Below are 57,671 nucleotides of genomic sequence, written 5' to 3'. Positions count from 1 at the left end.
CGGTCAGCGCGCGGGCGGCGTCGACGATGCCGGTCCGTAGCGGGGTGGGGTCCCTCTGCTCAATCATGGTGGTCGAAGTGTAGGCCGGCGTGTCGGCCGGACCGGCCGGTGATCGGGCGGGGTCTGCTGCCGGTGTCGGGCCCCCCGGCGCACCCGGCTCGCGGTCAGGTGTGCCAGATCGAGGGCCTCAGGTCGGTGCGCTCGTCGGAACGGCGCCGCCGACCGCCGACGTTCGGGGGTGGGAGCCGCTCCGGCGTGCGGATCGCGGTAGGTAGTGACGGCAGAGGCCAACGATGCCGCGCCCGAGCGCACCGCCCCGACGAGCGGCGCATAGGATGTGCGGTCATGGCACGCGTGCTCACTCCCCGTGCGGAGGATTTTCCCCGCTGGTACCAGGACCTGATCGCCAAGGCGAAGCTGGCCGACAACGGCCCGGTTCGCGGCACCATGGTCATCCGACCGGCCGGCTACGCCATCTGGGAGCGTATGCAGGCTGAGATGGACGCTCGGATCAAGGCGGCGGGTGCGGAGAACGCGTACTTCCCGCTGTTCATCCCGGAGAGCTACCTCAAGCGCGAGGCGCAGCACGTCGAGGGCTTCTCGCCGGAGCTGGCGGTCGTCACCCACGGTGGTGGCAAGCCCCTGGCCGAGCCGGTGGTGGTGCGTCCGACCAGCGAGACGGTCATCGGCGAGTTCATGGCCAAGTGGATCGACTCGTACCGGGACCTGCCGCTGCTGCTCAACCAGTGGGCGAACGTGGTCCGGTGGGAGCTGCGTCCGCGGATCTTCCTGCGTACCAGCGAGTTCCTCTGGCAGGAGGGACACACCGCGCACGCCACCCGTGAGGACGCCCGGGCGTACGCGCGGCGGATCCTGCACGAGGCGTACGAGGACCTGATGGTCAACGTGATCGGCATTCCGGTGGTGGTCGGCCTGAAGACGACGCGCGAGCGCTTCGCCGGGGCGACGGCCACGTACACCTGCGAAGGCATGATGGGCGACGGCAAGGCGTTGCAGCTGGGCACCAGCCACGAGCTGGGCCAGAACTTCTCCAAGGCGTTCGACATCAGCTACTCCTCCAAGGAGGGCGGCCGGGAGCACGCCTGGACCACCTCCTGGGGCACGTCCACCCGGATGCTCGGCGGCCTGATCATGGCGCACGGCGACGACAACGGTCTGCGCGTGCCGCCGAGGCTCGCGCCGATCCAGGCGTACGTCATGATCGTCAAGGACGGCGACGGCGTCGGCGAGGCGGCGGCCAAGCTGCGCGACGGCCTGCGCGACGCCGGTGTCCGGGTCGCGCTCGACGACCGGACCGACACCCCGTTCGGCCGCCGGGCCGTCGACGCCGAGCTGCGCGGCTATCCGGTACGCGTCGAGGTCGGCCCCCGTGACCTGGCCGTGGGCAACGCGACTGTGGTGCGTCGGACCGACGGTTCGAAGACCCCGACCCCGGTGGCGGACGTGGTCACCGCGGTGCTGGCCGCCCTGGAGACCGACCAGCAGGTGCTGCACGACCAGGCGCTGGCCAACCGCGAGTCGCGCACCGTGGAGGTGGCCACCCTGGCCGAGGCGATCGAGGCCGCCGCGACCGGCTGGGCGCGGGTGCCGTGGTCGGCGGTCGGTGTGGCCGGTGAGGCGGAGGCGAACGGTCAGGGCGTCACGGTGCGCTGCCTGCTGCGCGCCGACGGTTCGGTACCGGACTCGGAGGACGAGCCGGATCTGGTCGCCATCCTCGCCCGCGCCTACTGAGGTGTGGCCGGGTAACCCCGTCGACCGGTTCGAGCCGGGTCGGCTGATCATGCATCGGAACGTGCGGCACGGCCGGATCGGGTGGGTCCGGCCGGCCCGCGTGGTCAGCGACGACGATCGAGGGTTGCTGGTCTGGATCGCCCGGGACTCGCCGGTGGCCCACGAGGTGACCGAGGCCGGGCTGGGGATGCGGGCGATGCCGTTCGCCGAGTGGATCTCGTCGACGTACCGGTTGGCGGAGGGGCGCTGGAACGGCCCGCCGCTGTTGAAGTTCCTGCCCACCGGGGCGGCGCACTCCGTCTGGTGGTTCTCCGACGCCCAGGGTCGGTTCGCCCACTGGTACGTCAACCTTGAGGAGCCCGGTGTCCGCTGGGACGACGGCCCGGTGGCCGGTGTCGACGTGGTGGACCAGGACCTGGACGTGGTGGTGTGGCCGGACCGCAGCTGGGAGTGGAAGGACGAGGGCGAGTTCGTCGAGCGGCTCGCCTTCGGCGCCGACTACTGGGTGACCGACGAGAAGGCGGTCCGCGCCGAGGGGGAGCGGGTGATCGCGCTCGCCGAGGCCGGCGAGTTCCCGTTCGACGGCACCTGGTGTGACTTCACACCCCCGCCAGAATGGGGCATACCGGACAAAATGCCGCCGGGGTGGGATCGCCCGCCGGTTCGCTGAACGGTGTTCCAGGTCACCGACAACGGGTGTACGGGTCCGATGCGCGAGATCGGCATCGGATCTGGCAGAATAGGTCGCTGGTATCCGGCGCGCGTCCGGCGCCCTCTAACCCGGGCACGTCGCCAGTCCACCGAGTAGTCTCCGGCCCAACCCCACGGGTCCGGTCGGCGCTCACCCATGCACACCGCCCGCCTGGGCCGGTGAGATCGCAACAGGAGCGAAACAACTGTGGCCGTAAAGATCCGGCTCCTGCGGATGGGCAAGATCCGCAACCCGCAGTACCGCATCGTCATCGCCGACTCGCGCACCAAGCGCGACGGCCGGGCGATCGAGTTCGTCGGGATTTACCAGCCCAAGGAAGACCCCTCGATCATCGAGGTCAAGTCGGAGCGGGTCCAGTACTGGCTTTCCGTCGGCGCTCAGCCGAGCGAGGCGGTGCAGCGGCTGCTGGAGCTGACCGGTGACTGGCAGAAGTACAAGGGCCTGCCGGCCCCGCCGCCGCTCCTGGTCGCCCCCGAGCGGGCCGACCGCAAGGCGGCGTACGAGGCTGAGGCGAAGGCCGCCGCCGGGCTCGCCCCGGAGACCCCGGCCAAGCCGGCCAAGAAGGCCGCCAAGGCCGCCGAGGCTCCGAAGACCGAGGCGCCGGCCGCCGAGGCTCCGAAGACCGAGGCGCCGGCCGCCGAGGCTCCGAAGACCGAGGCGCCGGCCGCCGAGGCTCCGAAGACCGAGGCGCCGGCTGCCGAGGCTCCGAAGACCGAGGCTCCGGCCGCTGCCGACGCCGGTGAGCAGGCCTGACATGCCACTGCGTCCGGCGTTGGAGCACCTGGTCAAGGGCATCGTCGACCACCCGGACGACGTCCGGGTGCGGCTGGTCGATTCCCGTCGGGGCAAGCGGCTCGAAGTCCGCGTGCACCCCGAGGACCTCGGCACTGTGATCGGGCGGTCCGGCCGGACCGCCAAGGCGCTGCGCCAGGTGATCGGCTCCATCGGCGGGCGCGGGGTTCGCGTCGACATCGTCGACTCGTACTGATGCAGCTCGTCGTCGGCAGGATCGGCAAGCCGCACGGTGTCCGTGGTGAGGTCACCGTCGAAGTGCGGACCGACGAGCCCGAGGCACGGTTCGCCCCCGGCACAGTGCTGCGCACTGAGCCGGGGGCGACACCCCCGCCTGCATCCCCGCGCAGCACCGTGCTGCGCACTGAGCCGGGGGCGACACCCCCGCCAGCCAGCGATGAGCCCGGGGTGCCGTTCCGGGTTCCCGCGGAGCTGACCATCGAGGAATCTCGCTTCCACCAGGGTCGGGTGCTGATCGCGTTCGAGGGCATCCCGGACCGCAACACCGCTGAGGCGTTGCGCGGGACCCTGCTCGTGGTGGACAGCGCCGACGTGACCCCACCGGACGACCCGGAGGAGTTCCACGACCATCAGCTGGTCGGGTTGGCCGTGGTGACCCCGGCCGGCGAACGCCTGGGCGAGGTCGCCCGCATCGACCACGCGCCCTCGTCCGACCTGCTGGTGCTGCGGCGCCCCGAGGGGCGTACCGCGTTGATCCCGTTCGTCCGGGCGATCGTTCCGGAGGTCGACCTGGCCGGTGGACGTGTGATCGTCGACCCGCCAGCCGGACTGCTCGACCTTTAGGACCAGCCCGCATGCGCGTCGACGTCGTGTCGATCTTTCCGGAGTACTTCGCCCCGCTCGACCTGTCGCTGATCGGACGGGCGCGGGCCAACGGCGTACTCCAGCTCGCCGTGCACGACCTGCGGACCTGGACCCACGACGTGCACCGCACTGTCGACGACACCCCCTACGGTGGCGGGCCGGGAATGGTGATGCGCCCCGAGCCGTGGGGTGAGGCACTGGACGCCCTCGCGCCGGTCGACGCCCCGCCGCCAAGGCTGCTGGTGCCGTCGCCGGCCGGTGCCCCCTTCACCCAGGCCATGGCGTACGAGTTGGCGGCCGAGTCGCATCTGCTCTTCGCCTGCGGCCGCTACGAGGGGATCGACCAGCGGGTCCTGGCGCACGCCGCCACCCGGATGCCGGTCACCGAGGTGTCGCTCGGTGACTACGTGCTCTTCGGCGGCGAGGTCGCGGTCCTGGTGATGCTGGAGGCGGTCACCCGGCTGCTGCCCGGGGTGCTGGGCAACGCGGGCTCGCTGGACGAGGAGTCGCACGCGCACGGGCTGCTGGAGGCGCCGATCTACACCAAGCCGCCGAGTTGGCGTGGGCACGACGTGCCGGAGGTGCTCCGCTCCGGTGACCACGGCAAGATCGCCCGCTGGCGGCGCGAGGAGGGCCTGCTGCGAACTGCCGCCCGCCGGCCGGACCTGCTGGCCGCGCTGCCTGCCGATCGGCTCGACAAACGGGACATCGCGGCCCTGGACCAGGCCGGATTTCAACCTCCACCGGGGGATGTGGCAAAGTAGGGGGGTTGCCGCATCCGTCCGCGCCCGCGGTCGGCTGCGAGGATCCCCGACCGGGGTCGGTCCGCCGATCACCACCCGGGGATCAGAATCACCCACCCGCGCACCGAGTGACGGTGCGCCGTGAGCCTTACGAGGACACAGCGATGAATATCCTGGACGCCCTTGACGCCCAGTCGAAGCGGACCGACCTTCCCGACTTCCGGGCCGGTGACACCGTCAAGGTGCACGCCCGCGTTGTCGAGGGCGCCCGGTCCCGTGTCCAGATCTTCCAGGGCGTCGTGATCCGCCGCCAGGGTGACGGTCTGCGCGAGACCTTCTCGGTCCGCAAGGTCAGCTTCGGTGTCGGGGTCGAGCGGACCTACCCGATCAACGGCCCGGGCATCGACCGGATCGAGGTCGTGACCCGCGGTGCCGTGCGTCGCGCCAAGCTCTACTACCTGCGCGAGCTGCGCGGCAAGAAGGCCAAGATCAAGGAGAAGCGGGAGAAGCAGCCCAGCTGACTTCCCGCTCGCCACGCCGCCCGAGCTGCGCGTATGCCGTAACGACCAGAGCGCACTACCCTGGTCGGTACGGGCGCAGCGAGGCGGCGGGCCCGCCCAGGTGGCGGGCAGTTGTCCACTACCGCCCGTGGAGCCTCGACGAGGCTCCCGGGCGGTGGTGTTTTCTGCGGACCGGGGAGTGGCGTGGTGCAGACGCTTGACGAGGACGGCACCGTCGATCCGTGGCGCCGACGGGCTCGCCGCACCCGCCGGCAGATGCCTCTCTGGCAGGAGCTGCCGCTGCTGCTGGTGGTCGCTTTCTGCCTCGCGGTGCTGATCCGCACCTTCCTGCTCCAGGCGTTCTTCATTCCGTCCGGCTCGATGGAGGACACCCTCCTCGTCGGTGACCGGGTGCTGGTCAACAAGGTCGTCTACGACGTTCGTGACCCGCTGCGCGGCGAGGTGGTGGTCTTCCGGGGCACCGACCGCTGGGCGCCACAAGTCGACGAGCAGCCGAAGCCCGGTGTCGGCGGCCGGCTCGCCCGCACCGTCGGCGACCTGGTCGGGGTGAGCCGCCCCGGTGAGAAGGACTTCATCAAACGGGTGATCGGTCTCCCAGGTGACCGGGTCAGGTGCTGCGACAGTCAGGGCCGGGTGACAGTCAACGGCATCCCGCTCAACGAGTCGTACGTCCTGCGGGACTCACCCCTGGACCTGCCACCCAACCCGGCGGAGTGTCGCTCCCGGCGCTTCGACGAGATCGTCGTGCCACCCGGTCAGATCTTCGTGATGGGTGACCACCGTGAGGTCTCCCAGGACGCGCGTTGCCAGGGGCCGGTGCCGATCGACAACGTGGTCGGCCGGGCCTTCATGGTGGTCTGGCCGTCGTCGCGATGGAGCGCGCTGTCGGTGCCGTCCACGTTCGAGGATGTCTCCGGGCCGGCCACGGCGTCCCCCGGTGCGACTCCGGCGCGACCGACTCCGCAGGGCGGTGCGCTGCTGATGCTTCCGTTGGCAGTCGCACTACGCGGTTCCCGCGCGTTCCGGACGGTGCCGTCCAGCCGGGCAACGTAGGCTCCTTGGCGTGATTGACGAGCAGACCGACAAGCCGCGCAGTTCCTTCTGGAAGGAGCTGCCGATCCTGCTGGGTGTGGCGATCCTGGTCGCGGTGCTGGTCCGCGCCTTCGTGCTGCAGACCTTCTTCATCCCCTCCCCGTCCATGGAAAACACTCTCAAGATCGATGACCGGGTGCTGGTCAACAAGCTGGTCTACGACTTCCGGTCACCGCACCGCGGCGAGGTGATCGTGTTCAAGGCACCGACCGCGTGGAGCGGCAACCCCGACGGTGAGGACTTCATCAAGCGGGTGATCGGCGTCCCCGGCGACCACGTGGTCTGCTGCGATCCCGAGGAACGGCTGATGATCAACGGCAAGTCGCTGGACGAGCCGTACATCTTCTCCATGGACGGGATTCGCGACAAGCCCGCCGACCAGGAGTTCGACATCACCGTGCCGAAGGGCCGGCTGTGGGTGATGGGCGACCACCGCTCCGCCTCCGGCGACTCACTGGAGCACTGGCAGCAGTCCCAGCAGAACATCACCGAGGCCACCATCCCCGAGGACGACGTGGTCGGGCGGGCGTTCACCGTCTTCTGGCCGTTCAACCGGGCCACCTGGCTGACGGTGCCTGACGGCTTCGACGGCATTCCCAAGCCGTAGGCCGACGGGGCGTGGGCGATCTGCAGTCGGTCTGGCAGGCTGGTGCGGTGACCGTCTACACCCCTCGACGCGCGGCCCGCGTGCTGCTCGTCGACGCGGCCGGCCGGGTCCTGCTGTTCAAGGGCTTCGACCCGACCCGACCCGGGCACCGCTACTGGTTCACCCCCGGCGGTGGGCTCGATCCGGGGGAGGCGCCGGCAGCGGGCGCCGCCCGGGAGTTGGCCGAGGAGACCGGTCTGCGACTCGACCCGGCCCAGTTGGGCGAGCCGGTCTGGTCCGACGCGACCGACTTCTCCTTCGACGGCATCTGGTACCGCCAGGAGCAGGATTTCTTCAGCTTCCGGGTGGACTCCTGGCAGGTGGACACCACGGGCTTCAACGACATCGAGCGACGCAGCATCGCCGACCACCGCTGGTGGGTTCCGGACGAGCTGGCCGCCAGCGGTGACCGGTTCTACCCGCCCGACCTGCCCGCCCTGCTGACCCGGCTGGGGCTGTCGACCACCGCCGGCCAGGGCGAGGCGTCGTGCTGACCCCGCCGCGCACCGTGGTGCGTCGCGAGGCCGGCCTGTACGCCCTGGAGCGGGCGTTGCAGCGGCGTGGCTTCCGGCACGTCGCCGGGGCCGACGAGGCGGGCCGCGGGGCGTGTGCCGGTCCGCTGGTCGCCGCCGCGGCGGTGCTGCCCGAGGGGCGGCGCGGCGAGATCGAAGGGCTGGCCGACTCGAAGCTGCTCACCCCGGCCAGCCGGGAACGGGTGTACGCGGAGGTCGTGGACACCGCGCTCGCGTACGCCGTGGTGGTCATCCCGGCCGAGGAGGTCGACGCCCGGGGTCTGCACGTGTGCAACCTGGCCGCGATGCGCCGGGCGCTCGCCTCGCTCACCACCCGCCCGGAGTACGTGCTGACCGACGGGTTCGGCGTGGACGGCCTGGGTGTGCCCGGGTTGGCGGTGTGGAAGGGCGACCGGGTGGCCGCGTGTGTGGCGGCGGCCAGTGTGCTGGCCAAGGTCACCCGGGATCGCCTCATGGTGGAGCTGGACGGGGTGTTCCCGGCGTACGGCTTCGCCGAGCACAAGGGCTACATCACCCCGGAGCACTCGGCGGCGCTGCGGGAGCACGGGCCGTGCCGCGAGCACCGGTTCTCGTACGTCAATGTCGCCGCGGTCTCCGGCCGCGACGGCCGGCCGCCGCGCGCCCGACGGCCCGGCGGCCACGGCCCGGATGAGCCGATGGAGCGCTCCTGGGCGTCAGGGGGTACCGTCGGCGTGGCGTTGGGCGAGCAGCCTCGGCCTCCGACGCCGGTGGGGGAAGATGTGGCCATGGAAGGCGGAGTGCGATGAGCGCGGAAGATCTCGAGAAGTACGAGACCGAGATGGAGCTGCAGCTCTACCGGGAGTACCGCGACATTGTCCGCCAATTCTCCTACGTGGTGGAGACGGAGCGTCGGTTCTACCTGGCCAACCAGGTCGACCTGCACGTGCGTAACTCCGACGGCGAGGTCTACTTCGAGGTCGAGATGCACGACGCCTGGGTGTGGGACATGTACCGTCCTGCCCGCTTCGTGAAGAACGTCCGGGTGATGACCTTCAAGGACGTCAACGTCGAGGAGCTGGAGAAGCCCGACATCTCACTGCCCGCCGACTCCGGCTTCGGCGGCTGAGCGCACCCGAGCCGCCGGGCCGTGCCACGGGCCCCCCACCCGTGGCGTGACACCCGCCGCCGATCACTCGGCCGGCACCACCACCTCGACCCGCTGCACCATGTTGTTGGCGAAGCCGCCACGGTTCCACTGTTGCTCGACCGGCTGGGTCCGCCCGGATGCGTCGGTCGCCCGCGCGCCGAGCACGTACCGGCCGGGGGTGGCGACCCACTCGTGCCGCCAGCGCCGCCAGGCGAAGTCCCCCGCGTCCGCCGGGTCCAGCACGGCCGGCGCCCAGCTCTGCCCACCGTCGGTGGTCACCTCCACGGCGACCACCGGGGCGTGCCCCGACCAGGCCCGACCATCCAGCGTGCACGGGCCCTGTCGCAGCACCCGACGGCGGGACATGAAGTCGGGGAACCCGGGTGGACGGACCAGCGCCCGTGGCTCGATCCGGGTGACCGGCACGCCCGGGTCGTCCGCGTCCCGGCGTAACCGGTAGGCCACCACGTTCTGGTACCCCTCGAACGGCTCGGTCCGCAGCTCGATCGAGTGGACCCACTTCACGTGCGCCATGCCGTACCAGCCCGGCACGATCAGCCGCAGCGGCGCCCCGTGCTGCGGCAGCAGGGGAGCGCCGTTCATCTCGTACGCCAGCAGCACCTCGTCGCGCAGCGCGTCGGCGACCGGAAGCGCCCGCTGGTAGTCCTGCTCGATCCCGCGCTCCACACCGTGATCGGCGCCGGTGAAGACCACGTCCACCGCGTCCGGGCCGACGCCCGCCTCCCGCAGCAGCGGAGCGAGGGGAGTGCCCGTCCACTCAGCGTTGCCGACCGCCTCGACCAGCCAGGGCTGGCTGACCGGCCGGGGGTGCAGCAGGGCCCGCCCGTTGCCGGCGCACTCCACTGTCACCTGCCGGGTGACGCGAGGCCGTTCGCGCAGGTCGGCGAGGGTGACCGTCAACGGACTGTCCACCGCACCTCCGATGGTCAACGTGTGCGTCGCCGGGTCGAGCTCCGGGATGTCGTAGTGGATCAGCAGGTAGTGCAGCCCGGCCGGGGTGACGTCGTAGCGCAGCGCCTCCAACGGGATGCCGTGGTTGCGGGCCGCGAGCTGCAACTCCTCGGCGCTGATCGTCTCGTCCGGCTCCGCGAGCCGGGACGGGCCGCTCACCTCGGTCACAGTCGGCCCGGTGGGGGACGACGTCCGGTCATCGAGAGTGGTCATGCGGCCTCCCCGGCACAGACGGCGGCACCCGCCGTACGCGGCCCAGCCTAGGCCCTCGGTGGCGGCCCGGAAACGGCACCGGAGGTACGGCCGGCGTGAGGTCAGCGGGCCCGCCGTGCTGGCCGATCCGGCGGCGTTCGCGCGCTTCACCACCGACGAGGCCGCCCACGCGGAATCGATTCTTGACGTCCCGTCCAACGCCTACCAGAAAGCGACCGGGCAGGAGTGGGAGCACGTCGAGGAGTGCGACTACGAGACCGGGTCCAACGAACAGTGGTGGTGACCTGGTCTGTCAGGTGTCGGCTCAGCGTCCGGGCATAGCAGATCATCGAGGGCGTCGGGTGGTCGTCCACAGCGCCTCCGGTTGTCCACAGCCTCGTCGGCCGGGCTGGCTGACGACCCAGCGTCGGCCGGAGGCTGCCGTCATGCGACAGCCATCCGCCCGTTCGATCCGCCGCACGGTGCTGCTCTGCGCCGCGATCCCGCTCGCACTGACCGTCCAGCTCTGCGGGCTGGCGGTGCTGGTAGCGGCGGTGCCCGGTCAACCACCGACCCCGACCGTGCCGGTAGCGGCCCTGGCCGTGCCGGTCGTCGACCCAGCGCCCGCCGGGCGGTTCCGCTGGCCTGTCGACGGGCCGCCTCGTCCGGTGCGCCGGTTCGACCCGCCGCCGCGACAGTGGCTGCCCGGCCATCGCGGCGTCGACCTGGCCGCTCCCGCCGGAGCGGTGGTCCGCAGCGCCGGGCCGGGCACCGTGCTCTTCGCCGGTCTGGTGGCCGGTCGACCGGTGGTCACCGTGGGGCACGCCGACGGGCTGCGGACCACCCACGAGCCGGTCCAACCCGCCGTACGCCCCGGCCAGCCGGTCACCGCCGGCGCGCCGCTGGGCGAGCTGCTGCCCGGGCATCCGGGGTGCCCGGCCGAGGCGTGCCTGCACTGGGGCCTGCGCCGGGGCGAGGAATACCTCGACCCGCTGGCCCTGCTCGGCCTCGGCCAGGTTCGGCTGCTTCCGGTCGGTCCGGTCGCGGTGTCCGCTCCCGGCCGTGCGGTCAGCGCTGGGCGAGAAGTGCCGGCAGCCGTGCGGCCAGCCGTTCGTACTCGTCGGCGGCGTTGTAGACCTGGCCGGTGAGCCGAAGCCACCCCCGGCCGTTCCAGCTCATCACCGCCACCTCGGCGGCGAGCCGCTCACCGATCCGCGCCTGCAACGCCCGCGCCGCGTCGATCCTGGTGCCCGTGCCGGGCGGCAGGGGGATGAGGCGCAGCGCCACCCCCGGCCCGCCGGGCTCCGGCAGGTCGGCGTGGGCCACCCCCAGGGCGTCCCCCACCACCCGCTGGCCGTACGCGGCGAGCGCGGCGTTGTGCGCCCGCACCCGGTCGACGCCGAGACTGCGCATCGTGAACAGGCCGGCCGGGGCGGCCAGCCAGGGCGTGTAGTCGAGCGTCGCCTGCCACTCCAGCCGGGCCGGGAAACCCGACTCCTGCTCCCACGACACCACCAGCGGCTCGATCCGGTCCCGCCACTGCGGCGCCACCGCCAGCAGGGCGGTCCCACGCGGTGCGAACGCCCACTTGTGCAGGTTGCCCACCCAGAAGTCCGCGCCGACGCTGGCCACCGCCGTGGGCAGCATGCCCGGGGCGTGCGCGGCGTCCACCAGGACCGGCACGCCGTGTTCGCGGGCCACCCCGACGACGGCGGCCACCGGGAAGAGCTTCGCGGTGGCCGAGGTGAGCTGGTCGACGACGAGCAGCCGGGTCCGCCCGGGGCGCAGGCCGGCGCGGATGCTCTGCACGATCTGCTCGTCGGTGGCGGCCAGGGGGATCGGCAGGACCCGGCTGACAGCGCCGGTGCGGCGGCACTCGCGCTGAATCGCCAGGCTCACCGCCCCGTACCCGTGGTCGGTGCTCAGCACCTCGTCGCCGGCCTTCAGACCAACCGACTGGAGCACCACGGCGACGCCGGTGGTGGTGTTGCCCACCAGGGCGCTGCCGTCCGGGTCGGCGCCCAGGAACGCTGCGAGGTGCCGGCGGGTGTGCGCGATCCTGTCCACCAGCCCCTGGGTGAAGAAGCGCAGCGGGTTCGCCTCCATCTCGTCGCGCAGCCGCTGCTGGGCGCGCTGCACGCCGATCGGCACCGCGCCGAACGAGCCATGGTTGAGGTGGCTGACCGCCGGGTCCAGGGAGAAGAGCAGGCGGGCGCCCGGGATCGGCTCAGGAGGATTCGGGACGCTCACTTGATGATCGTAACCGCCACGCTCGCACGCCCTCCGGCCCTTGATCAGGCGCGCGGGTGCGCCTGCCGGTAGGCGGTACGCAGCCGCTCGACCGAGACGTGGGTGTAGATCTGTGTGCTCGCCAGCGACGAGTGGCCGAGCAGTTCCTGCACGGCGCGAAGGTCCGCGCCACCCTCCAGGAGGTGGGTGGCCGCGGAGTGGCGCAGATCGTGCGGGCTGGTCCGGGGGAGCCCGGCGGCCTCTGCGTACGCACCGACAATCTGACGTGCGGTCGTCGGGTTGAGCCGACCACCCCGGGCACCCAGCAGCAGCGCGTCGCCGGAGCGGGCGCCCACCATCACCGGGCGGCCCCGGCGCAGCCAGTCGTCCAACGCCCGCTGGGCGGGCACCCCGTACGGCACCGAACGCTCCCGCCCGCCCTTGCCGAACACCCGGATCACCCGCCGGCCGTGGTCGACATCCCCGACGTCCAACCCACACGCCTCGCTGACCCGTACGCCGGTGGCGTAGAGCAGCTCCAGCAGCACCCGGTCCCGTAGCGGCACCGCCTCGGCCCCTTCCGCTGCGTCCGACGTCGGCGCGGCTTCGGCGTCCGTGCGTGGCGGGTTCGTGCGGGTTGCGTCGTCCGTGCGGGTTGCGTCAGTGTGCGGTGGCGGGTTGGTGGGCGGCGCCTGCCGGGACGGTGCCTCGACCAGAGCGGCGGCCTGGTCGGCGCGCAGCACGCTGGGCAGGTCCCGGTGCGCGCGAGGGCTGGCCAGCGCGGCGCCCACGTCGGCGGGGAGCAGTCCGGCCCGGTGTGCCCAGGCGCTGAATGCCCGCGCCGACGCGGCCCGCCGGGCCAACGACGTGCGGGCCGCACCCGTGGTGCGCTGCCGTGCCAGCCAACTGCGCAGCACCGACAGGTCCAGCTCGGCGAGGTCGACGCAGCCCATTCGGACGGCGTGGTCGAGTAGCGAGACCAGATCGGTGACGTACGCGCGGACGGTGTGCGCCGAGCGGTTACGGACCCGGGACAGGTGTTCGGCGAAGTCGTCGACAGCGTCGCGCAACGCTGGCGGGAGCGCCTGGTGCATGGCCCGGGTGCCCCGGTCCGGTCGGCTCATCGTGGTCGCGCCGACGTGCAGGCCGGTTCCTCGGCCCCGGCACCCTCACTGACGGCTGACACGGCACCAGCCTACGGCCGGTCCGCCTCCGCCACCGGACACGACGGCGCCGGTGTCCACCCGCGACTACCGGCGGTTGTTCTTCTTGATCAGGAACACGACCAGGCCGACAACGAGCACGGCGGTCACGACGAGACAGCAGAGCACGCTGATGTGCCACGGCTTGATTGCACCCATGACCGGGCACGGTACCGGCAGTATCGGCTGGCCGGGATCCCGACCGCGAGAGGGCACCGGCATCCCGGACGACCACCTCGGCCGGGCGGCGGTGACGCATCCGCTCAGGCAACAGGTCGACCGGACGTCTCCGCCACCGCACGCTTCTGTTTGGCTGGCGCGACGAGGGCGTAGCCGTCGTCGCGACGGACCACCATGGACAGCTCCTCCAGCAGTGACAGCTTGCGCAACGCGGTCCGGACGTCGACGCCGGCGCGCGCGGAGAGCCGGTCCACTCCCATCGCGCCTCGGCGGGGCAGCGCCTCCAGCAGCGACAGCGCGTCGTCGTCCAGCGCGTCGGTGGCCCGCTGCGGTCCACGTGCCAGCGGGGCCAGGTCCACGCCGATCCGACCTACCTCCTCCAGCACGTGCGCGACCCCGGTGACCAGTCGGGCCTTGGACTGCTCGCGCAGGAACTCGTGCGCGCCGACGGACATCGCCGAGGTCACCGGCCCTGGCACCACCATGGCCACCCGACTGGCGTGGATGGCTCGCCGCGCGGTCTGCGTCGCGCCACTGCGCGCCGACGCCTCCACCACGACGGTGCCCCGGGTGCCTGCGGCGATCACCCGGTTGCGGATCAGGAACCGGGGCCGCAGCGGCTCGGCTCCGGGCGGCCACTCGCTGAGCAGCAGCCCCGTCTCGGCGATCCGGTCGAAGAGCGCGGCGTTGCCCATCGGGTACGGACGGTCGAGCCCGCAGGCGAGCACCGCGACGGTCAGACCGCCAGCGGTGAGTGCGCCCCGGTGGGCGGCGGCGTCGATGCCGAACGCGCCACCGGACACGACAGTCCAGTCCCGTTCCGCCAAGCCGTACCCCAACTCGGTCGCGACGTGCTGCCCATAGCCGGTGGCCGCCCGCGCCCCGACCACTGCCACCGAACGGTCCAGAGCCTCGCCGAGCGGCCAGCTCCCGCGTACCCAGAAGCAGAGCGGCGGGGCGGTCTCACAGTCCACCCGGCGGCTGACGTCCGGCAGCCGCATCGCGGCCAGGCTGGCGACCTGGGCCGGCCACTCCTCGTCGTCCGGCGTGACCAGTCGAGCACCCAGTCGGTCCGCCCGCTCCAGCGCCTCCGCGGCCACCGCCCGCGCGTCGCCGGACGCCGAGCGTGCGGCGACAGTGGTGTGCAGCCAGCCGTCCGGACTGCCGCCGTCGAGCAGCAGAGCCAGGGTCTCCACCGGACCGTGTCGTTCGACAAGGTGATGCACAGCGCGCGTGCCCGGCTCCGCCAACCAGGTCAGGGCGACCCGGGCCAGCCTTCGTTCCTCCTCGGCGCTCACGCCGCCTCCCCCGTCCGTAGTTGAAGCGCTTCCCGGACGTCGTCCTGGTCAGGTCGGTCGCGACCGTCCAGATCAGCGATGGTCCAGGCCATCCGGATCACCCGGTCGAAGCCGCGCGCCGACAGCGAGCCGGAGTCGAGCCGGCCACGCAACTCCACGGTGACCCGGGCCGGCAGCCGCCACGGCGGTCGGCGCAGGTGGGGACCTTCCACCTCGGCGTTGAGCCGTCGACCGAGGTCGGCCCAGCGGGCGGCGGCTGCCTGCCGGGCCGCAGCCACCCGGGCGGCGACAGTCGCCGAGGGCTCGACATCGCCGTCGGTCGCCATCAGCTCGGCCGCCCGCACCGGCATCAGCCGCACCTGGACGTCGATCCGGTCGAGCAGTGGCCCGGAGAGCCTTCCCAGGTAGCGGCGGCGCACCAGCGGCGAACACTCGCAGTGCGCGTCGCCAGCCGGTTTCGCGCACGGACACGGGTTGGCCGCCAGGACCAACTGGGTCCGGGCCGGGTACACGGTGCCGCCCCCGCTGCGGCTGAGCTGGATGCGGCCGTGCTCCAGCGGCTGGCGCAGCGCCTCCAGCGCGCCCTTGCTGAACTCAGGAGCCTCATCCAGGAAGAGCACCCCGCGATGCGCCAGCGACACCGCGCCGGGTCGGGCCAGCCCCGAGCCGCCCCCGACCAGCGACGGCACTGTCGCGGTGTGGTGCGGCGCCTGGAACGGCGGGCGACGCAGCAGCCGACCACCCGGCGGCAGCAGCCCGGCGACCGAGTGCAGCGCGGTGACCTCCAGCGCCGCGTCGTCGTCAAGCTCGGGCAGGATCGACGGCAGTCGTTCGGCGAGCATCGTCTTGCCGGCGCCCGGCGGGCCGAGCAGCGCCACGTGGTGCCCGCCGGCCGCGGCGACCTCCAGGGCGCGCCGACCCAGTTGCTGGCCGGCGACGTCGGCGAGATCCGGGCCACCGGCCGGCGGCTCCGGGATGTCCGCCGGTGGTTCGATGAGCGGGGTCCCGTCCCGAACGAAGGCGACGAGCCGGTGCAGGGTGTCCACCGCTCGCACCCGTACCCCCGGGATGACGGCGGCCTCGGCGGCGTTGCCGACCGGGACGATCACCCGAGCGACGCCGGCCTGGGCTGCGGCGGCGACCATCGGGAGTACGCCGCGCACCGGCCGGACCGTCCCGTCGAGCCCCAGCTCGCCGAGGACCACCACCCCCTCCAGGGGGAGCAGCGGCAACTCACCTGAGCCACCCAGCAGCGCCGCGGCGATGGCCAGATCGAAGGCCGACCCGAACTTCGGCAGCGTGGCGGGCAGCAGGTTGAGGGTGATCCGCCGGTTGGGCCAGCGCTGGCCGGAGTTGACCACTGCGGCGCGGACCCGGTCGCGGGCCTCGTGCAGGGCGGTGTCCGGCAGGCCGGAGATCACCACCGCCGGCAGGCCGGCGGCCAGGTCGGCCTCCACCTCGACGAGGTGGCCGGTCACCCCGACCAGCCCCACGCAGAGCACCTTCGCGTAGCTCACGGCGCGTCACCAATCCTCCGGGTACGCATGTCAGAACGCGCCCTTGAGGTGGTCGACCTGCGCCGGACCGGCGTCGGGCAGCCGCACCGACAGCACGTCGAAGCGCACCTCCTCAGCGGTCGTGCCGGTCTCGGTCAGCCACCGCGCGGCGAGCCCTCGCAGACGGCGGGCCTTGGCCGGCACCACCGCCTCGGCCGGGGTGCCGAAGGCCTCACCCCGTCGGGTCTTCACCTCGCAGAAGGCGAGCACGGGCCCGTCCCACGCGATGATGTCGATCTCCCCGGCCGGGCAGCGCCAGTTTCGGGCGATAGGGCGCAGCCCCGCCTCGGTCAGGTGCCGGGCCGCACACTGCTCGCCGTACGCGCCAACCGCCTGGTTCCGCTTCGTCATGGCCGGCACGGTGCCCGCCGGAGGGTGACCGCCGCGACCCGGCGGGGGCCCGGCTGTGGACAACGGGGGTGCTGTGGACAGTCGGATGATCATGCCGGCGCTGTGCTACAGCGCGACTCGTGTCCGCGCTGTCCCGGACGATCGGCGGCGCGGCCGGCCGGGCTGAAATGGCGCGGGCGTGGCCGGTCGCATACGGTGCCTGACGTGGACGGACGACGGAGTTTTCCGGAAGATCAGGAGCCGCGCTGGTACCCCGACGAGCGGGGTCGCGGTTACGGCGAGTCGGAGTGGCGTGGCGCGGGCGAAGCGCGGTACCGGGACGGTGAGATCCCCGAGCAGCGTGGCGCGGAAGACGGCCGCTCCGTCGAGGACACCGGAGTCGGCCGCCGCCGCGAGCCGGACTCGGGACGCTTCGGCGCCGTCGACGCGAGCCGTTTCGGTACGCCGGAGTCGGATTCGGGTCGTCTGAGCGCGGTGGACGTGGGCCGTTTCGGTGCGCCGGAGCCGGACTCCGGTCGCTTCGGCGTCCTGGACGATCAGACCGGTCGGTTCGGGGCGAGCGAGGCTGATTCGGGGCGTTTCGGCGCTGTCGACCCGTTGGGTGCCGCCCGGCCGGAGGTGGACGGTTACCGGGCCACCCGATCGAGGCGGGCGGACCGGGACCCCTCGGAGACCTCTGGTGAGCTGCCCGGACGCCGGGCCGCCCGCGAGACGACCACTGCGGGATCTCCGGTGACCAGCGCGGCACCTGACACCACCCGCGACAGCGCGGCGACAGAGTCGGCCGGCATGCTCGCTGACCAGGCTCGTCCCGCTCCGCTCGCCGGGTATCCGATCATCGAGCCCACCCGGGGTGGCGGCGACACGCCGCACCCGCTGGAGATGCCTACCGGCCCGATGCCCGGGATCGGCCCGCGCCCCGACCTGCCCACAGGTGAGCCGCCGGTGTATCCGCCGGCCGCCGACGGCGTCTATCGGACCCGCCGACCGGTGCTGGCCGTACTCTTCGCTCTGTTGGCGTTGGTCTTCGAGGTTCCCGCGTTGCGGGTGCTGCTGGCGGGTGTGACCGGCGACCCGGTGGACGCCGGGAACGTGGTGACGGGTATCGCCCTGGTCGCCGGACTGCCGATCTTCGCGACCGGGCTGTACGGGCTCCGAACCGGAGGTCTGGCGCTCGCCGACAACGGTCGGGGCTGGCTGCGCCCACCGACGGCCTACCTGACCGTCGGCCTGGTGCTCTTCGTGACCGCCGCGCTCGCCGCCGGCTGACCCGACCGGCCCGCCAGCGGCCGGGTGCGCGCTGATGATTCGGACAACAACCAGGAAATAGTGGCCTCCGGCGACGCGGAGGCCACTATTTCCACGAACCAGCGCGATCTTCCCGACAACGCCCGCGAGCAAGCAACGCCCGCGAGCGAGCGGCGGAGCAGCACGCCACGCGCACCCCGGGGCGGCTGAACGGGTGAGGGGCGTACACTGGCCAACTGGCGACCGCCTCGTGCGGTCGACCTCGCGCGCCCTCTTCACGAATCGTCGTGGAGCGACGGCCTCCCTGGTCCCGATCTTGATCGGGTCCACCATGGGTCGGCGACCAGGCGCCAGGACGCCCGGCCACCGGCCGGGCGTGACAACCAGGGACCTTGAGGAGTACCCCAACCATGGCCGTCGTGACCATGCGTCAGCTGCTGGAGAGCGGTGTCCACTTTGGGCACCAGACCCGGCGCTGGAACCCGAAGATGAAGCGCTTCATCATGACCGAGCGCAACGGCATCTACATCATCGACCTGCGCCAGACCCTCGAGTACATCGAGAAGGCGTACGAGTTCGTGCGTGGGACCGTCGCCGAGGGTGGCAGCATCCTGTTCGTCGGCACCAAGAAGCAGGCCCAGGAGGCGATTGCCGAGCAGGCGACCCGGGTCGGCCAGCCGTACGTCAACCACCGCTGGCTCGGTGGCATGCTGACCAACTTCCAGACCGTTTACAAGCGGCTCCAGCGGATGAAGGAGCTGGAGGGCCTGGGTGACCTCAGCGGCACCGCCGCCGGTTACACCAAGAAGGAGACCCTGCAGCTCTCCCGCGAGAAGATCAAGCTGACCCGCACCCTCGGTGGCCTGCGGGACATGCAGAAGCTTCCCGCCGCGGTCTGGATCGTCGACACCAAGAAGGAGCACATCGCCGTCGACGAGGCCCGCAAGCTGGGCATCCCGGTGATCGCGGTGCTGGACACCAACTGTGACCCGGACGAGGTCGACTTCCCGATCCCGGGTAACGACGACGCGATCCGGTCGGCGGAGCTGCTGACCAAGGTCGTCGCCGCCGCCGTCGCGGATGGTCTGATCGCGCGTTCCGGCCGTCGCCGGGGCAACGACGAGAAGCCCGAGGGTGTCGCGAGCGACGAGCCGCTGACCGAGTGGGAGCGCGAGCTGCTTGAGCCGAAGAAGGCCGACGAGTCGGCCACTCCGGCCACTCCGGCCGCCCCGGCCGAGCAGCCCGCCGCTGCCGCCACCGAGCAGCCCGCCACCCCGGAGCAGCCGGCGCAGGCCGCCACCGAGCAGCCGGCGGCCGCGACCGCGGAGTGATCGCACCGTCGCTGCCCTGCCGTCCGTTTTCGCGAACGGCGGGCAGCGACGGTACGCCGGGCACGATCCGCCCGGATCCGGGTAACCGGCACCTCTGACCATCCACACGCCGTCTCAACACCGAAGAGAGAGCCATGTCCCAAATCACCGCCGCGGACGTCAAGAAGCTCCGCGACCTCACCGGCGCCGGCATGATGGACAGCAAGAAGGCGCTGACCGAGGCCGAGGGCGACTTCGACAAGGCCGTCGAGATCCTGCGCGTCAAGGGCGCCAAGGACGTCGGCAAGCGGGCCGGCCGTACGGCCGCGAACGGCCTGGTCGCGCACTCCGGCAAGGCGCTGCTCGAGCTCAACTGCGAGACCGACTTCGTCGCCAAGACCGAGTCGTTCATCGCGCTGGGCCAGCAGCTGGTCGAGCACGGTGAGCGCGCTGGCGTGAACTCCGCCGAGGAGCTGCTCGCCACCGAGCTCGACGGCAAGGTCGTCGCGGACCTGATCCAGGAGCAGTCCGCCAAGATCGGCGAGAAGCTGGTCCTCAACCGGTTCGCCCGGGTCGAGGGCACCACCGCCGTCTACCTGCACCGCAAGGCCCAGGACCTGCCGCCGGCGGTTGGTGTGCTGGTGTCGTACACCGGCAAGACCGACGAGGCCGGCGACGCCGACGCCCGTGGTGTGGCAATGCAGATCGCCGCGATGCGGCCGAAGTACCTCACCCGGGACGAGGTTCCGGCTGAGGTCGTCGAGTCCGAGCGGCGCATCGCCGAGCAGACCGCCCGCGAGGAGAACAAGCCCGAGGCGGCTCTGCCGAAGATCATCGAGGGTCGGGTCAACTCCTTCTTCAAGGACTTCGTCCTGATCGAGCAGTCGTCCGTCTCTGACAACAAGAAGTCGGTGAAGCAGCTGCTGGCCGAGGCCGGCATCGAGGTCACCCGCTTCGTGCGGTTCGAGGTCGGCCAGGCCTGAGCCGCCACCGGGCGCCACGCGCGCCCGTGGGCAGAAGACGTCAACGAGGAGGCCGCCGGTGTACGTGACAGGCACCGCGGCCTCCTCGTCACATAGGGTCGGCAGCGGCAGGTTCGCGGTACGCGCCGCACGGGGCGTGCGCGTGGGGAAGGGCGGGGCGGATGACGCAGGTTGTGAGTGACCGGACGCTGGAGCTGGACGATCCGACGGCACCGCCGCCGGGGCGTGCCCGCCGGGTGGTGCTGAAGCTCTCCGGTGAGGTCTTCGGTGGCGGCGCGATCGGCGTCGACCCGGACGTCGTCCAGGCCATCGCCCGGCAGATCGCCACAGTGGTCCGCCGCGGCGTGCAGGTCTCCGTGGTGGTCGGCGGAGGCAACTTCTTCCGCGGCGCGGAGCTGCAGAAGCGCGGGATGGACCGGGCCCGCGCCGACTACATGGGCATGCTCGGCACCGTGATGAACTGCCTCGCGCTCCAGGACTTCCTGGAGAAGGAGGGCATCGAGACCCGGGTGCAGAGCGCCATCACGATGGCCCAGGTCGCCGAGCCGTACATCCCACTGCGGGCCATCCGGCACCTGGAGAAGGGCCGCGTGGTCATCTTCGGCGCCGGCGCCGGAATGCCGTACTTCTCCACTGACACGGTGGCCGCCCAGCGGGCGCTGGAGATCCGGGCCGACGTGGTGCTGATGAGCAAGAACGGCGTGGACGGCGTCTACACCGCCGACCCGCGGATCGACCCCACCGCCAGCAAGCTCGACTCGATCACCTTCTCCGAGGCGCTGCGCCGCAACCTGCGGGTGGCCGACGCTGCGGCGTTCAGCCTCTGCATGGAGAACGGCCTGCCGATGCTGGTCTTTGGCGCGCAGGGTGAGGACACCATCATCCGCGCTGTGGGTGGCGACAAGATCGGCACCCTGATCACCGCCTGAGTCCCGCCGACCGGCGACGACGACAGCGGTCTGACGACTTTCAGCAGAGCCCACCACGAGCACAGAAGGAGGCGAGGAGACCGGTGATCGACGACACCCTCCTCGAGGCCGAGGAGAAGATGGAGCGTGCGGTTGAGCACGCCAAGGAGGAGTTCGGCGCCATCCGTACCGGTCGCGCCAACGCCGCCATGTTCTCCAAGGTCATCATCGACTACTACGGCACGCCCACGCCGCTGACGCAGATGGCGTCCATCGCGGTTCCCGAGCCGCGGATGGCCATCATCAAGCCGTACGACAACTCGCAGATCAACGCGATGGAGAAGGCGATCCGCGACTCGGACCTCGGGGTCAACCCGAACAACGAGGGCAACCAGCTGCGCATCCTGCTCCCGCAGATGACCGAGGAACGCCGCCGCGACATGATCAAGGTGGCTCGGCACAAGGGCGAGGAGGCCAAGGTGGCGATCCGCAACGTCCGCCGCCGTGGCAAGGAGGAGCTGGACCGGATCGTCAAGGACGGCGAGGCCGGCGAGGACGACGGTCGCCGCGCCGAGAAGGAACTCGACGACCTGACCCAGCGGTACGTGGCCAGCATCGACGACCTGGTGAAGCACAAGGAAACCGAGCTGCTCGAGGTGTGACCCATGCTCCGAGGCCCGTTCCCGACGTCGGGAACGGGCCTCGTTCCATAGGTCAGCAGGGGATCCAGACGGCCCTGGTGCTTTCGGCGAACTGCTCGCCGGTGTCCGAGCCGCGCAGTGAGAAGTGGGCGGTGGCCCGGCCGGGGTGCAGCGCCGGAGCGATCCGGGCGAACGCCATCCCGAGTTCGACGGTGCCGCCGTCGCAGAGGATCTCGCCGGCGCCGTGGCCCCCGGTGGCCCAGAGGGTCGGCAGGCCGTCCTGCACCAGCGAGGCCGACATGAGGACGATGCCGGCCGGGCAGTTCCGGGCGGTGGCGGTGACCGCTGCCGCCGGGTACGTCACTCCCGGCTCGCCGACGGGCGGCTCGAACGGGTACAGCTCGCTGGTGTGGCGGTCGATGGTGATCCTGGTCAGTGCCGTGGTGGCGGCGGCCGGTGACCCTGCTCCCAGGACCATGGCGGCCACCGTCAGCACCGCGAGACCGAACTTGTACATGTGAGTGCCCTTCCCCCGTTCCGAGCGCGGGCTGGCGCCGGCGCGGCACCAGCGGACCACGCCGGGCGGGTGCGCTCAGTACTCGATCGCGCACACGACGAGTCGGATCGACGGCTGCGGATCGCCTGCGGTCTGCCGTACCGGATGGGTGTGCGCCGCTGGCCGGCGGGCCGGCGGCGCCGGGTGGCGTCCGTGGGCGTGCCTCGTCCGCCGTGCCGATCCGGCGTGTGCAGTAGGCTCGGCAGGATTCCCGGCCACCGGGTGGTGAACACCGGGGATCGACCGACCGTCGGGGCGGTCAATCGGAGGAACATCGCACGTGTAGGGGATGCTTGTGGTCTTGCGTCATGTGGTGGTTCTCGTGCCGCTTTGCGGTGCGTGATGTCCCACCCCGACCCCTACGGCAGCGAGCCTCGCGGCTGGGACCGGCCGGAGCGCCCGGTGGCGCTGCCCTGGCCGGACCAGGAGCTGGAGGCCGGCCAGTGGAGCCGCCGTCCGGCCGCCGGCCCTGAGCTGTACGCCGACCCGCACGCCCGGCCGTACGCCGACCCGCACCCTGCGGACCCGTACGACGAGCGTGGCCGCCCGGTCCGCCCGGATGACCGCTTCGACGACCGTGACCGGCGCGTCGACGACCGCAACCAGCCCGACCGGTACGACGACCGGGGTCGCGGTGACCGGTACGGCGACCGGGCGTCCACCGGTCCGGAGGGTGCCCCGCCCCGCGGCGGTGTCCCGCGTTTCGACGAGCCTGGCGGGTACGGCGGCCCGGGACCGTTCGACGGGCCGGTCCGCCCTGACGACACCGATTATCCGACCGCGCAGCTGGCGCCCATCGGGGCCGAGATCGGGCCGGAGCTGGAGCCGACGGCGGAGCCGACCACCGGTCGACGGTCGAAGGGGCGACGTCGGGCCAGCCTCGACCGACCGGCCACCCAGCAGGTGGGCACCGGGCGGGCCGGACGCAACCTTCCCGCGGCGATCGGGGTCGGGCTCGGCCTCGGCGCGTTGATCGTGGTGCCGCTGGTCTTCTATCCGTTGGCATTCCTGCCGGTGATCGCCGCCGCGGTCGCCATCGGCATCTGGGAGATGGCCCGCGCGGTACGCCGCAGCGGTGCGCACCCGCCGCTGGTGCCACTGATCGCCGGCGGCGTGTTGACAGTGGGTCTGGCCTGGTACGCCGGCCCGGACGCGCTCAGCCTGGGGCTGCTGGTCACAGTGCTGGGCACCATGATCTGGCGGTTGGGTGACGGGCCGGCCGGCTTCCAGCGGGATCTCACCGCGGCCACCCTGATCGCCGTCTACGTGCCGTTCCTCGCCGGCTTTGCGGCGTTGCTGGCGGCGGCCCCCGGCGATGGGCACCTGCGCATCCTGGCCACGCTGATCGGGGTGGTCCTCTCCGACACCGGTGGGTACGCGGCCGGGGTCTCCTTCGGCCGTCACCCGATGGCCCCGTCGATCAGCCCGAAGAAGTCCTGGGAGGGCTTCGCCGGCTCGGTCACCGCGGCGGCCCTGGGTGGGGCGTTGCTGCTGTGGCTGATGTTCGAGGTGGCCCCCTGGTGGGGTGCGCTGTTCGGGGTGGCCGTCTCCTGCGCGGCGGTCCTCGGCGACCTGGCCGAGTCGATGATCAAGCGGGATCTCGGCGTGAAGGACATGAGCAACCTGTTGCCCGGCCACGGCGGTCTGATGGACCGACTGGACTCGATCCTGTTCGCTGTGCCGACGGCCTACCTGCTGTTGGCGGTCTTCGTGCCGGTGGTGGGCTGAGGTATGAATCACGGCGACCTGGTCATCCGGCTGTGGTGGTCGCGGCCCGTTCGACACCTCCGGAGCGGCAGCCGCCGCCGACGGCGTGACACACTGGACCAGCCATGACGAGCCTGCCCTTGATCCCCGCCATCTCGGTCGCCCCCGCTGCGCGCCGGGCCTCCATGCCCCCTCAGCACCTCGCTGACCTGGACCTGGCCGGCCGCCAGGCGTTGGTCACCGGGTTGGGGGAGCCGGCCTTCCGCGCCAAGCAGGTCTCCAACCACTACTTCGGGCGGTTGGTCCGCGACCCGCAGGCGATGACCGATCTGCCAGCGGCGACCCGGGAGCGGCTGGCCGACCAGTTGCTGCCGACGTTGCTCAACCCGGTGCGCGAGCTGGCCTGCGATGACGGCGCGACCCGCAAGGCGCTCTGGCGGCTGCACGACGGCGCGCTGGTGGAGAGCGTGCTGATGGGTTATCCGGACCGGGTGACCGTCTGCATCTCCAGCCAGGCGGGTTGCGGCATGGCCTGTCCGTTCTGCGCGACCGGCCAGGCCGGGTTGACCCGCAACCTGTCGACGGCGGAGATCGTCGACCAGGCGGTGTACATGGCCGGAGTGGCGGCCTCCGGCGTGGTCGCCGGTTCCCCGCCGAGGCTGTCGCGCGTCGTCTTCATGGGCATGGGCGAGCCGCTGGCCAACTACAACCGGGTGATCGCGGCGATCCGTCGGCTGGTCAGCCCGGCACCGGAGGGGCTCGGTCTGTCCCAGCGGCACATCACCGTTTCCACTGTCGGCCTGGTTCCGGCTATCCACCGACTGGCCAGCGAAGACCTCTCAGTGACCCTTGCGCTGTCGTTGCACGCGCCCGATGATGATCTGCGCGACGAACTCGTGCCGGTAAACCAGCGCTGGAAGGTAGCCGAGGTGCTGGACGCAGCGTGGGACTACGCCGCCCGGACGGGCCGCCGCGTGTCGATCGAGTACGCGATGATCAAGGACGTGAACGACCAGCCGTGGCGAGCCGACCTGCTCGGGCGGCTGCTGGCCGGCAAATTGGCCCACGTGAACCTCATCCCGCTCAATCCGACGCCGGGCAGCCGCTGGGACGCGAGCCCGAAGCCGGTCGAGCGGGAGTTCGTCCGGCGGTTGCGCGACGCCGGGGTGTCCACCACAGTTCGGGACACCCGAGGTCGCGAGATCGACGGCGCGTGTGGCCAGCTTGCCGCCGCCGAAGACAACGACACCAACACCGACCGCGCCGGAGAGGCACCGGCGTGACCGGGCGTGGCGAACGAGACCAGGAGACATAGTGGCGAGTCAGGGTCAGCGTTTCCGGCGCAAGGCGCTCCGCCGGGGATACAAGGTCGACGAGGTGGATGCCTTCCTCGACCGGGTCGAGGCGACGCTCGACGGCCGACAGGTCGGTGCCCCGGTGGCCTCCCAGGAGGTTCATGACGTCGTCTTCCGGGTCCGCTTCAACGGCTACGACGAGTGGCAGGTCGACCTGCACCTGGACCGGGTCGAGCGGCAGCTGGCCGAGCTGGAGGAGCGCAACAGCGCCGGGCGCGGTGGCGACCCCCGGATGGGTGACCGGATGGGCCCACCGGACCGGATGGGTCCGCCGATGCGTGATGACCGGGGCATGGTCCCGCAGCCGATGCCGCCCCGGCCGATGCCCGCGCAGGCCGGCCCGCCCTACGGCCGCTACGACGAGCCGACCGGTGCCTTCGCCGGTGGGTACGACGCCCCCCGCGGCGGTGGTTACGACGCGCCACGTGGCCCGGCCGGCCCCCCGATGGGCCCCGGTGGCCAGATGGGCCCCGGCCCGATGGGTGGTCACGGCATGCCGCAGCGCGGCCTGCCCGCCGGTCCCAGCGGGTACGGCCCGCCGGACGACCAGCGCTCACCCGGTGGCTACGGCCCGGATGATCAGCGCGGCGGGTACGGCCCCGACGACCAGCGCGCGCCCGGCGGTTATCCGCCGCCGCCGGAGGAGCCGCGCTTCGACGGCTTCGAGGCGGGGCGGCACGGTCGCGCCGACATGACGGCCGAGATCCGGATGCCGGAGCGGGATCTGCGCGACATGCGCCGTGGTCCGGCCGGTCCGCCTCCGCTGCCGCAGCAGGGCATGGGTGGCCCGCCGATGGCCGGTCCGCCCGCGGTGGCCGGCCCCCCGATGGGCGGCCCGCCGATGGGTGGTCCGCCGATGGCCGGTCCGCCCGGCAGCGATCTGTACCGGGTCGACCAGATCCGTCGTAGCTTCCAGGTGCGCCGGTTCGGCAGCGGGTACGACCCCGACCAGGTGGACCGGTTCTTCGACACCCTGCTCGGTGGCATGCAGCGCCGTAACCCGATGCCTGTCGACCCGAAGGACCTGGACACGCTCCGGTTCGGCCTGGTGCCGGGTGGCTACTTCGAGGCCGAGGTCGACGCGGCGCTCAAGGACGTGCAGGACATCCTCTTCGGGCGCTGACCCGACGCGATACGGACGAGGGCCCGTCCCCCGGGTGGGGGCGGGCCCTCGGCGTACGTCGGCCGGTCGTCCGGCGGTGGGTCGGGTCAGGAGCGCAGACCGCTGCGCCGCAACACGATGTCGCCGATCACGATGATCAGCAGCAGCGCGGCCAGGCCGATCAGCCAGATGTCCTCGACCCTGCCCTCGTGGTTGCCGCAGATCATCGCCAGCAGCGCCAGTGCGGACAGCACGGCGCCGATCTGCCCGGCCTTGCGGTGCCCGGGCTTGTGCTGGTCTGGCGACGTTACCGGCTCGCTTCCTGCCACTGTCGGTCCTTCCCTCGCGATCGGATCTTTGGTTAGTCTGGCACGCCTCGTACGCGGTGCGGTGGGGTGGGGGTTTCCTGGCCATCGGCCCTGCCCCACCTGGGCTGGATGGCACTACCGGCGTCGCGGGGCGGCGGTCAGACTCGCTCCGGTAGCGTTTGGCGTACACCTGATTGTCTGTTTGAGGGGGACTGTGCGGTGCGAGTGACCGGAACCGGGCACGCCAGCATGCGGATCGACACGGCCGCGGGCAGCATCCTGTGCGACCCGTGGGTCAACCCGGCCTACTTCGCGTCGTGGTTCCCGTTCCCGGACAATTCTCTGCTGGACTGGGAGAGCCTGGGTCAGGTCGACTACCTGTACGTCTCCCACCTGCACCGGGACCACTTCGACGCGAAGCACCTGCGCGACTTCGTCTCCAAGGACGCCACGGTCCTGCTCCCCGAGTTCCCCACCTCGGAGATGGAGGACGAGTTCCGGGCGCTGGGCTTCACCAAGTTCCTGAAGGCGCCCAACGAGCAGGTGGTGGAGCTGCCCGGCGGCCTGAAGATCATGATTCAGGCGTTGACCAGCCCGACCGACGGGCCGATCGGCGACTCCTCGCTCTGGGTCGAGTACGAGGGTGTGCGGCTGCTCAACCAGAACGATGCCCGCCCCACCGACCTGAGCGTCTTCGCCGAGCTGGGGCACGTGCACGCGCACCTGCTCCAGTTCTCCGGTGCGATCTGGTACCCGATGGTCTACGAGTTGCCGCAGGCGGCGAAGACCGCGTTCGGTAAGCAGAAGCGTGACCGGCAGTTCGACCGGACCTGGCGGTACATCGACGACCTGAAGGCGTCGCACGTCTTCCCGATCGCCGGCCCGCCGTGCTTCCTCGACGACGCCCTGTGGCAGTTCAACGACATCCACGGCGACGAGGGCAACATCTTCCCCGACCAGTCGGTCTTCCTGTCGGAGTACGCCAAGGTCGGTGGCACCAACGGGATCGTGCTGCTGCCGGGCAGCGTCGCCGAGGTCACCACCGAGGGCGCGAGCACCACCCACCCGGTTCCGGTGCAGGAGTTCTTCGCCAACAAGGTCGCGCACCTGGAGGAGATGCGGGAGCGCAAGCGCCCGATCATCGAGGCGGAGAAGGCGTCCTGGCGGCACCCCGAGGTGGACGTGCTCGGCGAGATGAAGCGTCGGATCGAGCCGCTGCTCGACGAGTCGATCTACCTGGCCAAGGGGGTTGGCGGTCCGGTCCGTTTCGACCTGGTGGGGTATGACGGCGAGAGCGTCGAGTCGATCGTGGTGGACTTCCCCGGCAAGGAGGTCCGGCCGTACGCGGACGAGAAGGTGCGCTACCGGTTCCGGACCGAGCGGTCGCTGATCGAGCACCTGCTCTTCATCGACGAGGTGGACTGGGTCAACTCGCTCTTCCTGTCCTGCCGGTTCTCGGCGGCCCGGATCGGCCAGTACAACGAGTTCGTCTACGCGTTCTTCAAGTGTCTCTCCGAGGAGCGGCTCCAGTACGCCGAGGGCTGGTACGACGAGCACGAGCGCAGCACCGACGCCGAGGACATCACGTTGGGCGACTGGGTGGTGCAGCGGCGATGCCCGCACCTGAAGGCGGACCTGACCCGCTTCGGCATCGTCGACGGCGACCAGCTCACCTGCCAGTTGCACGGCTGGCGCTTCGACCTGCCCAGCGGCCGCTGCCTGACCAGCGTCGGCCACAAGGTGCGAGCCCACCGGGTGGACGCGGAAACCCCGGCTCCCGCCGGCGAGGCAGTGATCTGACCCCCTCACCACCGCGATCTTGCACTTGCTGTCGCGCCTGAGCGGGGCATACCACCCGTATCGGCGTCCGAAAGTGCAAGATCGCGGGAGTCTGGTCAGCGGCCCAGGTCGGTGAGGATGCGGCGGGCGGCGTTGTGGCCGGCCGCGCCGATGACGCTGCCGGCCGGGTGGCAGCCGGCGCTGCCGGCGTACACACCGTCGACGCCGGTGGCGTAGGGCATCCGGTCGGTGAACGAGACGGTGTTGTCGACGTGGTGGATGTGCCCACCGGTGATGCCGAAGTGCTCCTCGATGCCGGGCGGCGGCAGCGGCACCGCGTCGGCGATCAGGTCACCGGTGCCGGGGGCGTACCGCTCGACGATCCCGAGCAGCCGGTCGACGTAGCCGGGCAGCTCCGCGTCCCAGGTGGTTCCGGCCAACTCGTAGGGGACGGACTGGACGAAGAGCGCCGACGAGTGGTGCCCGGCGGCGTCGGAGAGCGACGGGTCGACTGTGGTGTGCAGGTACCACTCGATGGTGGGCTCCGCCGGCAGCAGCCCGGCCTGCACGTCCGCCCACATGGCGCGCAGCGCGGTCATCGGCGACGCCTCCGCCCCGCCGACCAGCGATGCCGACCCGGGCAGCAGGTGGATGGTCGAGCCGAACGGGCTCGGCGTGCCGTCCGGCAGGCAGGAGAACCGCGGCAGCCCGGTGAGCGCCAGGTTCAGCTTGAGGGTGGTGCCGGGCCGGCGGACCGCCGCCATCCGTTCGCCGAGCCGCGCCGGGAGCGCACCGTCGGGCAACAGGTCCATCAGCCGGTACGGGTCACACGCGCCGAGGACCACCCGAGCGGCGACCTCCCGACCGTCGGCCAGTACCACTCCGCTCGCCGCGCCGCCGTCCAGCGTCACCGCGTGCACCGGCGTACCGGTCAGGATCCTGGCCCCGGCGGCGCGTGCGGCCTCGGCGAAGGTCCGGGAGACGGTGCCCATCCCGCCCTCGGCGATCATCCAGGTGCCGCCGGAGCCGGGCAGTCGGCACATGTTGTGCACGAGGAAGTTGTGGCCGGTGCCGGGGTCGTCCGGGCCGGCGTTGAGCCCGGACAGGCCGTCGGTGACCGCGTACATGCTGACCAGCAGTTCGGAGCGGAACTCGAACCGGGCCAGGTAGTCGGCGACCGAACCCTGCACGAGGTCGACGAAGACCTGGCGCAGCGCCGGGCGGACGTGCCGCTCGGCGGTCTCCTGGACGTTCAGCGGCTCGGCCAGCCAGGCCGGGGCGAGGTCTTCCCGCAGCGCGGCCAACTCGGCCTGCATGGCGTCGTCGGCGGCCACGTCACCGGGGGAGAAGAAATCGGTGAGCTGCGCCCGGGTGGCGGCCGTGTCACTGCCGAAGAGCAGGTACGGCGAGCCGAGGCCGCCCGGGGTGGGGAGGAAGTAGTGCGGGTCGCGGCGCAGCACCGGAATCCGTACGTCGAGCGTGGCGAGCAGCTCCGGGGGCATCAGCCCGAGCAGGTACGACCCGGTGGAGTGGCGCAGCCCCGGCACCTTCGGGAACGGGTTCTCGGTGCGGGTCGCGCCGCCGATCACGTCGGCGGCCTCCAGCACGAGGACGTCCAGGCCGGCCCGGGCCAGCAGGACTGCGGAGACCAGACCGTTGTGCCCGGCACCGACGATCACGACGTCGGCGCGGGCCGGAATCTCACTGCTCATGCCGCGGCAGCCTAGTCCGCCCTGCCCAACCAGGTCACCCCTTCCACCCCACCCTTACCCCGCCCCACCTGCCCACCCACCCCGTCTTCTGTTGATCATGAAGTTATTGCCACGACACGCCGCGCCGAGTGGCAATAACTTCATGATCAACCGGGCCGGCGGGTGGGGGGTGGGGTTGGGAGGAGGCGGGAGGTAGGGGTGGGGGAGGTAGGGGTGGGGGAGGTAGGGGTGGGGGTAGGTGGAGGGTGAAGGTGGAGCCTTGGGTGGGGGTGCTGGTGGCGCTGACCGTGCCGCCGTGGGCCTCGGTGAGCTTGCGCACGATGGCGAGGCCCAGGCCGCTGCCGCCGGTCAGCCGGCTACGGGACTTCTCGGCCCGCCAGAAGCGGTCGAAGACCCGGGGCAGGTCCTCGGCGCTGATACCGCTGCCGGTGTCGGTCACCGAGACGACGACCTCGGCGTCGGTCGCGCTGGCGCTGATCGTCACGCGCCCGCCCGACGGGGTGTGCCGTACCGCGTTGGCGACCAGGTTGCCCACGGCCTGGCGGAGTCGCACCGGGTCGGCGTGCACCCGCGGGTCGGCCTCGGTGCGTACCGTGATGGTGACGCCGACCCGGTCGGCCTGGGCCCGGTGCGCCTCAGCGACCTGGGCGAGCAGGTCGGCGAGGTAGACCTCTTCGGGGTGCAGCCGCAGCGCGCCCGCGTCGGCCTCGGCCAGGTCCTGCAGGTCGGTGATCACGTGCTGGAGCACTGTCGCCTCCTCCAGCAGTGAGGAGAGCAGCCGGCGGTCGGGGGCCGCGACGCCGTCCTCGACCGCTTCGAGCCAACCCCGGATGTTGCTCACCGGCGTACGCATCTCGTGGGCGATGTCGCTGACCATGGCCCGGCGTAACTGCTCCAGCCGTTCCCGCCGCTCGGCCATGTCATTGAAGGCCTCGGCCAGTCGGGCGATCTCGTCGCGGCCGGTCACCCGGACCCGGGCGGCGCCGTCGCCGTCGCGCATCCGCTGGGCGGCCCCGGTCAGCGCGTGCAGCGGGCGGGTCAGCCGGATGCCGGCGAGGACTGTGAAGCCGATCGTCACCAGCAGGACGAGGCCGGCGACAGCGACGATGCGGGTCTGGTTGGCCGGGGAGAGGTCGAAGGTGGTCGAGGGGCGACCGCCCGGGTCGCTGACGAAGAGGGTCGCGGCCGGAGCGACGTACGGGAGGAGTTGTTCGCGTCGACTGGTGCCGACGCAGGCGCTGACCGCCCGGTTGTGCTCCTGGTCGACGCCGGCCGCGCTGCGGGAATCGGGTGCGCTGGCCGCCGGCTGCCTCGTCCAGGTCCAGTTCAGGTCCACCTGCACGGCGGGCAGGCGTCGCCGCGCCAGGCAGGTGTTCACCAGGGCGTTGAGCTGGGCGAGCGCCTTGCCCTCGGTGGCCGTACGGGTCGCGAGATCCTCTCTCGCCTGGCCGCAGACGGCACTGTCGGCGAGGTCGGTGCCGGGGGTGTCGATGCGGGGGCGGCCAGTGGGCCCGTCCACGACGGTGGCGTCGATCTGCGCCCGGAGCCGCAGACACTGGACCGCCTGGGCCGCCTCGTCGCGCAGCGCGGCGCGCTCCTCCGGTGGGAGCTGGTACGGCCCGATGGCGCGCGGGTCGATGCGGCTGGCGCCGCCGTCACCGCCGCCCGGCATTGTGGTGCCGGGCATCAGGGCGGTGTCGACGGCAAGCGCGTCGACGGTCGCGGACGACGTCGTCGGCAACGGGCCCGCGCCGGGTGCCGAGTCCGCGATCGGCGCACCCGTCTCGGTGGTCAGGGCGATCCGCCGGCCGACGTCCTGGGCGAGCGGCCGAACTGCCGCGTCGACCCCGTCCCAGTTCGGATGGGTCGCCGCGTACGCGAGCACCGTGTCGTAGATGCGCGCGTCGTCGGCCAGCGCCTGCCCCTGCTCCTGCCGGATCGCTCCGGTGGTGGTGCGGACGGCCAGCCACGCGGTCGCCGCGATCGAGCCGATGGCGATGAGGACGGCCAGCGCCAGCAGTCGGAGCAGCAGGCTGCGGCGCAGCGGGACCTCAACCGACACGGGGGGACTCTTCGACCAACTTGTATCCGATGCCGTACACGGTCACCAACCGGGCCGGCTTGCGCGGGTTCGGCTCGATCTTCCGGCGGAGGTTCATCACGTGCACGTCCACGGTCCGGTTGGTGATGTACCTGTCGAAGCCGTGCAGGTAGCCCAGGAGCTGATCCCTGGTGAACGCCCGGGCGGGCTGGGCGGCCATCGCCTGGAGCAGCTGGAACTCACCAGGTGTGCAGTCGACGAGGCGGCCGTCGCTGCGTACCTCGTGGCGCACCGGGTCGACGTGCACCGCGCCCACCCGCAGCACCGGGTCCGCCTGCGTCCGTTGGCCCCGGCGCAGCAGGCTGCGGGCCCGGGCGACCAGTTCACGCGGGCTGTACGGCTTCGTCATGTAGTCGTCGGCGCCCAGGTCGAGGCCGAGCAGCAGGTCGTCCTCGGTCGACCGGGCGGTCAGCATGAGCACCGGCAGGTCGGACTCCCGGCGCAGGATGCGACAGACGTCCAGGCCGTCGACCTTCGGCATCATCACGTCGAGGACCAGCAGATCCGGGGGCCGCTGCCGGATCTGCTCCAGCGCGGCCCGCCCGTCGGCCACCACGACCACCTCGTGCCCCTCGCGTTCCAGATACCGGCGCGCCAGCTCCGCCTGCTTCTGGTCGTCCTCGGCCACCAGCACGTACGCACACACGGCAGCGACTGTACGTGGCCCCGACCGGTTCCAGCACTGCCGCTGAGCTGGGACTATCGGATGACGACCGGTTCCTTACAGGTCTCTGACACCCGGGCGTGAAGCTGCACGCCATGACCAACTCAACCCATCGGGTCGCGGCCGGCCTCGCCGCGGTCACGGTGCTCGCCGTCGCCCTCACCGGCTGCGGCGGCGGTGCGTCCAGCGCCGACAAGGGCACCGCCAGCGGCGATGTCGCGTCGCTCGTCACCCCGTCCGCCCGGGCGAGCGCCACCCCCACCGGTGGCGCCGCCAACGGTCGGCCGCAGCTACGCCTGGACATGACCGACGAGGAGGAGGAGCGGCTCTGGGGGACGTACAACATCTGCCTGCACGACAATGGCGTGAAGCTGAACGACGGCCGGTCACAACCCGGCCCGGTGGGGGACGGCACGGGCCTGTCCCTCGACCAGAGCGGGGAGCCGAAGGCGGCGTACGTGGCGTGCGCGAACAAGCTGCCGCTCCAGCCGCCGGAGCTGGACCCGAAGAAGAACCCGAACTACGTGAGTCAGTGGAACGACTACGTCCAGTGCCTGCGTGGACGCGGAATGAAGATCCACTCGCTGCCGGACGGCTCCGGTTGGACCTACGACGACGGGGTCGCCGACCCGACCAACGGACTTGACGGTCAGGCCGTGGCCAAGCTCGACAAGGAATGCACGATGGAGATCTTCGGTGCCCGGCAGTAACCCGACCGACGGCCCTGGTCGGCGGACGACCCGGCGTACCGCGATCGGGGTGGCGGTGGTGACAGTGGTGGTCGCCGTGGGTGCCGGCGTCGGGGCGTTGGCTCTGCGGCGTCACCCCGGCGGTGACGCCCCGAGCGCCCCGCCGCCGGTCGCCACGACGACTGTGACCCGGGCCGACCTGTCGGACAGCCGCTCGCTGAACGGCACACTCGGCTTCGGCCCGGAGCGGTTGGTGAAGGGCGCAGGGGAGGGCGTCGTCACCCGGCTGCCGAAGGTGGGCGACACGGTGGCCCGGGGCAAGGCGCTCTACTGGGTCAACGACCGACCGGTGCCGGTGCTGTTCGGCGGGACGCCGCTCTTCCGCACGCTCGACAAGCCAGGTCTGGTGGGCAGCGACGTACGGATCGTGTCGGACAACCTGAAGGCGCTGGGCTACCAGACCGGTACGCAGCCGTCCCGGGGCACCGACGGCACGAAGATCGGAACGGGTCAGGCACTGCTCACCAAGAGTCTGGTCAGCGCGATCAAGAAGTGGCAGCAGGCACTCGGGCTGGACCCCACGGGCACGATCGGGGTCGGGCAGGCAGCTGTGCTGACCGGGCCGGCCCGGGTCAGCGCGGTGAAGGCTCTGCCCGGTGACCCGGTCGCCGGTGAGCTGCTGGCCGTCACCGAGAAGGTCAAGCTGGTCACAGTGCCGGTCGGGGCCACCGAGGTCGGCACCATCACTGTGGGCGCCGCAGTGGTCGTCGCCCTGCCGGACAGCTCCGAGATCCCGGCCACCGTCGCCTCGATCTCGCAGACGGTGCGCGGCGGTGGCTCGGACGACGGCACCGGGCAGGGCAGCCCGCCGACGGTTGACGTCCTCGTCGCACCGACCCGGGCGGCGGACGTGGCCAAGCTGGACGCGGCAACGGTGCAGGTCCGCTTCACCACCGCCGTCCACAAGGGCGTGCTCGCGGTGCCGGTCGGCGCGCTGGTGGCGCTCCGCGAGGGCGGGCATGCGCTGCAACTGCCCGACGGTGGGCTGGTGGCCGTGGAAACCGGGATGTTCGCCCGGGGTCTGGTGGAGATCAGCGGCACCGGTGTGACCGAGGGCCTCGACGTCATGACGGCATCGTGATCGCCGAACCGGTGCTGAGCGTCGAGGCAGTCAGTAGGACGTACCCCGGCGGGGTGACAGCGCTTGACGACGTCTCACTGACGGTGCGCGCGGGCGAGATGCTCGCCATCGTCGGGCCCTCCGGGTCCGGCAAGTCCACGCTGCTGAACATCATGGGCACCCTCGACCTGCCGACCAGCGGTCGGGTACGCGTCGCCGGGCAGGAGGTCACCGCGCTGTCCGACCGTCGGCTCTCCGCGCTGCGGGGCCGCTGGCTCGGTTTCGTCTTCCAGCAGTTCCACCTCACCGACGGGCTGGATGCCGCCGAGAACGTCGCCACCGGCCTGCTCTACGCCGGGGTGCCCCGCCGTCGCCGTCGCCGAACGGCGATCGAGGCGCTGGCCCGGGTCGGCCTGGCGCACCGTGTCGACCACCTGCCGCAGCAGCTCTCCGGCGGGGAGCGGCAGCGGGTGGCGATAGCGCGGGCGCTCGTCAACGAGCCCGCGTTGGTGCTGGCCGACGAGCCGACCGGCGCCCTCGACACGGTCAACGGGGAGGCGGTTCTTGCCCTGCTCACAGACCTCAACGCGGAGGGCACCACCATCGCGGTGATCACCCACGACCGCGATCTCGCCGCCCGTACGCCTCGGCAGGTGGAGATCCGCGACGGCCGGATCGTCGCCGACACCGTCACCGGGAGCGGGGTGTGAGCGCGTCCCCGGGTGACACCCGGTCGACCCGGCTCGCCCCGACCGACGTACTCCGGCTCGGTCTGCTCGGCCTGACCACCCGCCGGATGCGGGCGGTCCTCTCCGCCCTGGGCATCTCCATCGGCATCGCCACGTTGGTGGTCGTGGTGGGTATCCCCGCGTCCAGCCAGCGCGACCTGATGGACCAGCTCTCCGCCCTCGGCACCAACCTGCTGCGGGTCGAGCCCGTGCCGGATCAGAACCCGCCCGTCCTCCTGCCCGAGGACGCCGCTGCCATGGTGTCGCGGATCGGGCCGGTCCAGACGGCGAGCGCGGTCGCGAACACGCACACCGCCGTACGCCGCAACGACCTGCTGGACCGGTACGACACGTCCGGGCTCACAGTGCTCGCGTCCCGGCCGGACCTGTTGGGGACTGTCAACGGCCGGATCCGCAGCGGGCGGGCCCTCGACGCCGGATCGGCCCAGCTTCCGACAGCAGTCCTCGGGTACGTAGCGGCGAGCCGGCTCGGCTTTGCCACTGTGGATCCCCGGCAACCACCCCAGGTGTTCATCGGCGAGCGCTGGTTCACTGTGATCGGCATCCTGGACCCGTTGCCGCTCTCCCCGGATCTGGACCGCTCGGTGCTGGTCGGGTGGGACGCCGCCAAGGCCATGCTCGACTTCGACGGTCACCCTACTGTCGTCTACCTGCGGGCCACTGAGGACGCGTTGGAGGACGTCCGCGCCGTGCTGCCGGCCACCCTCAACCCGCAGTTGCCCGGGCTGGTCCAGGTCAGCCGCCCCTCCGACGCGCTCGCCGCGAAACGGGCCACCGAGAGCAGCTTCTCCGCGCTGTTCCTCGGGTTGGCGGCGGTCGCCCTGCTGGTCGGTGGGATCGGCGTGGCCAACACGATGGTCATCTCGGTGCTGGAGCGTCGTCGGGAGATCGGTCTACGCCGAGCGCTCGGCGCGAACCGCGGCCAGATCCGGGTGCAGTTCCTCACCGAGTCGGTGCTGCTCAGCGTGCTCGGCGGTGCCGCCGGGGCCGTCCTGGGGGTGCTCGCGACTGTCGGCTACGCCAGCTACCAGGGCTGGCCGCCCACGATCCCACTGACCGCAGTCCTCGGCGGAATCACCGGCGCCCTCCTGGTAGGGGTGATCGCCGGCGTCTACCCGTCAATCCGAGCCGCCCGCCTAACCCCCACCGAAGCCCTCTCCACCCCCTAACCCCGCCACCCGCCGCCCCTCCCCTCCCTCCCCCCTCCCCAGCCCGCGTTGATCATGAAGTTATTGCCCGGACACGCCGAGTCGGGTGGCAACAACTTCATGATCGACCAGGCTCAGGGGAGGGGTGGGTGGGGCGGTTGGTGCGCCAGTTGGAGAGGGCCAGGGTGGCGGAGTAGCCGGCCAGGACGATCACATGGAACAGGTAGAGCCAGAGGAGAACCGCCACGCCGGCGCCGATGTCGTCGAAGCCGCCGAAGGGCACTCCGAGGTCCAGCGGGAGCGAGGCGAAGAGCACGAAGCCGTGTAGGAATCCGGAGAGGTTCGCCGCGGTGAAAGACCCGACCCCGAGGGTGGAGAGCCAGTCCGGTGAGGCCGGCCCGACGACCCGGAACACCCACACCAGCACCGGCGTGAGCACCAGCCAGACCGCCAGGAACGACAGCACCACGCCGAGTACACCGAGCCAACCGCCCTGGCGTACGAGGCGGGTGGTGAGCGGGAGCGCCAACAGGATCGACAGCAGCAGCGCGGGGGCCGGCGCGAGCAGTGGCATCAGCAGGAGCCGGCCCCGCCAGCCGACAAGGTGCTCGTCGGTGCGGGGCGCGGCCACCGAGACGAACGCCCTGCGCAGGCCCTCGCCATACAGTGAGGCGGGCAGCAGGGAGGCCAGCGCCAGCAGCGGCGTCAACCCCACCCCGGCGTCGACCAGTGCCTCCACCGCCCGGGGCGCGCCGATCGCGGTGGGCAGGGCCTCCACGGCGTACGAGGTCAGCCGGCGTACCCGGTCGGCCCCGGCCACCAGCGCGGTGAGCCAGATCGCCAGCAGGGCGACCGGCACCACGGCGATCGCCCCGTAGAAGGTGATCGCGGCGGCGTGCAACGACAGGTCCCGTCCGCGCACCGGACGGAACGCGGCTGTGGTGATCCGTTTCGCGCGCTGCCATCCGTTGCCCATCGGGTTCTCCTTCCCCGTCGTCGAGGCCGTCACTCCTTAAGATCGCCGGTCATGACTGTTCTCACTACCGAACGCCTGATCCTGCGCGACTGGACCGACGATCCGGCCGATCTGGCCCGGATCTACGACATCTACTCGCGTCCCGAGGTCAGTCGATATCTGGGTGTGGCGTCGGGTCTGCCGATGACCAACCCCGCCCAGGCCGTCGAGCGGCTGCGGAGCTGGCAGGAGCGGCACGCCGACGACGGCGGCCGGTACGGCACCTGGGCGATCGAGGTACGCGAGACGGGTCAGGTGGTGGGCACCGTGTTGCTCAAGCCGTTGCCGGGGCGCGACGAGTCGCGCCGAACCGACGACATCGAGGTGGGTTGGCACCTGCACCCGGACGCGTGGGGTCATGGCTACGCCACCGAGGCGGCCCGCGCGGTGGTGGCCCGGGAGTTCGCCGCCGGCACCCGGGAGATCTACGCGGTCGTGTCGCCGAGCAACGAACCGTCGATGGCTGTCGCTCGGCGGCTGGGCATGGGGCATGTCGGTCAGCGCACCGACTGGTACGGCGGGGAGCTGCTGGAGACCTTCGTGCTGACGGCGCCAGATGTCTGATCGTTCCCGTACGACCTGACGCAAGATCCTGCGCAACTCCGGGGAAGGTGTGGCCTCCAGTGGTCGGGGGCGACACCTTCCCCGAATTTGTGGGCCCGGTCGGTGCGAGCGGCAGCCGTCGGGGGGAGGGAAGTCCGTCAATAGTGACTGCTGTCGAAGTGTTGACGCTCCGGTAGCACGTCAGTAACCTTTGGCCAAAGTAATGCAAGATTTCGACAAAGGCATGCACGATTCTGTGCATGCTCCCGGAAGATTCAACGGGCCTCCTCAGGAGGCCCGTTGATGGTCGTACCCATCTGGTGTTTCCAGGACGAGCGCCGCCCCCGCGCCGCCCGATGCCATCCCGTCTCTCTCGACACCGGCCCTCTCGCGTCGGCCGGCGCTGCACCGCCGCACCCCCACCCCGTGGTCCAGCCACCGCGGCAACCGTCCCCCGACGACAAGGACAGTGATGAGACGAACGAATCTGTTCAGGATGGTGGCGGCCACGGCCGCCGCCGCGCTGATCGCGACGGCCGGGGCGACCGCCCTCGCTGGCCCGGCCGCCGCCGCCCGACCGGTCGACCCGGCTGCCGCACCGAGCACCGGCTTCGCGCCGGCGGCCACCAACCTCGCCCAGGGCCGTCCCACCCAGGAGAGCGGCCACGCCGACGTCTACGACTCGTCGAAGGTCGTCGACGGCAACGCGGGCAGCTACTGGGAGAGCGTCAACAACGCCTTCCCGCAGTGGGTGCAGGTCGATCTCGGCTCATCGCAGAGCGTCAACCAGGTCGTCCTGAAGCTGCCGACCTCCGGTTGGGGCACCCGGACGCAGACGCTGAGCGTGCGAGGCAGCACCAACGGTTCGTCCTTCACCGACCTGGTCGGGTCGCAGACCTACACCTTCAACCCGGCGAGCGGCAGCACCGCCACGATCAACTTCAGCTCGACCTCCACCCGCTACGTCCGGATCACCATCACCGCCAACAGCGGCTGGCCGGCCGGGCAGCTCTCCGAGCTGGAGGTGTACGGCAGCGGCGGCACCACCCCCGACACCACAGCGCCGAGCGTTCCCGGCAACCTCTCCTACACCCAGTCGGGCACCACCATCAGCCTCAACTGGGTCGCGTCGACCGACAACGCGGGCGGCAGCGGCATCGCCGGCTACGACGTCTACCGCAACGGCGCGTTCCTCCAGTCCGTCGGCAACGTGACCACCTTCAACGACACCCAGCCGGCGACTGCCACCGTGTCGTACTTCGTCCGGGCCCGCGACGCCGCCGGCAACCTCTCCGGCAACAGCAACACGGTGACCCGGACCGGCAGCGGTGACACCACAGCGCCGAGCGTCCCGGGGACCCTGTCGCAGAGCACGTCGGGCAGCACAATCACGCTGACCTGGGGTGCCTCCACCGACTCCGGTGGCAGTGGGCTCGCCGGCTACAACGTCTACCGGGGCGGCAGCCTGATCGCCACGTTGGGCACCGTCCTCACCTACCAGGACACCCAGCCGGCGACGGCTACCGTGTCGTACTTCGTCCGTGCTCGCGACGGCGCCGGCAACCTCTCCGGCAACAGCAACACCGTCACCCGGACCGGCAGCAACCCGCCGGCCTGCACCAACGTGGCGCAGGGCAAGAGCATGACGGCGAGCGGCTCCACCTTCAGCTTCACCCCGGACAAGGCCAACGACGGGCAGCTCAGCACCTACTGGGAGGGGGCGGCGAGCTACCCGCAGAACCTGACAGTGGCGCTGGGCGCGAACCACTCCATCTCCGGTGTCACAGTGAAGCTCAACCCGGACCCGGCCTGGGGCACCCGTACCCAGACCATCCAGGTCCTCGGTCGCGACCAGGCGTCGTCGACGTACACCAGTCTGGTGTCGGCGGCGGCCTACCAGTTCACCCAGGGCACCAACCTGGTGACCATCCCGGTCAGCGCCACCACAGCTGACGTGCAGTTGCGGTTCACCGGCAACACCGGTGCCCCGTCCGGCCAGGTGGCCGAGCTTGAGGTGTGCGGCACCCCGGCACCCAACCCGGATCTGGTCGTCAGCTCCGTGACCTGGTCCCCCACGTCGCCCAGCGAGGTCTCAGCGGTCACCCTCTCGGCCGTGGTGCAGAACATCGGGTCGGCCGCCGCGGGCGCGACCACCGTGAACTTCAGCCTGGCCGGCGCGGTCGTCGGCAGCGCCACAGTGGGCACGCTCGCCACGGGCGCCTCCACCACGGTGTCGTTCAACGCCGGCACGCGGCCGATGGGCAGCTACGCCGTCTCGGCGGTGGTCGACCCGGCGAACACGATCGTCGAGCAGAACAACGGCAACAACAGCTTCACCGCGGCGTCGCCGCTGGTGGTGACGCAGGCCCCGGGCCCCGACCTCCAGGTGCTCAGCATCGCCTCGAACCCGCCGAACCCGGCCGTCGGGGCGGCCGTCACCTTCACCGTGACGGTTCGCAACCGGGGCACCACAGCTACCGGCGCGACAACTGTCACCCGGCTGGTGGCGGGCAGCACCACCCTCAACACCAGCACCGCCTCGATCGCCGCCGGCGCGACGGTCACAGTGCCCGTCAGCGGTAGCTGGACCGCCACCAGCGGGGGCGCCACCCTCACCGCCACCGCCGACGCCACCAACCTGGTCACCGAGACCAACGAGACAAACAACGCGTTCAGCCAGTCGATAGTGGTCGGTCGCGGGGCCGCCGTCCCGTACGTCTCCTACGAGGCGGAGGCCGGCCGTTACCAGGGCACGCTGCTGGAGGCCGACCCGCTGCGTACCTTCGGGCACACCAACTTCGCCAGCGAGTCCTCGGGTCGCAAGTCGGTACGACTCACCAGCACCGGCCAGTTCGTCGAGTTCACCTCGGCCAACCAGGCCAACTCCATAGTGGTGCGCAACTCCATCCCGGACGCGCCCGGTGGTGGCGGCATCGAGGCGACCATCAGCCTCTACGTCAACGACGTCTTCTCCCGGAAGTTGACGCTGTCGTCGAAGCACAGCTGGCTCTACGGCAACACCGACGGGCCGGAGGCGCTGACCAACACCCCGCAGGCCGACGCCCGACGACTCTTCGACGAGTCGAACGCACTGCTGGCGCAGTCGTACCCGGCCGGCACCCGGTTCAAGTTGCAGCGCGACTCGGGTGACACCGCCTCCTTCTACGTCATCGACATGATCGATCTGGAGCAGGTCGCGCCGGCGGCGAGCCAGCCGGCCGGATGCACCTCGATCACCTCGTACGGCGCGGTCCCCAACGACGGGCTCGACGACACCGCCGCCATCCAACGGGCGGTGACCGACGACCAGAACGGTGTCATCAGCTGCGTCTGGATCCCCGCCGGGCAGTGGCGGCAGGAGCAGAAGATCCTGACCGACGACCCGCTGAACCGGGGCACGCACAACCAGGTCGGCATCAGCAACGTCACGATCCGGGGCGCCGGCATGTGGCACTCGCAGCTCTACACGCTGACCGAACCGCAGAACGTGGTGGGCGGCATCAACCACCCGCACGAGGGCAACTTCGGCTTCGACATCGACAAGAACACCCAGATCTCCGACATCGCCATCTTCGGCTCGGGCCGGATCCGCGGCGGTGACGGCAACGCCGAGGGTGGCGTCGGTCTGAACGGTCGCTTCGGCACCGGCACAAAGATCAGCAACGTCTGGATCGAGCACGCCAACGTGGGCGTCTGGGTGGGGCGCGACTACGACAACATCCCCGACCTGTGGGGGCCGGCCGACGGGCTGGACTTCTCCGGCATGCGGATCCGCAACACGTACGCCGACGGCATCAACTTCAGCAACGGCACGCGTAACTCGCGGGTGTTCAACTCGTCCTTCCGCACCACCGGTGACGACGCGCTCGCCGTGTGGGCCAACCCGTACGTCAAGGACCGCAACGTCGACATCGCCCACGACAACCACTTCGTCAACAACACCATCCAGCTGCCCTGGCGGGCCAACGGCATCGCCATCTACGGCGGCTACGACAACTCGATCGAGAACAACCTGATCTACGACACGGCCAACTACCCGGGCATCATGCTGGCGACCGACCACGACCCGCTGCCGTTCTCCGGCACGACGCTGATCGCCAACAACGGGCTCTACCGCACCGGCGGCGCCTTCTGGAACGAGGACCAGGAGTTCGGTGCCATCACGATCTTCCCGGCCACCAGGGACATCGTCGGGGTCACGATTCGCGACACCGACATCATCGACTCCACGTACGACGGCATCCAGTTCAAGAACGGTGGCGGCAACATACCGAACCTCGCGATCACCAACGTGCGGATCGACAGGTCCAACAACGGTGCCGGCATCCTCGCGATGAGCGGTGCGCGCGGCAACGCCAACCTGACCAACGTGACAATCACCAACTCGGCCGACGGCAACATCGTCATCCAGCCGGGCTCGCAGTTCGTCATCAACGGCGGCTAGCCCTCCGCTTGATCACACGGTTCCAGTCAAGTCGGGGTGTCCGTATCTGCGGACACCCCGACTTTCGTGCTGGGCACCGCTGCGCAAGGTCTGTCGTGGGCATCGGGCCGGCAGCCCCCGCACCGCCGAGCCGAAAGCACAGGGCCTGAGTAGACAGCTACTCAGGCCCTGTGCGTGTCGCTCAACGAGAGTGGGTCAGCCGAACGATTTGACCCCGCGCCAGTCGTCACCCAGGACGACCTTCACCTGCCCACCGGTGCTGGTGGTGGAAGGGTGATAGATCCGCATCATGCCGTCGGTGCCGGACCGGGTCCAGAAGTCGGGAACCCGGTCTCCGCTGACGTCCGGAATGCTGATCATGGCGCTGATGTTGGCCTCGGACCATCCCGTCCCGTACGAGACGTCTCCGCTGCGCGAGCCGGCGGCCGACTTGAGCGAATCAAGGTTCACGCTGCCCGGGAGCGAGCCGGGCTTGCCGTGCCGGACGTACATGTTGCCGTTGTCCAGGTTGCGCCAGAGCATGTCCGGCGTGCCGTCCAGATCGATGTCCGCCACGTTGACGACTTCGCGTCGGGCCCAGGCGGTGCCCTCCATCAGGGTCGCCTCCTGGAAGCTGCCACCCGTGTAGCCGCTCAGCGCCCAGAAGGCGGGCCCGGCCCGCAGAATCAGGTCCGGGAGCTTGTCGCCGGTGATGTCACCGACGGCCTTGATCTGGGTCCAGGTGTCCGGCGAGGGCACCGCGGTTCCGCCGACACCGGTGGCCGGGAGGATGACCCGCAGCCGACGTTCGACGTCGAAGGTGCCATACCCGTCGCCCGGGTAGAGCCAGAAGCCGCCGTCCGGGGTACGGGCGAACATGTCGGTCGTGCCGTCGCCGGGATAGGTGTCGGTGTGCTTGGTGAGCAGGGCCGCCCTGCCCGTGTTCGGGTCGAACCAGTGACCCGTCGGGTTGAGCTTGCCGTCGCTGTAGGAGCCGACGAGCCAGGCGTACAGCTCGCCGCCCGTGTCACCGGCGTAGTTGCGCAGGTTGCCCGACGAGTCCACCAGGAGCAGGTCGGGAATCCCGTCACCGCCCGTGTCGCCAGGCCCGTCGGCGGTCGAGCGTGGCGGCAGGTAGAACGTGTAATCGGTGCGGGCGCTGCGGTTGCCGACCGAGTCGTACGCGTACACGTGCAGGGTGGTGGGGCCGGCGTGCCGGGGCGCCAGGTTGGGCACTGTGGCTTTGCCGCTGGTCGCTGCCACGGTCACGGCGCCGATGCTCTCGAAAGAGTAGGTGAAGCTCGTGGCGCCGGAGGCGGTGAACGTGATGGGACCGGTCTCGCCGAACTTGATCGTGGCCCACGTCGCGCCGTCGGGGGTGGCCTGCTTGAAGACGTCGCTGGCGACGTCCGGTGCCGGGGGTGCGGAGGCGTCGATGGTGAGGCGGCACGGCTCGTTGCCGGGTGGGAAGAACGAGGACGTGGCGCCCACCGCGTCCTCGGCGCTCACCTCCCACGAGTAGATCGCCTTGTCCTCCAGGTTCCCGGAGGGGATCGTCAGTGTGGCCTTGCCGTCGACAGTGGCGGTGACGACGGTGCCCGCCGGGGTGGTGGTGCCGTTCTTCCAGAAGCGGAAGCGCAGGCTCTTGAGGTTGCCGTCACCATCCGAGGCGGACGCGGAAAGGACGATGTTGGTCTTCGCCACCGTTACGCCTCCGCCCGGGCCGGGCACGCAACTACCGCCGGGTGAGGTGGTGCCGCCCGTCGGCTCGTTGGGCGGCCGGTTGTAGGTGACGGTCAGCTCGGCGGAGGTGACCTTGAACTTGCGCCAGGTCAGCGTGTCGGACTCGCTGCTGGCGCGCATGCCGAGGGTGAGGTTCGGCCAGCCGCCGTTGGCGGCGTCCTGGGCGCCCTTCTTCACGTCGAAGCTCACGTAGTCGTCGGCGCAGTTGCTGCCGTACCCGTAGGCGAAAGACCGTCGGGACTGTTCCTCTGCCCATGCCGGCTGCTTGTTCCAGGTGCTGCCGCTGGAGATGGAACCGGTGCGCCAGAGCTGCATCTCGCGGGCGGAGCAGTTCCACGAGTGGTTGTTCAGCACCTTGAAGCTCGCCGAAGTGACAGTTGCACCCTTGATCGAGGCGTTGTAACCCATCCGCCAGAACGAGCGGGCTCGCAGCGGCGTGTCCTCCTCGTAGCCCACCCGGGCGTCAGTGGTTCCGGAGTTGAAGTTGGTGCCGTTGTAGGTGTTGGTGTTGGGGTGCTGTGAATAGACGGTGGCCCAGGCCTGTTTGCCGCTGGTGAGGGTCGGGTCCAGGAATACGGGGAAGAGCACGTCCGGGCTGGTGAGCAGCCCGGTGGCGGCGGCGTCGAGGTGCAGTCGGACGTCGCCGGTGCCGTCGCCGTCGAGTCGGGTGGGGATCTGGGCCTCGCGTGCACCCGGCTCACTGCCGACGAGGCCGGACAACTTCAGCACGTCGGCGGACGTGGCCACGGAGGTGCGGGGGGCGCTGTCGGGTGCCTCCGGGTCGCGTCCGGCGGAGTCCCAGGCGAACGGGCTGGGGATCGAGCTGACCTCCTCGCCGCTGACCTTGTCGAGGGCGAGGACGCCGCCGGTTGTCGCGTCGCGGCGGAAGACGACCGTCTGGGACCGCAGACCGTAGGTCAGGGAGCTGACGGCCTGGATCGTGGCGGCTGCTCGGTTCTTGACGATCAGCAGTTGTCCGACACCGCCGTCGTCACGGGCGACGACGAGCAGGTCGACTCCGGGGTGGACCTCGGGGTAGAGGGCGCGCGGGCCGTCGAGCACCGGCTTCGGCAGTCGGCCGGGCCAGGTGTACGCGATGGTGTGGCCCTCGACGTCCATTTCGGTCAGTACGGTCGGGGCGCCGTCCGGCTGACCAGGGTCGCTGCCGCCGGAGAACCGTACCGGCGTGACGGCGTTGACGGGTCGGATGTCCAGCCCGCTGGCGGTGCTTCCGCCGCGGGTCAGCGTGTTGTCGACCGCCACCCACTGGCCGGCGGCGTTCTTCGACCGCTGGGGGATGGCGTGGACAGTGGTGCGTAAGTGCCCGTTCGGCATGGCCCAGGTGAGCGAGGTGGCGCTGGTGGCCGTATCCACCAGCACGTCCGTGCCGGTCCGCCGGGCGTCGGTCATCGCGGTCGCCTCGTCGCGCGGGGCGACCGGCACCGGCGCGAGGGCGGTGTCGCGCGGTTGGTCGGTCCACCGCAATGGCAGTGGGGTCGCGACAAGTGCGGCCAGCAGGACGCCCAGGGTGAGAGTCAGCCTGAAGCGCGTACGCACGAGTGGGCTGAGCAGGCGAGGCACGGTCACGGCGCTTCTACTCCCGTGGGGGCCGACAACAGGGGGATGGCACAACAAGCAGCCCCGTTCGGCGGGCCGCGGGGCAAAACGCGAGCACACGATCGCACGACGTGAGTCTTTTTCGTCCGCCCGGGCAACGTTATTGATCCGTTACAAAAAACTGGGAAGTCGCCAGGGGTTCACGCGTAATTCGATCTTGTGTACGTTTTGCCAGCCTGATTCAGGGATATTTGGGCCCATTTTCCCGCACGCCCGATTGTTGCCATCCGCAACCAGCTCATCACCAATGGCGGCGTGACCCAGATCACCGATGGCCGATCCGGTGACGATCGGCTGGCCTTGAGTAGTGACTCCGTCTACCGCAGAGTGCTCACGCACGTGCCGATCCGGCACGTGCTTTTCGCGGTCTTCCGCGCCTCCTCGTTCGTTTTGCGCCTGGGTGGAGTCGACACGTATGCGTGGTATCGGGTTGCTGTCCCGGCGGTGGCATGGCCGACGGACCTCGACGGAGCCGCTTCGCCCTCGGGGGCACCGCGCCCGTACGGCGATGGTGCTGTTCCTGTCCACGACACTCGTCGCGACGTCCGTGCCCGCGCCGGCGTGGGCGGTGCCGGGCGCCGGCATGAGCCGCGAGGACACCCAGGTCCAGTTGCCGGACGTCCCGAAGACCAAGCAGGTCCTGCAGAACCAGGAAGCCGACTCGGACCTGCTCACCGCCGACGAGGTGCCGGTCGTTCCGTACGCGCCCAAGTCCGTCGCGCCGTGGCAGCAGGACAGTGGCGCCGTGGACCTGACCGGCGTCGAGGCCGGCGCGACCAAGCAGGTCGACGACCTGCCGGTCGCCCTCGGCGTACCGGCGGGTGGTGACCCGGCTGCCCTCGCCGGGACCTGGACCGTCGATCTCGCCGCACCCGAGGCGTCCCAGGCGGCCAGCGTGTCGGGCCTGATCATGAAGATCACCCCGCCGACCACCGCCGACCCGGCCGCCGAGGTAGCTCTCGACGTCAACTACACGGACTTCGCCGACCTGTACGGCCCGCAGGCGGCCGACCGCTTCGGCGTCATGCTGTTGCCCGACTGCGTCTTCGACGCCCCCGACAGCGGAGACTGCGCCACCGGCGACAGCGGGACGATGTGGGCAGCACCCGGTGCGACGAGTGCCCAGGCGGTGTCCAGCGAGGTGAAGCTGGTGCCCACCAAGCGGGCGTCGGCACGCGTCGCGGCCACCGCGGACGAGCCGACGCAGCGGGTCGTCACGGGCAAGGTGCCCGTCGGCGCGTTGCTCGGCGCACAGGGTGCGGCGGGCGCACGCGCCGCCGCGGCGGAAAGCTCAAGCGTCGTCGGCGTGCTGGACACCGGCGCGTCGGCGGCCGGCGACTTCACCGCCACTCCGCTGCTCTCCTCGGGCTCCTGGGCCGCAGGTTCGTCCTCTGGCGCGTTCACCTACTCGTACCAGGTACAGACTCCCGAGACGGCCGCCGGCCTGATGCCGAAGGTGTCGCTGTCGTACTCCTCGCAGTCGGTGGACGGCCGCACCTCCGCCAGCAACAACCAGTCCTCCTGGATCGGTGACGGCTGGGACTACAGCGCGGGGGCGATCACCCGCAGCTACGCCAGCTGCCGCGAGGACTCGAAGAAGCCGGGTGCGAACAACTCCTCGCACCGCACCGCCGACCTCTGCTGGGGCTCGAAGAACGCCACCCTGTCACTTGCCGGCATGACGACCGAGCTGGTCTGGGACGAGGGCAGGGACGCCTGGTTCACTGCCAACGGCGATGGTTCCAAGGTCCAGTTGGTGCAGGACACCAGCCTGGCGAACGGTGACGCCGACGGCGAGTACTGGATCGTCACGACCCGCGACGGCACCCGCTACCACTTCGGCCGCAACCGGCTTCCGGGCTGGTCCGACCGGGGCAGCGCGGCGGACGATCCGGTCACCAACTCGGTACTCACCGTTCCGGTGTACAGCAACCACGCGAACGAGCCCTGCTACAAGGCGGGCAACTGGGCCGGCTCGGTCTGCACCGAGGCATGGCGGTGGTCCCTCGACTACGTCGAGGACATCCACGGCAACGCCATGAGCCTGTGGTGGGAACGCGAGACGAACCACTACGCCCGGAACTTCAACTTCAAGGACCCGGTCAGCTACGACCGCGGCGGCTACCTGACCCGCATCGACTACGGGCAGCGCAAGGACAATCTCTTCTCCGAGGCGCCGCTGGCGCGAATCGCCTTCAGCGTCGCGGAACGCTGCTTCGCCGAGGGATCCCTCACCTGCACCGACGGCAACTTCGCCAGCACCAACCCCGACAAGTACCGAATCTGGTACGACACTCCGGCGGACCTGCGGTGCGCCGCCGACCAGAAGTGTTGGAACGCCTCGCCGTCCTTCTTCACCCGCAAGCGCCTCGACAAGATCACCACTTCGGCGCAGCGGACGTCGGCCAAGACCCTCCAACTCGTGGACGAGTACCAGCTCAAGCAGTCGTTCCCGATCCTCAAGACCGGCCCCAACACCGCGCTCTGGCTGGAGTCCATCACCCGTACCGGACACGGCCGAAGCGGCGACAAGATCGCGCTCAACGCGGTGCGCTTCGAGTCCAACACCGAGGAGATGCCGAACCGCGTCAAGCGGGACAACCGCCCCGGCTTCTCCCGCCTGCGCATCGCTCGGGTCATCAACGAGTACGGCGGCGAGACCGTCATCAACTACAAGGCGCCGGTGGGTGACTGCAAGGACGGCACCGGCCTGCCCGGCAAGGGCGACACCGCCGAGCTGAAGGCCAACGACCGGCTGTGCTACCCCGCCTTCTGGCACCCCGACCCGGCGGTCGAGGAGATCGACTGGTTCCAGAAGTACGTCGTCGACAGCGTCGAGGAACTCCCCAACCTGGACGGCGCGTACACCACCATCACCGGGTACGCGTACGAGAAGCCGGCATGGCGGCTCGCCGAGCAGGAATTCACCAAGAAGTCCACCCGCACGTACTCCCAGTTCGCCGGCGTCGAGAAGGTCACCGTCATCACCGGTGCCGACGACCCCGACATCGGCAGCAAGCGGAGCAAGTCCGTCACCCGGTACTTCCGGGGCCTGGGCGACACCGTCTCGGTGAAGGACTCCACCGGCTCCGAGATCGCCAAGGACCACGAGGCGTTCGCCGGCCGGGTCGCCGAGGAGTTGACGTACGCCGACGCCGCCGACGCCGACGGCGACTGGCTCACCCGCAGCGTGACGTTCCCCGCCGCGCAGGAACTCGCGACGCGCTCACGCGACGACGGCCTGAGCCCCCTGCAGGCATGGCGGGTCACCGAGCCCCGGCAGGCTTCGTACACCAGGTCCTCCGGCAGCGGTGACGACACTCGCACCCTGCGCACCGTCGAGACGAAGACCACCCACGAGGCGACTCACGGCCTGCCCACGTACATCGAGTCCCTCGGTGACACCGGCAAGACCGGCGACGAGTCCTGCACCTTCATGGAGTACCTGCACCGCGACGACAAGAACCTCATCGGGTTGACCAAGCAGATCCGCACCAGCCCGACGACCTGCGCTGCGGCCAACTTCGACGACCTGAAGACGCTGAGCTCCGCGGGCCGGGTCGCCTACGACGGGCAGGCGTACGACGTCGCGCTCGGCGCCTCGACCCGCGGGCTGGCGAGCCAGACCTGGTCGTTGAAGGGCGACGGTTCCGGCTTCCAGAACGACGGCACCACGGGCTTCGACGCCACTGGTCGCGTCGTCAGCAGCACCGACCCGGACGGCAAGACCTCCAAGATCACTTACACTCCGGCCACCGGCCAGGCCACCAGCGTCACCGAGGAGAACTCGCTCGGGCACAGGCAGGTCCGGGAGTTGGATCCGGGCCGCGCGGTCACGGTCAAGACCACCGACCTGAACGACCGGGTCAGTGAGGCGAAGTACGACGCGCTGGGCCGCCTCGTCGAGGCGTGGGGACCTGGACGCACCCCGTCGTCCACGTCCGTACCGGACTTCCGGGCCCAGTACACAGTGCCCGCCGGGAAGCCGCCGTACATCACCACCTTCAGCCGGGGGCACGAGAACCGCATCCAGACCTCCGTCGCCATCTACGACGGCCTGGGCCGCGAACGGCAGACCCAGGAGGAGGCCACCGGCGGCGGCCGGCTGATCACCGACACCCACTACAACAGCTCCGGCGAGGTGTGGCGGACCAACAACGCCTACCTCGCCAAGGGAGCGCCGAACGGCCAGCTGTTCACGCCGTACGTTGACCCCGACAACCCGGCACCCGTACCCAATGCCACCCTCTACACCTACGACGGCCTCGGCCGGGTGACCCAGGAGCTGCCGGTACTGGCCGAGGTCGAGCAGCCGGCCCGGGCCACCCGCTACGCGTACGGCGCCGACCACTCCACGGTGATCAACCCGGCGGGTGCGACCTCCTACCGGCTGTTCACCGACGCCCTGGGCCGGACCACCCGCGTCGACACCTTCACCAACAGCGCCCGCACCGAGTTCACCACGATGCGCTACCAGCACGACGCGCGTGGCCAACTCGCGCAGGCCAGCCACTCCGCGAGCCCGACCCGCCCGTGGACCTGGACCTACGACCAGCGCGGCCGGATGGAGACCTCCACCGACCCGGACTCCGGCACCAGCCGGATGACGTACGACCACCGGGATCGGCAGCTGACCTCGACCAACGCTCGCGGCATCACGGTCTGGAACGGGTACGACCAGCTGTCCCGCCCGACGTCTCAGCGGCTCGGCAGCAGCACCGGCACGCTCCTGGGTGAGTTCACCTACGACACCGTCGCCGGTGGCAAGGGCCTGCCGGCCAGCGCCACCCGCTACACCGACGGTCTGCCGTACACCCAGACGGTCGGCGGTTACAGCAGCGACTACCAGCCCACGTCGACGACGCTCACGCTGCCGCAGACCGTCGCCAACACGTGGGGCCTGCGGACCTCCTACACCTACGAGTACAACTACACCGACACCGGTCTGCCCGAGTCGACCACACTCCCCGCCGTCGGCAGTCTCCCGTCCGAGAAGCTTCTCGTCCGCTACACCAAGGACGGTCTGCCCCTCTCGGTGTCCGGTAAGGACTGGTACGGCGCGGAGACCGTCTACTCGCCGTACGGGCAGGTGCTGCGGTCCACCCTCGGCGCCCAGCCGTACCGGGTCTGGACGATGGCCTCGTACGACGACGCCAGCGGTGCCCTCAACAGCCAGCAGGTCTACCGCGAGCAGACCGGCGACAAGAGCATCGTCGGCGGGAACCTCGTCTCGAACCGCTCCTACAACTACGACGACGCGGGCAACATCCTCGCGATCCGCGAGCAGGCGACCGGCATCGAGGAACGGCAGTGCTTCCAGTACTCGCTCGGCCGGGTGAAGACGGCCTGGACCGCCAAGAACCAGGCGCAGTGCTCCCCGGGCCCGATCAACACGGACGGCACCCTCAACGTCGCGATCGGCACCGACAAGTCCGGCTACTGGCAGGAGTACGAGTACGACCTGCTCGGTAACCGCACCAAGCTGGTGGAGAAGGACCTGACCGGCGCCACCGCGAAGGACGCCACCAGCACGTACACCTATGGCAAGGCCGACGGCAGCCAGCCGCGGACCCTCACCAAGGTGACCAAGAACTACGTCACCCCGGCCGGTGCCGCGGTCACCGCGGCGGCCGAGCGGCTGTACGAGCTGACCGGCGAGACGAAGTCCGTCACCTCCATCCAGAACGGCGACCAGCAGACGCTGTCCTGGACCTACGACGGCCAGATCGACCGGATCGCCGGTGCGGGCACCAAGGGCAAGAGCCCGTACGTCGGTCTGGCCAGCAAGTGCCTCGACCTCACCAACGGACTCGCCACCCCCAACCAGCCCCTCATGCTCTACCCGTGCAACGAGTCGCCCGCCCAGAAGTTCGCGTTCGCTGCTACCCCGAACCAGAGCAACGCCAACCTGGGCACGCTGGCCGCGTACGACAACTGGTGTGTCCAGCCGGCCGCCAACACCGCAGGCTCGGTCCTCGCGGTGCAGACCTGCAACAGTTCGGTGGGCCAGCAGCTGGAACGCCTGTCGACCGGCCAGCTCAAGCACACCGCGTCTGGACTGTGCGTCGCCGTCAAGGACGCGGCGACCGCCGATGGCACGCCGATCGTGTTGGCCACGTGTGCCAATGTGCCCGCCCAGCAGTGGGAGGCGCAGGACGAGACCCGGCACATCTACGGGCCGGGCGGCACCCGTCTCCTGACGATCCAGCAGCGCCAGGCGACCCTGAACCTGGGCGACGCGCAGCTCACCGTGCAGCCGGGCGGGGTGGAGATCTCCGTCCAACGCTCGTACGCCGCGCCGGGTGGCACCGTGGTCCGCTACGCGAACCGCGCTGTCTCCGGCTCCAACCTGCTGGCCCTCGCCGGCGACCACCAGGGCAGCACGTACGCCGAGATCGGCATGCACGACACGGCGATGCCGGTGCGGATCCGCAAGCAGGACCCGTTCGGCAACCAGCGTGGCACCACCCCGCTCAGCGTCAACATGCAGAGCAACACCGGCTTCCTCGGTGCGGTCCGCGACGACGCCTCCGGTTACACCCCGCTCGGCGCGCGTCTGTACGACCCGACAGTGGGACGGTTCCTGTCCGCGGACCCGGTCCTGGACCTGGCCGACCCGGCCCAGTCCAACGGGTACGCGTACGCCCACAACAACCCGGTCACCCACTCGGACGCGTCGGGTCTGTCGGTGGCGCTGACCGCGTCGGAGACGGCTGCGGCGCTGGCCGGCGCGGGCCTGTCGGCGGCGATGGTCTCCCAGGCGCAGGCGAACATGGGCCGGTCGCTGATGTCGGTGATCCTCGATTCGGCCTGGTACATGCTGAAGGACTTCATCGGGATCAACGACGCCATCAACTGCTTCGGCGGTGACATGTGGGCGTGCGGCAGCCTGATCATCGGCGCGATCCCCTGGGGCAAGATCGGCAAGATCCCGGCCGTGATCAGGGCGATCGACCGGACGATCGCGGCAATCCAGGCGTGGAAGGCCGCGAAACGGGCGGCTGAGGCTGTCCTGGCGGCCGTCCGAGCGGCGGAGACAGCGGCGCTGAACGCCAAGAAGTTGGCGATCGAGCGGGCGAAGAAGGCCGCGCAGGCAGCCAAGAAGAAGGCCGCCGACAAGGTCAGCACGACGAGCAACAAGGCGACGAACGCCTCGAAGAAGACGGGCAACCCGGCGCAGAAACAGGCCCAGGCCAAGAGCAACCCGAAGGGATCGTCGGCCAAATCGAGCGGTGCTGGGAAGTCCAGTGCCGGCAAGGGCGACTCCAAGCCCGGCGGAAAAGCAGGTGCCTCGGAACGTAGTAACGGCGGCTCCAGCGGCGGCTCCTGCAAGACTTCTGGAAACAGCTTCGTACCCGGTACCAAGGTGCTCATGGCCGACGGGTCGGCCAAGCCGGTCGAGGACGTCAAGCCGGGCGACAAGGTCCAGGTGACTGATCCGGAGACGGGTCGGGTCGAGGTGGAGACGGTCGCCGCCTCGATCAAGGGTGAGGGTGTCAAACACCTGGTGAAGGTCACCATTGACACCGACGGTGAGCAGGGTTCGGACACGGCCGAGGTCACCGCGACCGACGGGCACCCGTTCTGGGTGCCGGAGCTGAACGAGTGGGTCGACGCCACCGACCTGCGATCCGGCCAGATGCTGCGAACCAGCGCCGGAACCCTCGTGCAGATCACGGCGATCGAGCGCTGGAGCACCGCGTCGGCCACCGTCCACAACCTCACCGTCGCCAACACCCACACGTACTACGTGCTCGCCGGGACCATGCCGGTCCTGGTTCACAACTGTGGCACCTCAGGCGACGAAGACCCGGCCGCGCTGCAGGGTAGGGTCAGTGCCCTCACCGAACAGATGGGAGCCGGAGCCGGGTTCCGGACTGTAGGCGGCTTGCACGTCGTCGAAGGTGTGGACCTCTTCGCGGTTGGGGCGAGATCCAACATTTCCAATCGTCAGATCGATTTACTTGATGATGCAGATGAAGCGTTCCGTATCTACCCAGGACTGCCTCGAGTGAGCGACAACCCTCACCTGCTGGGCCGTAATCATGCAGAAGGGAAGCTGTTGACTGAGGCGATGAATCTGGGAGTCGAGCCGAAGCTTCTGATTGCCAGTCGCGACTTCTGTGATGATTACTGTGCGCCGCTGATCGAAAGGCTTGGCGGGCGCATTGTGACCCCCACTCGAGCTAGGTGGTGAAGGAACGATCGTGAGGGATGCTATGTCTATACCTAACGAAGAGCTCCTTGTTTCTGTGGCGGCTGCTACAAGGGTCACATCTCTGCTTCCCATTTTTCTTGAGCGTTTGGACAGGCCATTCGCCACTGACACCCTTGACCCTAAGCAAGGGGTGGAATTGAGATGGCGCGAGTTGACAGGGTTTGCGCAGTCCGATGCACTAGAAATGCACCTGAAGGACAGTTTCCAGCTGTTCACCGAACGCATTCGAGCGTCGAGTCGCCCCGGGTTTCAGGCAGCAGCGGCGGCCATCGATGTAATTTCAACCCTCCTTGATCGATCGGTTGACGATGTCGAACGGTGTTGCACGATTGCCGGCCAGGCGTTGCGGATTGCAATGGAGATGGATCGAGCCTCTGCGCCTTTGCCTGATTCCCAACAATCTTGGGCCGCATTTGAGCTCCGCGCTCAAGCGCATGTCTTTGATCTTGTGGCAGGGTCGACCGCAGGCTTCAGCCCTCAATTCATTGACAACGTGCGAGAGGAGGCTGGAATGCAGTCCATGTTTTACCGCAATGGCATGAAGGCTCTTGGAATCCGCTGAAATCTGCCGATGGTGGCGATCCTTGGGCCATGGACAGGAAAGCTGGCCAGACTGTCGATTAGCGGGTCTCACGGCGCAAGTCACGTGATCGACAGGCTTCGCGAGTACGCCGCGGTCGGGGTGCCGTTCTTTCTCCGGGTCGTTCTGCGTAACCGCGTGCCGACCATGGCCCTGTTCGAGCTGTCCGACGGCGAGTACCGGCCGTTGGCCGCCGCTGCGGCGGGGAGCACCTTCGCGATGCGGGAGCCCTTCGAGTTCTCCATCGACCCGGCCGACTTGCTGGACGAGAGGAGTCGGGCGAGGAGGGCTGAGTCACCCCTTGATCGACACGAGGTCGGCGAGGTGGGGGTATCGGGGAGCGGTGTTACCGCCAGATCGGCGATGTGGTGTTGATCAAGGGCGGAAGCGAGGGCGGGCGGCAGCGGCGGGGGTGGGCTGAGGCTCCCAGCGGGCGTGCGGCGGGGGTGGGGGAGAATGGGCCTGTGACTTCCCCCCGCGACCTTGTTCTGCTCGGGTCCACTGGCTCGATCGGCACGCAGGCCATCGACATCGTCCGGCGCAACCCGGACCGGTTCCGGGTGGTCGCCGTGGGTGCCGGCGGCGGAAATGTCGAGCTGCTCGCCACCCAGGCCCTGGAGTTGGGCGTCGAGGCGGTCGGGGTGGCCAAGGCGTCCGCCGCGCAGGACCTGCAACTCGCGTTCTACGCCGAGGCGAGCCGGCGCGGGTGGGCCACCGGCGACTTCAAGCTTCCCAAGATCGTGGCCGGCCCGGACGCCATGACCGAGCTGGCCCAGTGGCCGTGCGACGTGGTGCTCAACGGGGTGGTCGGCTCGCTGGGCCTCGCTCCTACGCTGGCCGCGCTGCGCGGTGGTCGTACCCTCGCGCTTGCCAACAAGGAGTCGCTGGTGGCCGGCGGCCCGCTGGTCAAGGCCGCTGTGACGCGGCCGGGGCAGATCGTGCCGGTCGACTCGGAGCATTCGGCGCTGGCCCAGTGTCTGCGCTCCGGTTCGCGCGGCGAGGTGCGGCGGCTGATCGTCACGGCCAGCGGCGGCCCGTTCCGGGGTCGGCGGCGCGACGAGTTGATGCAGGTCACACCCGAGCAGGCGCTCGCGCACCCGACCTGGAACATGGGGCCGGTCGTCACGATCAACTCGGCGACCATGGTCAACAAGGCGCTTGAGGTGATCGAGGCGCACGAGCTGTTCGACGTGCCCTACGCCGACATCGCCGTGATGGTGCACCCGCAGTCGGTGATCCACTCGATGGTCGAGTTCGTCGACGGGTCGACGATCGCCCAGGCCAGCCCACCGGACATGCGGCTGCCGATCGCGCTCGGCATCGGCTGGCCCGACCGGGTGCCCGAGGCCGCCACCGCCGTCGACTGGACGGCCGCGCACACCTGGGAGTTCGCGCCGCTCGACGACGAGGCGTTCCCGGCCGTCGCCCTCGCGAAGGCTTCCGGGGAGACCGGGCGCTGCCGGCCGGCGATCTACAACGCGGCGAACGAGGAGTGCGTGGCCGCGTTCGTGGCGGGCCGACTGCCGTTCCTCGGCATCGTCGACACCCTCGAACGCGTGTTGGAGGAGGCTCCGGACTTCGACGAACCAGGTACCGTCGAGGACGTGCTCGCGGCCGAGTCGTGGGCACGCGCGCACGCGCAGGAGATCATCGCGGGTTCGGTGGAAGGAGCTTGATGTCGTACCTGCTCGGGGTGGTCCTCTTCGCCCTGGCCATTCTCATCTCGGTGAGCTTGCACGAGGCGGGGCACCTGCTGACCGCCAAGGCGTTCGGGATGAAGGTCACCAAGTACTTCGTCGGTTTCGGCCCCACCATCTGGTCGTTCAAGCGGGGTGAGACGGAGTACGGCCTCAAGGGCATTCCGCTCGGCGGCTTCTGCAAGATCGTCGGGATGACGCCGCAGGACGACGACGTCGAGCCGGGCGACGAGTCGCGCGTGATGTGGCGCTACCCGGTCTGGAAGCGGACGATCGTGATGGCCGCCGGGTCGATCACGCACTTCGCGCTGGCCCTGGTCACGATCTGGATCCTCGCCGTCTCCGCCGGCCTGCCCAACCCCGACTTCCCGACCACCGACGCGCAGGCCCGCCAGGAGCCCGCCGTCATCCGGCTCAGTGAGTGCGTGGTGCCGGAAAACTCGCTGCGAGCATGCACGCCCGCCGACGCGGCCAGCCCGGCCGCCCAGGCGCAGTTGAAGAACGGCGACCGGATCACCTCGGTCAACGGCGCCCAGATCAACTCCTACGGTGACCTGCTCACCACGCTGCGCGGGCTCAAGCCGGGCGACACCGCGCAGATCGCGTACGTCCGCGACGGGCAGCCGGGCACCACCAGCACCGTGCTCGCGCAGACCCAGCGTCCGCCGCTGAACGACCCCAACGGTGCCGCCGCGCCGGTGGCCGCGCTCGGCGTCGGGCTCGTCCCCAGCACGCCCACCCGCGTGACGTACGGCCCGGTCGGCGCCTTCGGCGCCACCGCCGACTTCACCGGCGACCTGGCTGTCGGCACCGCCCAGGCGCTCCAGCGCCTCCCGCAGAAGGTCCCTGCCCTGTGGACCGCCCTCACCGGCGGCGAGCGGGACGTCGACACCCCGATCAGCGTGGTCGGCGCCAGCCGACTCGGCGGGGAAGCGGTGGAGAACAACGCCTGGCTGGTCTTCTTCATGCTCTTCGTGTCGCTGAACTTCTTCATCGGCGTGTTCAACCTGCTGCCGCTGCTCCCGGTGGACGGCGGCCACATCGCCATCGC

48 protein-coding genes (2 of these 48 cut by a window edge) are annotated in these 57,671 nt (G+C 70.5%); 34 read left to right on the top strand and 14 right to left on the bottom strand.

The window, feature by feature from the left end:
- A protein-coding gene (locus AB0K35_RS31805; protein WP_363890106.1) for a TetR family transcriptional regulator crosses the window boundary here: on the bottom strand, positions 1-67 show its 5' end (the start). The gene continues 530 nt to the left of window position 1, outside the view; only the first 67 of its 597 coding nucleotides appear in the window; the start codon lies at positions 65-67; its stop codon lies off the left edge, out of view.
- A 278-nt stretch (positions 68-345) separates the two neighbouring features.
- On the opposite strand from AB0K35_RS31805, the gene proS reads away from it, so the two are divergent.
- The 12 genes from proS to AB0K35_RS31745 all read left to right on the top strand — a co-directional run bounded on the left by proS (position 346) and on the right by AB0K35_RS31745 (position 8,703).
- Positions 346-1,752, top strand: coding sequence for a proline--tRNA ligase (gene proS / locus AB0K35_RS31800; RefSeq protein WP_363890100.1), 1,407 nt, complete (start codon positions 346-348; stop codon positions 1,750-1,752).
- Between the two features lie 49 nt (positions 1,753-1,801).
- A complete protein-coding gene (locus AB0K35_RS31795; RefSeq protein WP_238671685.1) occupies positions 1,802-2,422 on the top strand; it encodes a DUF402 domain-containing protein in 621 nt (206 codons plus the stop codon).
- A gap of 228 nt (positions 2,423-2,650) precedes the next feature.
- Positions 2,651-3,217 carry a 30S ribosomal protein S16 gene (rpsP, locus tag AB0K35_RS31790; protein WP_363890096.1) on the top strand — a complete coding sequence of 189 codons (567 nt, stop codon included), beginning with the start codon at positions 2,651-2,653 and terminating at the stop codon, positions 3,215-3,217.
- Positions 3,192-3,452 (top strand): RNA-binding protein, encoded by a 261-nt coding sequence (locus AB0K35_RS31785; protein WP_186718042.1) that lies wholly within the window; start codon positions 3,192-3,194, stop codon positions 3,450-3,452. The genes rpsP and AB0K35_RS31785 overlap by 26 nt, the downstream gene beginning before the upstream one ends.
- On the top strand, positions 3,452-4,060 hold the full coding sequence (gene rimM, locus AB0K35_RS31780; RefSeq protein WP_363890093.1) for a ribosome maturation factor RimM: 609 nt from the start codon (positions 3,452-3,454) through the stop codon (positions 4,058-4,060). The genes AB0K35_RS31785 and rimM overlap by 1 nt, the downstream gene beginning before the upstream one ends.
- An 11-nt stretch (positions 4,061-4,071) precedes the next feature.
- Complete coding sequence (gene trmD, locus AB0K35_RS31775) at positions 4,072-4,845, top strand: tRNA (guanosine(37)-N1)-methyltransferase TrmD (RefSeq protein WP_124817732.1); 774 nt, start codon at positions 4,072-4,074, stop codon at positions 4,843-4,845.
- 143 nt (positions 4,846-4,988) lie between these two features.
- A complete protein-coding gene (gene rplS / locus AB0K35_RS31770) occupies positions 4,989-5,345 on the top strand; it encodes a 50S ribosomal protein L19 (RefSeq protein ID WP_238671688.1) in 357 nt (118 codons plus the stop codon).
- Between the two features lie 183 nt (positions 5,346-5,528).
- Positions 5,529-6,398 (top strand): signal peptidase I, encoded by an 870-nt coding sequence (gene lepB / locus AB0K35_RS31765; RefSeq protein ID WP_238671689.1) that lies wholly within the window; start codon positions 5,529-5,531, stop codon positions 6,396-6,398.
- A gap of 10 nt (positions 6,399-6,408) precedes the next feature.
- Positions 6,409-7,044 (top strand): signal peptidase I, encoded by a 636-nt coding sequence (gene lepB, locus AB0K35_RS31760; protein ID WP_238671690.1) that lies wholly within the window; start codon positions 6,409-6,411, stop codon positions 7,042-7,044.
- Positions 7,045-7,091: 47 nt separating this feature from the next.
- Positions 7,092-7,577 (top strand): NUDIX domain-containing protein, encoded by a 486-nt coding sequence (locus tag AB0K35_RS31755; protein ID WP_363890204.1) that lies wholly within the window; start codon positions 7,092-7,094, stop codon positions 7,575-7,577.
- On the top strand, positions 7,571-8,383 hold the full coding sequence (locus AB0K35_RS31750) for a ribonuclease HII (RefSeq protein ID WP_238671691.1): 813 nt from the start codon (positions 7,571-7,573) through the stop codon (positions 8,381-8,383). The genes AB0K35_RS31755 and AB0K35_RS31750 overlap by 7 nt, the downstream gene beginning before the upstream one ends.
- On the top strand, positions 8,380-8,703 hold the full coding sequence (locus tag AB0K35_RS31745) for a DUF2469 domain-containing protein (RefSeq protein WP_007075222.1): 324 nt from the start codon (positions 8,380-8,382) through the stop codon (positions 8,701-8,703). The genes AB0K35_RS31750 and AB0K35_RS31745 overlap by 4 nt, the downstream gene beginning before the upstream one ends.
- A gap of 63 nt (positions 8,704-8,766) precedes the next feature.
- On the opposite strand, the gene AB0K35_RS31740 is transcribed toward AB0K35_RS31745, so the two are convergent.
- Entirely contained in the window at positions 8,767-9,909 is a 1,143-nt protein-coding gene (locus tag AB0K35_RS31740; protein ID WP_363890088.1) for a sulfite oxidase, read from the bottom strand.
- Positions 9,910-9,967: 58 nt separating this feature from the next.
- On the opposite strand from AB0K35_RS31740, the gene AB0K35_RS31735 reads away from it, so the two are divergent.
- Both AB0K35_RS31735 and AB0K35_RS31730 read left to right on the top strand, forming a co-directional pair.
- Complete coding sequence (locus tag AB0K35_RS31735) at positions 9,968-10,192, top strand: hypothetical protein (protein ID WP_363890085.1); 225 nt, start codon at positions 9,968-9,970, stop codon at positions 10,190-10,192.
- A gap of 142 nt (positions 10,193-10,334) precedes the next feature.
- Complete coding sequence (locus tag AB0K35_RS31730; protein WP_238671694.1) at positions 10,335-11,036, top strand: M23 family metallopeptidase; 702 nt, start codon at positions 10,335-10,337, stop codon at positions 11,034-11,036.
- On the opposite strand, the gene AB0K35_RS31725 is transcribed toward AB0K35_RS31730, so the two are convergent.
- From AB0K35_RS31725 to AB0K35_RS31705, 5 genes are all read right to left on the bottom strand, one after another.
- Positions 10,957-12,138 (bottom strand): aminotransferase class V-fold PLP-dependent enzyme, encoded by a 1,182-nt coding sequence (locus AB0K35_RS31725; RefSeq protein ID WP_238671695.1) that lies wholly within the window; start codon positions 12,136-12,138, stop codon positions 10,957-10,959. The two genes, AB0K35_RS31730 and AB0K35_RS31725, sit on opposite strands and share 80 nt — an antisense overlap.
- A 44-nt stretch (positions 12,139-12,182) precedes the next feature.
- Positions 12,183-13,241, bottom strand: a complete 1,059-nt coding sequence (locus AB0K35_RS31720; protein WP_238671696.1) for a tyrosine recombinase XerC — start codon at positions 13,239-13,241, stop codon at positions 12,183-12,185.
- A 341-nt stretch (positions 13,242-13,582) separates the two neighbouring features.
- Complete coding sequence (gene dprA / locus AB0K35_RS31715) at positions 13,583-14,797, bottom strand: DNA-processing protein DprA (RefSeq protein WP_363890081.1); 1,215 nt, start codon at positions 14,795-14,797, stop codon at positions 13,583-13,585.
- Positions 14,794-16,314 carry a YifB family Mg chelatase-like AAA ATPase gene (locus AB0K35_RS31710; protein ID WP_238671698.1) on the bottom strand — a complete coding sequence of 507 codons (1,521 nt, stop codon included), beginning with the start codon at positions 16,312-16,314 and terminating at the stop codon, positions 14,794-14,796. The genes dprA and AB0K35_RS31710 overlap by 4 nt, the downstream gene beginning before the upstream one ends.
- Before the next feature lie 30 nt (positions 16,315-16,344).
- Positions 16,345-16,704, bottom strand: coding sequence for a YraN family protein (locus tag AB0K35_RS31705; protein ID WP_238671699.1), 360 nt, complete (start codon positions 16,702-16,704; stop codon positions 16,345-16,347).
- A 204-nt stretch (positions 16,705-16,908) separates the two neighbouring features.
- Here AB0K35_RS31705 and AB0K35_RS31700 point away from each other — a divergent pair, with 204 nt between their 5' ends.
- The 5 genes from AB0K35_RS31700 to frr all read left to right on the top strand — a co-directional run bounded on the left by AB0K35_RS31700 (position 16,909) and on the right by frr (position 21,815).
- Positions 16,909-17,973: a hypothetical protein gene (locus AB0K35_RS31700; protein WP_363890076.1), complete on the top strand. Its 1,065-nt coding sequence runs from the start codon at positions 16,909-16,911 to the stop codon at positions 17,971-17,973.
- Positions 17,974-18,362: 389 nt separating this feature from the next.
- Positions 18,363-19,283, top strand: coding sequence for a 30S ribosomal protein S2 (rpsB, locus tag AB0K35_RS31695; protein ID WP_363890073.1), 921 nt, complete (start codon positions 18,363-18,365; stop codon positions 19,281-19,283).
- A gap of 134 nt (positions 19,284-19,417) precedes the next feature.
- Complete coding sequence (gene tsf, locus AB0K35_RS31690) at positions 19,418-20,245, top strand: translation elongation factor Ts (RefSeq protein WP_112588474.1); 828 nt, start codon at positions 19,418-19,420, stop codon at positions 20,243-20,245.
- Between the two features lie 161 nt (positions 20,246-20,406).
- Positions 20,407-21,174, top strand: coding sequence for a UMP kinase (gene pyrH / locus AB0K35_RS31685; protein WP_238671702.1), 768 nt, complete (start codon positions 20,407-20,409; stop codon positions 21,172-21,174).
- A gap of 83 nt (positions 21,175-21,257) precedes the next feature.
- Positions 21,258-21,815, top strand: coding sequence for a ribosome recycling factor (gene frr, locus AB0K35_RS31680; RefSeq protein ID WP_088946658.1), 558 nt, complete (start codon positions 21,258-21,260; stop codon positions 21,813-21,815).
- A 52-nt stretch (positions 21,816-21,867) separates the two neighbouring features.
- Here frr and AB0K35_RS31675 read toward each other — a convergent pair whose 3' ends face one another.
- A complete protein-coding gene (locus tag AB0K35_RS31675) occupies positions 21,868-22,311 on the bottom strand; it encodes a hypothetical protein (RefSeq protein ID WP_238671703.1) in 444 nt (147 codons plus the stop codon).
- 381 nt (positions 22,312-22,692) lie between these two features.
- Between AB0K35_RS31675 and AB0K35_RS31670 the strand changes: the two genes are divergently transcribed.
- The 3 genes from AB0K35_RS31670 to AB0K35_RS31660 all read left to right on the top strand — a co-directional run bounded on the left by AB0K35_RS31670 (position 22,693) and on the right by AB0K35_RS31660 (position 26,535).
- Positions 22,693-24,078, top strand: coding sequence for a phosphatidate cytidylyltransferase (locus AB0K35_RS31670; RefSeq protein WP_363890069.1), 1,386 nt, complete (start codon positions 22,693-22,695; stop codon positions 24,076-24,078).
- A gap of 104 nt (positions 24,079-24,182) precedes the next feature.
- Positions 24,183-25,340, top strand: coding sequence for a 23S rRNA (adenine(2503)-C(2))-methyltransferase RlmN (rlmN, locus tag AB0K35_RS31665; protein ID WP_091400305.1), 1,158 nt, complete (start codon positions 24,183-24,185; stop codon positions 25,338-25,340).
- Positions 25,341-25,371: 31 nt separating this feature from the next.
- A complete protein-coding gene (locus AB0K35_RS31660; protein ID WP_238671705.1) occupies positions 25,372-26,535 on the top strand; it encodes a DivIVA domain-containing protein in 1,164 nt (387 codons plus the stop codon).
- A gap of 86 nt (positions 26,536-26,621) precedes the next feature.
- Here the strand turns inward: AB0K35_RS31660 and AB0K35_RS31655 are convergent, their stop codons facing one another.
- Positions 26,622-26,843 carry a DUF2631 domain-containing protein gene (locus AB0K35_RS31655; RefSeq protein WP_036412111.1) on the bottom strand — a complete coding sequence of 74 codons (222 nt, stop codon included), beginning with the start codon at positions 26,841-26,843 and terminating at the stop codon, positions 26,622-26,624.
- A 198-nt stretch (positions 26,844-27,041) separates the two neighbouring features.
- Between AB0K35_RS31655 and AB0K35_RS31650 the strand changes: the two genes are divergently transcribed.
- Entirely contained in the window at positions 27,042-28,622 is a 1,581-nt protein-coding gene (locus AB0K35_RS31650) for a Rieske 2Fe-2S domain-containing protein (protein WP_091400310.1), read from the top strand.
- Between the two features lie 95 nt (positions 28,623-28,717).
- Here AB0K35_RS31650 and AB0K35_RS31645 read toward each other — a convergent pair whose 3' ends face one another.
- The 3 genes from AB0K35_RS31645 to AB0K35_RS31635 form a co-directional block, all read right to left on the bottom strand.
- The gene (locus tag AB0K35_RS31645; protein ID WP_363890065.1) at positions 28,718-30,313 is read right to left on the bottom strand and encodes an NAD(P)/FAD-dependent oxidoreductase; all 1,596 of its coding nucleotides are present in this window, start codon (positions 30,311-30,313) and stop codon (positions 28,718-28,720) included.
- A 103-nt stretch (positions 30,314-30,416) separates the two neighbouring features.
- Positions 30,417-32,375, bottom strand: a complete 1,959-nt coding sequence (locus tag AB0K35_RS31640; protein WP_363890064.1) for a HAMP domain-containing sensor histidine kinase — start codon at positions 32,373-32,375, stop codon at positions 30,417-30,419.
- Positions 32,365-33,060 (bottom strand): response regulator transcription factor, encoded by a 696-nt coding sequence (locus tag AB0K35_RS31635; protein WP_357289432.1) that lies wholly within the window; start codon positions 33,058-33,060, stop codon positions 32,365-32,367. The genes AB0K35_RS31640 and AB0K35_RS31635 overlap by 11 nt, the downstream gene beginning before the upstream one ends.
- A gap of 113 nt (positions 33,061-33,173) precedes the next feature.
- Here AB0K35_RS31635 and AB0K35_RS31630 point away from each other — a divergent pair, with 113 nt between their 5' ends.
- Genes AB0K35_RS31630 through AB0K35_RS31615 form a run of 4 tightly spaced genes read left to right on the top strand, consistent with a single transcriptional unit; the run spans position 33,174 to position 36,805 of the window.
- On the top strand, positions 33,174-33,788 hold the full coding sequence (locus AB0K35_RS31630) for a hypothetical protein (RefSeq protein WP_357362664.1): 615 nt from the start codon (positions 33,174-33,176) through the stop codon (positions 33,786-33,788).
- Entirely contained in the window at positions 33,775-34,908 is a 1,134-nt protein-coding gene (locus AB0K35_RS31625; RefSeq protein ID WP_363890060.1) for a peptidoglycan-binding domain-containing protein, read from the top strand. Before AB0K35_RS31630 ends, AB0K35_RS31625 begins: the two co-directional genes overlap by 14 nt.
- On the top strand, positions 34,908-35,597 hold the full coding sequence (locus AB0K35_RS31620; protein WP_238671963.1) for an ABC transporter ATP-binding protein: 690 nt from the start codon (positions 34,908-34,910) through the stop codon (positions 35,595-35,597). Before AB0K35_RS31625 ends, AB0K35_RS31620 begins: the two co-directional genes overlap by 1 nt.
- Positions 35,594-36,805, top strand: coding sequence for an ABC transporter permease (locus AB0K35_RS31615; RefSeq protein WP_363890058.1), 1,212 nt, complete (start codon positions 35,594-35,596; stop codon positions 36,803-36,805). Before AB0K35_RS31620 ends, AB0K35_RS31615 begins: the two co-directional genes overlap by 4 nt.
- Positions 36,806-36,902: 97 nt before the next feature.
- Here AB0K35_RS31615 and AB0K35_RS31610 read toward each other — a convergent pair whose 3' ends face one another.
- On the bottom strand, positions 36,903-37,760 hold the full coding sequence (locus AB0K35_RS31610; RefSeq protein WP_238671712.1) for a YhjD/YihY/BrkB family envelope integrity protein: 858 nt from the start codon (positions 37,758-37,760) through the stop codon (positions 36,903-36,905).
- A gap of 51 nt (positions 37,761-37,811) precedes the next feature.
- Between AB0K35_RS31610 and AB0K35_RS31605 the strand changes: the two genes are divergently transcribed.
- On the top strand, positions 37,812-38,363 hold the full coding sequence (locus AB0K35_RS31605) for a GNAT family N-acetyltransferase (protein ID WP_238671713.1): 552 nt from the start codon (positions 37,812-37,814) through the stop codon (positions 38,361-38,363).
- A gap of 451 nt (positions 38,364-38,814) precedes the next feature.
- Complete coding sequence (locus AB0K35_RS31600; protein ID WP_363890054.1) at positions 38,815-42,786, top strand: CARDB domain-containing protein; 3,972 nt, start codon at positions 38,815-38,817, stop codon at positions 42,784-42,786.
- A gap of 195 nt (positions 42,787-42,981) precedes the next feature.
- On the opposite strand, the gene AB0K35_RS31595 is transcribed toward AB0K35_RS31600, so the two are convergent.
- On the bottom strand, positions 42,982-46,095 hold the full coding sequence (locus AB0K35_RS31595; protein ID WP_363890051.1) for a DNRLRE domain-containing protein: 3,114 nt from the start codon (positions 46,093-46,095) through the stop codon (positions 42,982-42,984).
- Positions 46,096-46,540: 445 nt separating this feature from the next.
- On the opposite strand from AB0K35_RS31595, the gene AB0K35_RS31590 reads away from it, so the two are divergent.
- The 5 genes from AB0K35_RS31590 to AB0K35_RS31570 form a co-directional block, all read left to right on the top strand.
- Positions 46,541-54,322, top strand: coding sequence for a ricin-type beta-trefoil lectin domain protein (locus AB0K35_RS31590; RefSeq protein ID WP_363890049.1), 7,782 nt, complete (start codon positions 46,541-46,543; stop codon positions 54,320-54,322).
- A gap of 10 nt (positions 54,323-54,332) precedes the next feature.
- Positions 54,333-54,905 (top strand): hypothetical protein, encoded by a 573-nt coding sequence (locus AB0K35_RS31585; protein ID WP_238671717.1) that lies wholly within the window; start codon positions 54,333-54,335, stop codon positions 54,903-54,905.
- Between the two features lie 84 nt (positions 54,906-54,989).
- Entirely contained in the window at positions 54,990-55,298 is a 309-nt protein-coding gene (locus AB0K35_RS31580) for a hypothetical protein (RefSeq protein ID WP_363890046.1), read from the top strand.
- 89 nt (positions 55,299-55,387) lie between these two features.
- Positions 55,388-56,599: a 1-deoxy-D-xylulose-5-phosphate reductoisomerase gene (gene dxr / locus AB0K35_RS31575; RefSeq protein WP_363890044.1), complete on the top strand. Its 1,212-nt coding sequence runs from the start codon at positions 55,388-55,390 to the stop codon at positions 56,597-56,599.
- Positions 56,599-57,671, top strand: partial view of a site-2 protease family protein gene (locus tag AB0K35_RS31570; protein WP_363890041.1) — the 5' portion only. 178 nt of this gene lie beyond the right edge of the window; 1,073 of the gene's 1,251 nt are visible here — the first part of the coding sequence; it begins with the start codon at positions 56,599-56,601; the stop codon falls past the right edge of the window. The genes dxr and AB0K35_RS31570 overlap by 1 nt, the downstream gene beginning before the upstream one ends.

The organism is Micromonospora sp. NPDC053740, assembly GCF_040677775.1.
GTDB lineage: Bacteria > Actinomycetota > Actinomycetes > Mycobacteriales > Micromonosporaceae > Micromonospora > Micromonospora alfalfae.
The sequence above is the reverse complement of the archived record's forward strand: the minus strand, read 5'-3'. Positions and strand labels throughout refer to the sequence as shown.

What these genes read in the sequence shown, in the direction of transcription:
- AB0K35_RS31720 (WP_238671696.1), bottom strand. Translation starts at nt 13,241, where the DNA reads ATGAGCCGACCGGACCGGGGCACCCGGGCCATGCACCAGGCGCTCCCG.
- proS (WP_363890100.1), top strand. Translation starts at nt 346, where the DNA reads ATGGCACGCGTGCTCACTCCCCGTGCGGAGGATTTTCCCCGCTGGTAC.
- AB0K35_RS31675 (WP_238671703.1), bottom strand. Translation starts at nt 22,311, where the DNA reads ATGTACAAGTTCGGTCTCGCGGTGCTGACGGTGGCCGCCATGGTCCTG.
- rpsB (WP_363890073.1), top strand. Translation starts at nt 18,363, where the DNA reads ATGGCCGTCGTGACCATGCGTCAGCTGCTGGAGAGCGGTGTCCACTTT.
- AB0K35_RS31740 (WP_363890088.1), bottom strand. Translation starts at nt 9,909, where the DNA reads ATGACCACTCTCGATGACCGGACGTCGTCCCCCACCGGGCCGACTGTG.
- tsf (WP_112588474.1), top strand. Translation starts at nt 19,418, where the DNA reads ATGTCCCAAATCACCGCCGCGGACGTCAAGAAGCTCCGCGACCTCACC.
- AB0K35_RS31645 (WP_363890065.1), bottom strand. Translation starts at nt 30,313, where the DNA reads ATGAGCAGTGAGATTCCGGCCCGCGCCGACGTCGTGATCGTCGGTGCC.
- rplS (WP_238671688.1), top strand. Translation starts at nt 4,989, where the DNA reads ATGAATATCCTGGACGCCCTTGACGCCCAGTCGAAGCGGACCGACCTT.
- trmD (WP_124817732.1), top strand. Translation starts at nt 4,072, where the DNA reads ATGCGCGTCGACGTCGTGTCGATCTTTCCGGAGTACTTCGCCCCGCTC.
- AB0K35_RS31590 (WP_363890049.1), top strand. Translation starts at nt 46,541, where the DNA reads ATGCGTGGTATCGGGTTGCTGTCCCGGCGGTGGCATGGCCGACGGACC.
- pyrH (WP_238671702.1), top strand. Translation starts at nt 20,407, where the DNA reads ATGACGCAGGTTGTGAGTGACCGGACGCTGGAGCTGGACGATCCGACG.
- AB0K35_RS31745 (WP_007075222.1), top strand. Translation starts at nt 8,380, where the DNA reads ATGAGCGCGGAAGATCTCGAGAAGTACGAGACCGAGATGGAGCTGCAG.
- AB0K35_RS31600 (WP_363890054.1), top strand. Translation starts at nt 38,815, where the DNA reads ATGAGACGAACGAATCTGTTCAGGATGGTGGCGGCCACGGCCGCCGCC.
- AB0K35_RS31610 (WP_238671712.1), bottom strand. Translation starts at nt 37,760, where the DNA reads ATGGGCAACGGATGGCAGCGCGCGAAACGGATCACCACAGCCGCGTTC.
- AB0K35_RS31670 (WP_363890069.1), top strand. Translation starts at nt 22,693, where the DNA reads ATGTCCCACCCCGACCCCTACGGCAGCGAGCCTCGCGGCTGGGACCGG.
- AB0K35_RS31630 (WP_357362664.1), top strand. Translation starts at nt 33,174, where the DNA reads ATGACCAACTCAACCCATCGGGTCGCGGCCGGCCTCGCCGCGGTCACG.
- AB0K35_RS31605 (WP_238671713.1), top strand. Translation starts at nt 37,812, where the DNA reads ATGACTGTTCTCACTACCGAACGCCTGATCCTGCGCGACTGGACCGAC.
- AB0K35_RS31730 (WP_238671694.1), top strand. Translation starts at nt 10,335, where the DNA reads ATGCGACAGCCATCCGCCCGTTCGATCCGCCGCACGGTGCTGCTCTGC.
- rimM (WP_363890093.1), top strand. Translation starts at nt 3,452, where the DNA reads ATGCAGCTCGTCGTCGGCAGGATCGGCAAGCCGCACGGTGTCCGTGGT.
- rlmN (WP_091400305.1), top strand. Translation starts at nt 24,183, where the DNA reads ATGACGAGCCTGCCCTTGATCCCCGCCATCTCGGTCGCCCCCGCTGCG.
- AB0K35_RS31795 (WP_238671685.1), top strand. Translation starts at nt 1,802, where the DNA reads ATGCATCGGAACGTGCGGCACGGCCGGATCGGGTGGGTCCGGCCGGCC.
- AB0K35_RS31705 (WP_238671699.1), bottom strand. Translation starts at nt 16,704, where the DNA reads ATGACGAAGCGGAACCAGGCGGTTGGCGCGTACGGCGAGCAGTGTGCG.